Below are 57,671 nucleotides of genomic sequence, written 5' to 3' on the forward strand. Positions count from 1 at the left end.
GAGAGGCTTTTTTTATTTAAAATTTTTTAAATGACTTTGTCATAAAAAAACCAGCATTCATGCTGGTTTTTTTGTGCCACATTTTAAGACTTGTTATTTTTACGGTCTAAATTTGGATCTTTGATCTCAACATAAGCTTTGTTTCGAATTTCACGTAACCAACTATCTAGTTCAGCATCAAATTGACGTTCACCTAAAACTTGACGTGCCATGCGCTCTTGGTATTCAGTCGTCATATCTTGCTGACGTGTTTCTGTCACTTGTAGGATATGCCAACCAAACTGAGTCTGGAATGGTTTGCTAATTTGTCCAACAGGGGTATTCTTCATGGTTTCTTCAAACTGAGGCACCATGACGCCAGGGCTAACCCAACCAAGACTACCACCATCACGTGCTGAACCTGTATCGTTTGAATAGGTCGAAGCTAAAATTGCAAAATCTTCCCCCTTTTCTACACGATTATACAAGTTGTCGATCATTTGTTTTGCGTTTTCAGGGCTAACTACTTCTGATGGCTGAATAAGAATGTGACGTACTTTATATTGGGGTACAATGGCTTTTTGCTCTGCACCTTTACGTTCAACTAACTTTAAAATATGTACGCCATCACGGACTGTAATAAGGTCAGTGGTTTGTCCAACTTGGAGTGGACTCACACGTGCAGCAAGTTCACTTGGAATATCAGAAAGTGCTCTAAAGCCCATATCTGCACCTTCAACTTTGGTGTTGGCTGTGCTGAATTTTTTAGAAATTGCAGCAACATCATTGTCGCTTGCGAGAACGTTTTTGACTTGTTTCGCCACAGCGTCAGCATTGTCACCAGAAACACGCACATGTAAGACATGTACTTGATTGCCTAATGCAGCTTGACCTTGTGGGGTATTTAAGAAGTTCTTAACGTCTTGATCTGAGATTTGAATACGAGAGGTGACGATTTGTTGGCGTAAACGGCTAATCGCTAAATCTTCAGCAATACGACTACGCAAAAAAGCATAGGTTCCTGGTGCCATTTTGTCCAACTTTTGTTGAAATGCTTCTAGGCTTGTTGTTCCAGATTGTTTCGCGACATTTAAAACAGCATCATTCAAGCTTTTCTCATCAGGTTGAATGTTGTAGCGTTTAACCTGTTCAAGCTGGGTTTGACGAATAATCAGTTGTTCTAAAGCTTGCTGTGCTAAATACTGCTCAGGTGGAACTTGTTTTTTCTGACTTTCAAGTTGGTGCTTAACTTCAGCCATGCTTGCTTCTAAGTCACTTTTTAAAATAACACTGTTATCGACAACAGCAACAACTTCATCCGACGCGTGTACAAAAGTTGGAATAGCGGTTGCGAGAGCTAAAGCTAAAGCACTCGCTTTAAAAAATTGTTTGAACTGTTTTGTCTTCATTAACGGTCTGTCCAAGTCTGATTAATATTGTTAAAGCCTAGAATACGATTTTCTAGTAATGATGAAAGTTTGCTGTTTAGTCCTCCTAAGCCTTTTAGGGTGACTTCAGCCATAATTGCACGGTTTGGTTTTACACTTGAATCGCTAACGTCATCTAAGTCGTTGTAATACTCGCGCCCATACACCGAGATACCCCAGCAACATGCTTCATAATTGACGCCTAGTAAGTATTCGCGCGCGACATTATTGTCAAGGTCATACTGAGCATGGCCCATAATACGCCAGTTGTTATGTACAGGTTGTACAAAAGATGCAACCACTTGATCGTAGTGCTCTTGGCGGTTCGCGATTTCTTTGCGGTAGTAATAGCCCACATTGTATAAATTGCCTTTATCCCCTGTGTAATACAACTGTAAATCGCGTTGAGCATTGTCGCCATTTGACATCCAAGCCGAATTAGCACCAAGGGTAAAGTTTTGTGAGAGTTGGCTTGATACGCTAACAATTGGACCAGTATGTTTTTCGTTATCAAACAAATCTGTGGTTTGATCAAGAGTCACACGACGGTCTTCAAAATAATAGCTTTGACCAACACTTGCTTTTAAGCGTTCCAGACCGACAGTATCAAATAAGCTATAACTGAGCCCTAACGACAAGAAGTTATTGTCTTCTAAGCGGTCATGACCGTAGAAACGATTAGGGCTAAATAGTTGATCATAGTTAATGGATGCGGCTACAGAGTCAAAGTTTGGTGCACCATCTTGATTTTTATATGGAGCATACGCATAGAACATGCGCGGACTGAGGGTTTGTAAGAATGTGCCTTCTTTTTCAAAGGTTAAGCCAGCATCAAAGGTAATTTGTGGAACAGTATATGATTTGTCTTTTGATGAACGATTCGTGCTATCAAATTCATTTATCGTGTCTTGGTCATAGAATGTATTTACATTACGAATAGAGATCTGTGGGATCGCAAATGCCCAAGGTGTACGATAGTTGTAACGTACAGAAAAGTCATTGTAGACACGTGTACCACTTGGTTCGAAACTGTCGTTGGTATCGCCATCAATCGTACCAAAATCCTTTTTAAAGTAGGCTGTATCATTATTAAATTCGTATTCTAAGCCTAAAGCATTACCAGTTTTATAGTTGAGTAAAAACTGAGGTAAGCGGGCATAAGGACGGTCAACGTAGGGTGTTGTTTCATCCAGTGTTTGGAAGTCTTCAATTTTAAGCTGAGCTTTTAAGCCTGGGATCCCATTTTTATAGTTGAGTTCCCATGCACGACGAAGATTTAGATCTGTTTTTGTATTTGGATTATTACTTAAGTCCGTAAAATAGTCTTTATCTGATGCGTAGTTATATTCGAGGTTTGTCGAAAATTGTTCGTTAATTTGCCAGTTATGTAAAAAGTGTAAGTCTTTACGGTCTTGATCATCATACTTGCGATCAGATGAAAGGAAACCACCCCAAATTTGGCCAGAACCGAAATTTTCAGTGAGATATCTAAACTCACCTTCAATCATAGGTCCGCGGTCACTGATGTAACGAGGCGTAATGGTTGCATCGTAGTTTGGTGCTAAATTTAAATAAACAGGGACTGCAAGTTCGATGCCTCCATCATTGGTGAAGCCGAAACTTGGTGTCAAGATACCTGTAGTGCGTCGGTCATCAATAGGGAAGTTGAAATAAGGAACTGCGAGTACAGGCACATCTTTAATATAAAGTTTGGTACCACGCGTTTCACCACGGCCTGTTTCTTGATTGAGTTTTATTTCATCTGCTTGAATTTTCCAAGTCGGTGCTTTTTCTGGCGGACATGTACTATAAGTTGCATTTTTTAAGGTAGTGGTTGTTTGCGACTGACGTAAAATTTGTTCTGCACGTCCATGCGCATGTTGTTCTTCAGCAATATAAAAACTATTTTTTAAGTCACCTTGCTGGGTTTTGAGGTTGTAATTGATTTGATCACTTTGAGCCAATAATCCACTTTGCGCCATTTGCACACGACCTTCTGCATTGGCAAAAGTCTGTGTCTGATCAATGGTGATTTTATCGGCACGAATTTGACGCCCTTCTTGGTCAATAAGCACATTGCCTTCAAGAACAGAGTTGCCTTGTGGATTGTAATGACCATAATCCGCAGTGATTGTAGAGGTTGCATTGGTAGCATCAACAGCTTTGGTTTCAGGGCTTACAGGCGTCAACCATGTTCCTTGACAATAGGCTGAGCTTAAATACTTGCCTTGTCGCTGCTGGGCTTCAGGAGACGATTTATCAACATAGTATTGCTCGTAGAACTTTTGCCCTGGATAGCTTTCTTGTAAAGCTTGTTTCAGTGATTGTTGTTCGTCTGAAATAGAAGTAGACGATGTTGCAGCATAGCTTGTGATTGAGCTACCACAAAGAAGGGTAAATATCGCAGTCGCTAAAGGATTAAATTTAAACTGATGCTTCATGTGTCTCATTTACCAAGTATGCTTAATCGCAATTAATTATTGTCGCATCATAGAGAAAAAGTTGATAAGTGGCTACACTTAGCACTTTAAAAACTCAGCCTGTATTAGAATTTATCGCAAATGAATACACAACGTGAACAATTGATCCAAACTTGGATTTCATCTGTACTTGGTTCAGATCAATTTGAAATTAACTTTTTAGCAGGCGATGCAAGCTTCCGTCGTTATGCAAGAATCAAATTGAATAATAAAACATTTATGCTCATGGATGCACCACCAGAAAAAGAAGATTGTGTGCCTTTTGTGACGATTGATGAATTTTTCGATGCTAATGGTGTTCGGGTACCGCATATTGTTGCGAAAGATTTAAATCAAGGCTTCTTGTTGCTTGAAGATTTTGGAGATGTTTTGCTGTCTACACAGTTGGATGATAATACGGTCGATGCTCATTATGAGCAGAGCTTTAAGCAGTTGATTCAATTGCAATCCATTGATGGTGAAGGGCATTTTCCTGCATATTCTTATGAAAAATTAATGACGGAAATGAGCCTGCTGACGGACTGGTTACTGCCTAGTTTACAGATTAAACCCTCCGATGCTGAATCTGCGCTGATTAAACGTACCTTTGCGATTTTAGCCAATGCTGCTTTAGCACAGCCACAAGTGATTGTGCACCGTGATTTCCACAGTCGAAATTTGATGCTTTTGGCCGATGAGCAAGAGCAAGGTGTGATTGACTTTCAGGATGCGGTGATTGGTGCGGATACTTACGATCTGATTTCAATTACACGCGATGCATATGTACAGTGGAATCCTGAGCGGGTTTATCAGTGGTTTAAAGTGTTTTATGGCTTGTTGCCTGCTACAGCAAAAGAAGGGCGTGACTTTGAGCAGTTTAAGCAAGATGCTGATTTAATGGCGATTCAAAGACATATTAAAATTTTGGGCATTTTTGTACGTTTATTTGAGCGTGATGGCAAATCAGGTTATCTCAAAGATTTACCACGGGTGATGTGGTATTTACTTGAAGAAAGTAAACCTTATGCAGAACTACAACCTTTTATGCAGTTTATGTGCGATAAAGTGATGCAGAAGTTTGAAGCAAAATATGGCAAATATGAGGTTGTTGCATGAAGGCGATGATTTTGGCAGCGGGGCTAGGCAACCGTATGCGCCCCCTCACACTGTATAAACCTAAACCCTTGCTCGAGGTCGGTGGCAAGCCCTTAATTGTTTGGCATATTGAGAAGCTCAAACAAATTGGGGTCACAGAAATTGTAATCAATTCAGCTTGGCTGGCGAATATATTGATTGGTGCTTTGGGTGATGGTTCACAGTTTGGGGTCGATATTCGCTGGACTCGTGAGGAAGAAGGGTTGGAAACGGCAGGTGGCATCATTAATGCTTTGCCACTTTTGGGTACGCAACCTTTTATCTTAATCAATGGTGATGTCTGGACGACTTTTGACTTTGCATCATTACTTAATGTTGATTTGGGAGAGGATTTAGCTCATTTGGTTTTTGTTGCCAATCCAGTGCAGCATCTCAAAGGAGATTTTATTTTAAATCAAGGACGGGCTTATACCTTTGAACAAGAGCAGTCGGGTGAGGCGCTAACTTATAGTGGTGTTGCTGTGCTTCATCCACGTATGTTTGATGGACTAGACGCAGGTAAGCGACCATTGGCACCTTTGTTAAAAGAAGCGATGTCGGCTGGTAAAATTTCTGCTGAAAAAATGCAGGCAACATGGGTAGATGTTGGCACACCTGAGCGATTAAGTGATCTAGATCTACAGATTCGTCAAGGTAAGTATGTTTAAGTGCATAATCACTAAGCGTTAACTACTGTTCCACGGCTTAGAAATCGGTATACTTCAGTTTAATTTTATTGAGATGTCTTCTTTATGCATCCATTTTTTCAAGACTTAAAGCAAGGTAGTCAAAAGCTTGGCTTAGATTTGAGTGAAGAAGCATTAAATCTATTGCTGAAGTATCAAGATGCCCTTGTGCTGTGGAACAAAGCTTACAATTTAACAGCGATTCGTGATCCTAAAGAAATGCTGGTAAAGCATTTATTAGATAGTTTAAGTATTTTAAGAGATTTACCGCAGGGCCGTTTACTGGATATTGGGACAGGTGGTGGCATGCCAGGCATGATTATTGCTCTTTGCCAACCTGAGCGTCAATGTGTTCTGCTTGATTCAAATGGTAAAAAAATTCGTTTTTTAAAGCAGTTTATTGCAGACTTAAAATTGACCAATGTAATTGCGGTTCAAACGCGTGTTGAGAATGAAGAGAGCATTAACGAGCTTGGGCAGTTTGATGTTATTACCAGTCGCGCATTTGCATCTTTAACGGATTTCATCAGTGCATCTAAACCATATATGCATCAAGACAGCATTATTGCGTCGATGAAAGGTTTGATCCCACAGGATGAAGTCGAAGCATTTAAAGATGAATTTAGCTGTGAAATTATTGCGTTAAAGGTTCCACGTTTGGACGAACAACGCCACTTACTTTTATTAAAACGTATCTAAAAAATTCAAAGGATTGGGCGGGTCATGGCACAAATTATTGCGATTGCGAACCAAAAAGGTGGTGTTGGTAAAACCACAACCGCAGTAAATTTGGCTGCATCTTTAGCAGTACTGAAAAAGCGGGTGTTATTGGTTGATATGGACTCGCAAGGCAATGCGACCATGGGTTCAGGCATTCAAAAAAATGACTTACTATATTCAGTGACCGATGTGTTGCTGGGCGAAGTGCCGATTGAAACTGCAATTACCAAAGCTGAGGTTGGCTATAAAGTTTTGGGTGCAAACCGTGATTTGGCTGGCGTAGAGTTGGCGATTGCTGAGCAAGAAGGTCGCGAGTTTATCCTTCGCGAGGCATTGAAAGAGGTCGAACAAGCATTTGACTACATCATTGTAGACTGTGCACCAAGTTTAAGTCTGATTACGGTCAATGCTTTGGCCGCAGTGGATGGTGTGATGATTCCAATGCAATGTGAATACTACGCTTTAGAAGGTTTGGCTGATTTAACACAAACGATTGATCGTATTCAACAAGCATTGAACCCAGAGTTAAAAATTATTGGTGTATTACGTACTATGTATGATGCACGTAATGCTCTGACACGGGATGTATCTGAAGAATTAGAACAATACTTCGGTAAGAAACTCTATGACACGGTCATTCCGCGTAATGTGCGATTGGCTGAGGCGCCAGCACATGGTTTACCTGTGATTTATTTTGAAAAAAGCTCAAAGGGCGCAGTGGCTTATTTACATTTGGCTGCTGAAATGATTAAGAAAAGCAAAGTGAAAAAAGGAAGTAACGCATGACCGTTAAGAAACGTGGACTAGCAAAAGGTCGTGGTTTAGATGCCTTACTTGGCTCAATCCAAAAAGAGAAATTACAACTTGAAGCACAAGCGCTTGATCATGGTCAACTCAAGCAGATTGATGTTCATTTATTACAACGCGGTGCATATCAACCACGTCGTTTTATCAATGAGCAAGACTTACAAGAGCTAGCTGCATCTATTGAAAAACATGGGGTGATGCAACCGATTGTGATTCGTCCAATTGACAATGAACAACATCCTTATGAAATTATTGCGGGTGAACGTCGTTGGCGTGCGGCGCAACTTGCAGGCTTAACAGAAGTTCCTGCTATTGTGAGGGACTTGAGCGATCAAGTTGCCATTGCACTGGCTTTAATCGAAAACATTCAGCGCCAAGATTTAAACCCTGTCGATCAGGCGATGGCATTACAACGTTTTCATGATGAATTTGGCTTGAGCCATCAGGAAATCGCTGACACGGTGGGTAAGGCGCGTACCACAGTAAGTAATTTACTTCGTTTATTGAGTCTTGCTGAACCTGTGAAAGATTTTATGCAACAGGGTTTACTCGATATGGGGCATGCGCGTGCCATTTTAACATTGAAGGCAAAAGATCAGCTCAAAGTTGCAGAGTTAGTAATTGAGAAGAGTTTGTCTGTACGTCAGACTGAACAATATGTTCGTGATTTTAATGCACCTAAGCAAGAAAAAGAAAAAACGGAAATTGCGCCTGATATTCAACAGTTGACGCAACGTTTGACGGATCGTTTTAGCGCAAATGTCAAAATTGATCATAATAAACAAGGCAAAGGTAAGCTCACGATTCATTATCATTCACTCGATGAGTTGGATGGTATTTTGAATATTTGTTTGGCTGAATAATTTTATTTTCAATTTATAAATACTTGGGGAAGTGTTATGTGGGAATTGGTAAAAGCAGGGGGGTGGCTCATGCTCCCCCTTGTACTCTGTTCAATCTTTACTGTTGCGATTAGCTTGGAGCGTTTTATTCGCCTGAAAAGATCGACGATTCTACCTAAAGATTTACTTTTGACTCCATCACAAAGCATACAAAGCATTTTGCCTAAACTTAAACAGTCTGATTTACAGACGACAACATTAGGGCGAATTTTGGAAGTGGGTTACCAAAGTAAAACTCAAGGTGAACAGTTTGCACGTGCACAGATGGAAGCAACAGCGTCTCAGGAAATTGGCTATCTTGAAAAAAATATTAATTTTCTAGGTACACTCAGTGCTGTTGCTCCGTTGTTAGGCTTATTAGGAACAGTACTTGGTATTATCGAGTCGTTCTTAATGATTGATATTGGTAACAGTAGTAATCCAACTTTGATGATTCCAGGGATTTCAAAAGCTTTGATTACGACAGCGGCAGGGATGTTCATTGCGATTCCAGCACTGTTTGCTTACCGCTATTTTCAGCGTTTAGTACAAGAATATATTGCTGAACTGGAACAGCAATCGACCTTGTTTCATGCCGCTTTATTTTATAAGCAATCAGAAACGTTGCTTGAAAATCATGATGATGTTGTGGTTAAACAAGCGAGCTAAGGTGAACGATGAAATTCAAGCGCACACAAGTTGAAGATATTCATATCAACCTCACACCAATGATTGATTGCTTATTGTTTATTTTGGTGTTTTTATTGCTGACCACAACATTTAATCAATTTAGCCGTATGAATTTAACCTTGCCCGATGCGCAGGGAGTTCCGCCCAAGACATTTGATCATAAAATTGAAGTTGTTGTTGATTCCACAGGACACTATTCAATCAATGGTCAGTCGATTGCATCGAAAGATACATCAGAATTAAATACCGCAATTAAACAGATTTCTAATGACCGTCGTGATCTAATGTTTGTGATTGCTGCTGATGCTAAAGCAACTCATCAAGATGTTATTCGTGTAATGGATGTGGCTGGTCAGCTTGGATTTGTAAATGTCAATATTAGTACGAAAGTGCCTTCCCGAGGTTATTAGTGAAACACGATTTTAAAGTTTATCTACGTCTACTGAGCTATTTAAAACCGTATTGGGGCGTAGCGATTCTTGTATTTATTGGTTTTGCTATAAATGCAGCGACAGAGGTTTCTGTCGCTAAATTGCTTGAAAAAATTATTGAGGCAATTCAGCATCGTGATCAAAGTTTCACTTCGCTATTTCCATTATTGGTTGTACTGGTGATGTTTTTTCGTGGGCTAGGTTTGTTTATGGGTGGCTATTTTACAGCCGTGATCTCAAGAAACTTGGTTTTTAACATTCGCCAAGTCGTCTTTGCTAAATTATTACGCTTGCCCTCACAGTATTATCTCGATAATAACAGTGGTCATATCACTGCAAAAATCATGTTTAATGTTGAGCAGTTAACGGCTGCATCTTCAGAGTCCTTAAAAACCATTGTTCAACAAGGCCTGATTACCATTGCTTTACTTGGCTATCTCATTTATAGCAATTGGCGTTTGACTTTATGTATTTTGATTTTTGCCCCGCTGATAGGTCTGCTTATTCGTAAAGCTGCGAAGCGTATGCGTAAGTTATCTATTCAAGTACAAAATACCATGGGTGATGTGAACCATGTTGTACAAGAAACAGTCAATGGTCACTTGGTGGTCAAAGGTTTTGGTGGTCAGACTTATGAGCAACAGCGTTTTAAAGATACGTCTATGGAAAATTTGCGACGTGGCTTAAAAATGGTGGTTGTACAACAATTAAATAGTCCGATTGTACAGCTTATTATGTCCATTTCGCTAAGTGTAGTGATGTGGATTGCGTTGCGTCCAGAAATCATGCAAGACACCAGTGCGGGCCAATTTGTGGCTTACATTACAGCAGCAGGTATGTTGAGCAAACCGATTAAAGCACTGACAGATGTGAATGAGAAGATTCAACGTGGTATGGCTGCGGCGCATTCTGTTTTTGAAATTTTAGACTTACCAGAAGAGAGAAATACGGGCACTTTAACGCCTGCGCTAAGAGGTAATATTGACTTTAAAGATGTTAATCTGGTGTATACCGATGGTCATCATGCTCTACATGATTTTAACCTCAGTGTAAAAGAGGGTGAAACTGTTGCGCTGGTGGGGCGCTCAGGTGCTGGTAAAACGTCTTTGGTAAATTTGTTGGTTCGCTTCCAAGATACGACATCAGGCCAGATTCTATTTGATGGTATAGATATATACGACATTGAAATCAATAGTCTGCGTAATCAAGTTGCAATGGTTAATCAACAAGTGGTTTTATTTAATCGTACTGTGCGTGACAACATTGCCTATGGTCAGCTTGAAAATGCCTCTGATGAAGAGGTTGTTGAGGCAGCAAAAGCTGCGTATGCACATGATTTTATTATGGCATTACCGCAAGGTTATAACACTAAGTTGGGTGCACAAGGTCTTAATCTATCAGGTGGACAACGTCAACGTATTGCGATTGCTCGTGCAATTTTGAAAAACGCGCCTGTATTAATTCTAGATGAGGCAACCAGTGCACTTGATAATGAGTCTGAGTATTTTATTCAACGTGCTTTTGATGCAGCCATGCGTGACCGTACAACGATTGTGATTGCCCATCGTTTATCGACGATTGAAAATGCAGACCGTATTGTGGTGATGGATAAAGGGCGTATAGTAGAACAAGGTAGCCATGCCGAGCTTATTGCAAAACAAGGTGCCTACTATCAGCTCCATCAGCGTAATTTTGAGGAAAACTAAACCATGTCAGGTGCGCAGTTTATTCAGGATGCTTGGAACTCACAGGCAAAGTGGTTAATTGTGCTTCGACCCTTGTCTTGGTTATATCGAGGTGGTTTTCTTCTGAACCGAAAACTGTATCGGTGTAATATTAAAAAAGCCTATACCGCTCCTGTTCCTGTGATGGTGATTGGCAATATCACCGTAGGCGGGAGTGGTAAAACACCGCTGTTGATTCATCTCGTCAGTTATTTGCAAAGTAAAAATATTCGAGTCGGAGTCATTAGTCGTGGTTATGGTGCAAAAGGGCCTTTTCCAGCACTGGTAGACTTAAACTCGGTGCCCGAATATGTCGGTGATGAGCCTACTTTGATTGTGCAGTCAACAGATGTACCTATGGCTGTGGGACCAAACCGACAAGAAAGCATAGAGCTCCTGTTATCGCATTCTCCTATTGATCTAATTATTAGTGATGATGGTCTGCAACACTGGGCATTGAACCGTCAAATTGAATGGATTGTGTTGGATAATAATCGTGGTTTAGGTAATGCGAAATTATTGCCTGAAGGTTATTTGCGCGAACCAAAGTCAAGGCTCAATGAAGGAACAGTAATTGAGCATGCCGATCATCCTACATATAGGATGCATATGCATTTAGAGGTCGCAGAGCCTTATTTGTTGAACAGCACTGAAGCCAAAGTATTTAATCGGCAAGATGACTTTTATGCTGTGGTGGGGATTGGATTTCCTCAGCGCTTTTATCGCACTTTAGAAGGGATGGGCGTGCAGCAGTTCCAGTGTCATGAATTTGCTGATCATCATGAATATGAATTAGAAGATTTGGTCTTTGATGATGCCAATCCGATCATTACTACTGAAAAAGATGCTGTTAAAATTTTAGCTTTGCTGAAACAAAACCCAAGTTATTCTCGTGATATTTGGGTTGTTCCTGTCGATGCTGTTTTGTCAGCCACATGTTATGACACTTTGCATCAACAACTTGCCTCTGTTGGTATTAAAATTTCTTAAGGTTTTTTATGAAACACATTGTTATCCCTGCGCGCTTTGCGAGCACACGTTTGTCTGGTAAACCTTTGCTTAAAATTCATGGTCGTGAAATGATTTTACGAGTGGTTGATCAGGCTAAAAAGGTAGAGGGTTTTGATGATTTGTGCGTCGCAACAGATGATCAGCGAATTTATGATCTCTGTAAAGCTGAAGGGGTGGATGTGGTGTTAACTTCGACAGATCATCCATCTGGTACAGACCGCCTAAGTGAAGTGGCAAAAATTAAGGGCTGGGCCAGCGAAGATATCATTGTGAATGTTCAAGGTGATGAACCGCTATTGCCTGCAAGTTTAGTTAAGCAAGTTGCACAGCTTTTAGAGTCTCAAGTTGATTGTTCAATGTCGACTTTGTGTGAGCCCATTCAGCATCTAGATGAGTTTAAACGTGACAGTATTGTTAAGGTTGTGATGTCGAAATACAAGCAAGCACTATATTTCAGTCGTGCCACTATTCCTTATGACCGTGATGCAGCAAAACAAGCAGAACCAAGCTTACATCATCAAGCCTATCGCCATTTGGGGCTGTATGCTTATCGTGTGAAATTGCTTCAAGAGTATGTGACATGGGACATGGGGTCACTTGAAAAACTTGAAAGCTTAGAGCAACTACGTGTTTTAGAAAACGGTCATCGTATTGCGATAGATGTTGCAGAAGCGAATTTACCGCCAGGTGTCGATACTCAGGAAGATTTAGACCGACTCAATGCCATGGATGTGGCTCATTTTGCATAATTGGACTTAGGTTTTAGACATGAAACAAACCCTGCCTGAGCAGATTTATCCGTGGCATCAAAGTGTTTGGGAAACGTTGACGACACGATTTCCCAATATTGGTCATGGCTTATTGTTTTATGGCAGAAAAGGTTGTGGTAAAGAGACTTTTGCTGAGCAGTTTTTGGCTTGGGTGTTGTGTGCTAATCGACAAGCTAAGCAATTAGCCTGTGGTGAGTGTGGAAGTTGTCAGTGGTTAAAGGCGGATACACACCCTAACTATGTTCACATCACCACAGATGAAGACAATAAAAAGCAAAATGCCAAAATCAAAATTGAAAAAATCCGTGATCTTTTGCCTTTTGTACAACAAACCGTGGATGGTTGGCGTGTTGTCATGATTGAGCCGGCCGAAGCATTGAATATTGCATCAGCCAACGCGCTACTAAAAACGCTTGAAGAACCGGGTGATCGTGTTGTTATCATCTTATTGGCAGACCACTATTTAAAACTGCCTGCGACGATTCGTAGTCGTTTACAACACTTCGCTTTGGATCGGATTCAACCGCAACAAGCAGAGCAATTTTTAAATCAACATTTGCCCAATAGTGACTTAGCACAGCTACATTTGCTGATGAATTTATCTAATCACATGCCTTTGCAGGCTATTGCATTATCCGAGAGCGAATGGTTGGCTCAACGGGCTGAATTTTTAAAAGATTGGCAAAAGTTGGTAGTGGATAAAAATATGCCAATGGCAATTGCGACCAAGTGGAACAAAGTGCTCGCATTTAGTGATTTTATTCAAATGTTTGAGTACTTGTTGTCAGATTTGATTTGTGTCAAGCTAAATCAACAGTTGAAAAACACTGATTTGGATTTCAGTGTGCTAGCAGAACAGTATTCACTTGAAACGTTGTTTTCAATTTATGCTGAGCTGCAACAGTCAAAACAATATATTGAACAAAATGTACAAACTAATTTAGTGCTCGACCAATTGTGTATTCGGTTGATGGATGTTTAAAACAGGGGAATTTTATGCAACCACGTATGGGCGGAATTATTCAAGCCAATATTCCAGATAAAGCAACGTTATATGCTAGTTATATGCCTTTTGTTGTAGGTGGTGGTTTGTTTATTCCATCTAAGCAGCCTGTGAAATTGGGCGAGGAAGTCTTTGTTTTGGCAACATTGCCAGAACAGTCGCAAAAAATTCCACTGACGGGCAAAGTTATTTGGGTTTCTCAAAAACAAAATGGAATCAAACTTCAAGGATTTGGGATTCAGCTTTCTGGAGAGAAAGGGGTTTATTACAAATCTGAGGCGGAAAAATTGCTTGCAGGTCTTAAGTCTGAAGGTCGAACTAGTTACACTATGTGATTATGTAAGTGAAGTAGGAAACGCCTGTGTTTGTAGATACGCATTGCCATTTAACCATGTTGGATTTAACGCCTTATGATGGGAGTTTAGATTTAGCATTAGCGCAGGCACGTGAAGCTGGCGTTCATCGCTTTATGAGCATCTCGGTTGATATTGATGACCATATTGAATTGGCAAAAATAGCGGCTCGTCATAACGATGTAGGTTATAGCGTTGGTGTGCATCCTTGTGAAGATCCTGAAACTATGGCGCGTGCAAGTACAGATTATTTAATTGAACTTGCACAACCTGAAAAGGTATGGGCGATTGGTGAGACTGGGCTTGATTACTTTCATAGCACAGATTTTATTGCAGAACAAAAAGACTGTTTTGCACGACATATTCATGCTTCACAAGCCGTAAAAAAACCAGTTGTTGTGCACACCCGTTCGGCGAAACAAGATACTGTGGATATTATTCGTGCTGAAAAATCAACGCATGGTATTTTGCATTGTTTTACTGAAGATTGGGAAACAGCCAAGGCAGTTTTAGATTGTGGTTATTATGTGTCATTTTCAGGTATTGTCTCTTTCAAAAATGCGCAAGACCTGCGTGATGTTGCAAAACAAGTTCCTTTAGACCGCCTCTTGATTGAAACGGATAGCCCCTATTTAGCGCCTATGCCGTATAGAGGAAAGTCTAATGAACCAAAGTACGTTCCTTATGTAGCAAAAGCCTTGGCAGACGTATATGATAAGTCCTTGGAAGAGATGGCTTTCATCACAACGCAGAATTTTGAAAACCTTCTCAAGATGAAGTAAATAAAATTGAAACGATAAAAGCGTATAAGAGAGTGATAGGGTGAAGATGGATCGTCAGGCTCAGTTTCGAGCGAGAGAAGCGTTAATTTTTCAAGTGGCTGAACAGTTGCTTTTAGAAAATGGCGAAGCAGGAATGACCCTTGATGCATTGGCAGCAGAATTGGATCTGGCAAAAGGTACGCTTTATAAGCATTTTCAAAGTAAAGATGAACTGTATATGTTGCTTATTATTCGTAATGAGCGCATGTTGCTTGAAATGATTCAGGACACGGATAAGCAGTTCCCTGAACATTTAGCTTTTTTTATGCTTCATCATTTGCATCATCCTGAACGGACGGTGTTATTTCACCAAATCGAAGAGCGATTATCGACCACTGGTGTTGGGATCTATCATTTATTTACCGAGCTTTATCAGGTGCGTAAGCAACGTTTGCGTTTGATTATTCGTATGACGGAGCGGTATTTAGAGTCGATCGACAGCCAAATGACGGTACGCGATTATTTGGCTTCTATTTGGTCTTTAACGCATGGTGCGGCAGCCATTTTAAACTCTAGTTTTTATCAACGTTATTTGGGTTCGCGTGATACCTTGCGTGTTGCTTATATTGACCAAGCTTTGGCGATGCCTAAACAAATGGGTGCCGCGGGATATTTTGCTTAGCGGATTAGATCTATGAAACAGAAACCACCTTCAAGGATTCAAGGATTTACACTGGTTGAGTTGATGGTGGTGATTGTGATTATGGCCATTATGGCATCATTGGTGATGTTGAATATCAATGGGGTTGATCAACGTAAAGCGGCGCAAGCCCGTGATTTTTTCATAATGGATGTGCAGAAAATTGCACGCGAAGCCAATGATCAGGCACGTGTGTTGGCATTAGAAATTCATCCTGCAACTGATGTCGCCGATTTTTCATATAATGTGATTGAATATAAAAATCCACAACTAACAGCTTTTACACCACAACAAAATAATACGATGCAAAATCAGCAAAAGTGGCAAGCATATACAGAGTTTCCTCAGCAAGTTTTAGCCAAGAATGTTTCTTTCGCAGTGCAATCTTTAGATTATGACGCTTCGAAAGCGGGAAATAATGATTTAATCCAAGAAAATGCCCCTAAATTGATTTGGCTGGGAAATGGGGAGGCTAAGCCTGTACGCGTTCAATTTTATTATGCGAATGAACCAGTGGGGGCGGAAATTGAAATTGATCATTTAGGTAAGATTAATGCGAGCTAAAAGTTTACAACATCGCCTGCATTCTTGTGCTCGGATGAAACAGTATTTCATGACTCCTCGCCCCTCAAACATAGCTTTGGGTCTTTCTTGCGAGGCAGTACCCCTTAGATCGAATCTTGCTCGAATTAACCACTTCTCAGGATTTACATTGTTGGAGGTGATGGTTGCTCTGGCTATTTTTGCTACCGCAGCGGTCGCTTTAACCAAAGTAGGTATGCAATATACCCAGTCTACTGCACATGCAATTTTACGAACCAAAGCTCAATTTGTTGCTTTGAATGAAATTTCCATGATGGAAATCAATCGTGATTGGTTACAAGGTACAGCCTCTAAACAAATCACTCAGCAAGGAGAAACTTGGCAAATTGATAAATCGGCTCAGGCAACGATTAGTGCCAATGTCCAACGCGTCAATGTTCAAGTGAGCTTGGTGAATACTGAAACTGGAAAAGTGGATTCAGGTGTTACGAGCTTGGTCTTTTTTAACCATCGTGATGGAAGCCAGCCATGAAACAACACTCAGGCTTCACTTTGGTTGAGTTATTGGTGGCGATAGCAATTTTTGCTGTATTGTCCGCTTTGGGCTGGAAAGTGTTTGATTATCTAATCAAGATCAAAGATCGAAATACGCAACATGAGCAACGTTTAGGGCAGTTACAAGAAGCTTATCAGCAATTGCTACGTGACTCGGTACAAATTGTTCCAATTACAGCCAATGTGGCTGATCAAATTCAGCCTGCTTTGGTGCTGCAAGATGGACAGCTTAGTTTTAGTAAAACGGGTGTGACAGATCCTTTAATGCAAGGTATACCACCTGAAGAACGGGTTGAATATGTTTACAAAGCAGATGAAAAAAAACTGTATCGTTATAAATATAAAAACTTAAATCAAATAGGTCATGACCAACCTGAAACCAGTGTCTTAATGGAGTCGGTCGATCAATTTCAAGTGATGGTGCTCAATCCAAATGAATTAGCACAGTGGCCTGAAGCAGCATTAAATGATCATGATCTAGCACAGGCCAAGCTGTTGCCTCGCGGTTTAAAAATAAACCTCACAGTCAATGATGAGCGTTATGAATGGGTATTTAGTTTGTTAAATACCGACTTTTTAAAACAAAAAGATTAAGTTGTAGGACATGAAACACGCGGGCTTTATACCAAACCATTTGTTTTTAAATATATTCGTTGCGAATAGGGGCACCTTTTGATGCGGTTTCAGCGTGGTATTGCATTGATTACGATTTTGGTGATGGTGGCTTTAGCAACTATCCTCGCTGCGACTATTGCGAAACATCAGCGCAATACGGCTGAAAGTACTGCTTATCTAATGAGACAAAACCAAGCCTTGTTATATGCAAAAAGTGCTGAAGCTTTTTTTGCTGAATTGTTGGTGGATGATGCACAGAATGCTGCGGATGTTGATCATCTACAAGAAACGTGGGCAAAGCCTATGCCTGCTTTTCCAGTAGAGGACGGTTTTGTTTCAGGGCGTCTGGAAGATCAGTCGGGTAAATTTAATTTAAATGGGCTGCTTAAATCAGACGGAACAGTCAATGAAGCTGCAAAACTCTGGTTTGAAAAATTGTTAGAGCGTGTTGGATTGCCTGCACAACTTTCAGAAGCAGTCATTGACTGGCAAGATGAAAATGACGAAGTCGGTGGGTCGATGGGCGCAGAATCGACTTATTATCAAAGTTTAGCTCAAGGTTATTTACCAGCAAATCGACCTTTTTATAATATCGAGCAGTTGAAGTTGGTTCGTGGTTTTGAAGGTCGTAATTATCAACTCATCGCACCTTATGTCAGTGCATTATCGAGCAATGCCTTAAAGGTGAATATAAATACAGCACCTGCGTTGGTATTGGCAAGTATTGACCCGAAACTAGATATATCAGCTATTCAAAACATGCAAAAACAACAACAGGCCAGTCTTAAACATTTTTCTAATGTCAGTGAGCTGTGGGAAATTGATCCGTTTAATCAGATTGAAGAAGAGCAGCGGGCTGCGGTTAATGATTTTCTGGGTGTTCAATCCAATTATTTTAAAGTAAGAATAGACGTGATGCTCAATGAGCGTAAACGTCAATTTAGTAGTGATTTGGTGCGAAAAGAACAAACAGTTTATGTGGCATATCGAAGTATGGCACCGTTTTAAACGTCGTTGGGCAGATTGATATGATTTGTCAATCGACTTCAACAATAAAATAAATGAGCATCTATTAACTTTTGCTTTATAATTAAAGTTAATCCTCAGAAAGTTTGATTGCATTACGACATATGTTAATTCGTAAGTTATTTAAGTTTGAAAATGCCCATATTGTACGTAATTGTACTTCGGATCGTTGTAAGCGTTCGATTCATGGTCATAGCTACAAAGTAGAATTACTTCTCAAAGCCTCTAAATTGGATCATGGTCAAATGGTCTATGACTTTGGTTTGCTCAAAGGTGTGATTAAAGATCTTTATGATTCTTTTGATCATGCAATTTGTTTTTGGCAAAACGACGATCCTGAATATATTCAAGCCTGTAAAACATTTAGTGCGCGTTGGGTATCTTTACCAGTTTCACCATCCGCTGAGCAATTTTCGCGTATCTTCTTTTACCTTGCCCAACAAGTACTTGCTTCGACTGTAACTCAAAACGGTGAGGGTGACGTGGAAGTGTATTCTGTGATTGTGCATGAAACAGATACGGGTTATGCGCAAAGCTTTATTGAAGATATTGAAAATGAGCAGATGGGACTTTTAGCTCTTAATGAAATAGAATTTTCAGAGCAAATTCAAGCAGAATGGAATGATACTGAAATGTATAGCAAGTTAAAAGAAGGTATCAAATTTCATAATCCGAATGTAGAATTGCAAGTCAAATTGTGAAATTTGTCACAGAATATAAAGTCAAGGAATAAGGCGCAAGTATGTCTTTAACAGAACAACAGCAAACCAAGCTTGATAAAATTCAGCTGGATGCCAGTTGGAAATATGGATTAAGTGATTTTTTACTGAGTCCAAAAATGGATGCGTTAAAGCAATTTCTTGTTACAGAAATCAAGGCGAATAAAGTGATTTATCCGCCAAATGCACTGATTTTTAATGCATTTAATACAACACCATTGTCAAATGTAAAAGTAGTGATTCTGGGACAAGACCCGTATCATGGACCCAAGCAGGCGCATGGACTCAGTTTTTCCGTACAAAGAGGACTTGCTTTACCGCCATCTTTACGTAATATTTTCCATGAGTTAAATAAAGATTTAGGTATTGAAATACCTAAACATGGGGATTTAACTCGTTGGGCGCAGCAAGGTGTTTTGCTGTTGAATAGTGTATTAACCGTTGAAGCTGGTCAACCGACATCACATCAAAAACAAGGTTGGGAAGACTTTACTGATCATGTGATTGATGTGTTAAATGAACAGCGAGAGCATATTGTTTTTATTCTTTGGGGAGCATATGCGCAGCGGAAAGGACAACGGATTGATCAAGAAAAACATTTGGTGTTAAAGGCGGCACATCCGTCACCTTTGGCAGCAAACCGTGGTGGATTCTTCGGTTGTAAAGTTTTTTCAAAATCCAATAATTATCTTAAACAACATGGCATTGAGCCTATAGACTGGCAGCTGGACGCATGACATATTCTCCCGTTTCTAAAAACTACCATCCAGATTTGATTGTAGAAGAAGCAAAAAATGGTTGGCGCATTGTTCGTCTGAATCGACCAAAATCACTTCATGCTTTGGATGAAACGATCGTTTCTGCTCTATTTGAAGTATTTCAAGACTTTCATAATGATGATGCTGTTAAAGCCATTTGGTTAGATTCTACGACCCCAAAAGCATTCTGTGCGGGTGGTGATGTGCGTAAGTTGCGTCAATTGGTGATTAATGATGAAGTAGCGACAGCAAATAAATTCTTTGAACAAGAATATGCACTGGACCTACTATTGCATAATTATGCAAAACCAGTATTGGTGTGGGGCGAAGGTTATGTGATGGGTGGTGGTTTAGGTCTGTTTATGGCTGCGCCATTCCGTTTGGTCACACCGCATTCACGTTTGGCGATGCCTGAGATTAATATCGGTTTGTATCCAGATGTTGGCGCAACGCGCTTCTTGGCAGATCGTGGTGCTATTGGCTTGTTTACTGGCTTAACGGGTTCAATTATGACGGCAGCTGGCGCATATGGTATAGGCTGGGCCACCCATATTTGTGATACGCAACGTAGTACCGTGCTTGAAAAGTTGATCAATATTGATTGGAGCCATTATCCAGCAGGTGACTTTAGAGCGATTGATGATACCTTAAATAGTATGCACCGCCCGGTAGGTCCAGGCCCACTACAAAACTCGTTGGATGTGATTCATAGTGTATGTCGTGGTGTGAACTTTGAGCATGATTATGATGCTATTGTCGGTTTAAGTGATGCGCGTAGCGATTGGCTTCGTCAAGCCAGTGAGAACTTGCAAAAAGGTTCACCTACAACTGCTGCATTAACATGGTTGTTATGGCAGTGGGGTAAACAGGTTCATTCGTGGAATGAAGTTTTTGAGCTTGAGACACAAATTTCTGACTGGAAAATTCGCCATGCAGATTTCGTTGAGGGTGTACGCGCGCGCTTAGTGGATAAAGATTTGTCACCAGCATGGAAACAAGGGGTTAATAATAGCTTAAAAGGTATTTTTGCTGGAAATCCGCCAACGACAACTATCGCAAGTTGGAACGAACTTCTTAAGCATTACGACCTAATCTAATTTGACTTTATGACAGATGTTTTAAAAACGGACAGTGAATGGATGCAGCTTGCTTTAGAGCAAGCTGCAGTTGCCGCTTCAAAAGGAGAAGTTCCTGTTGGGGCGGTCATCGTGAGCCAGAATAAGGTTATTGGTTCAGGCTTTAATGCACCTATTTCATTGAATGACCCTACCGCACATGCAGAAGTTCAAGCTCTTCGAGATGCTTGTCAAAATATACAAAATTATCGTTTACCTGATGATGCGGTCATATATGTGACGCTTGAGCCATGCACCATGTGTGTGGGTGCTTTAGTGCATGCACGTGTTGCAAAAGTGGTTTTTGGAGCAACTGAACCCAAAGCAGGCTCTTTAATCAGTGCCCGTAAACTATTTGAAACAGGGTATTATAATCATCAGTTTTTGTTTGAAGCAGGTTGCTTGCATGAGCAATGCTCGTTGCAACTTAGTCAATTTTTTAAAATGCGTCGCGAGCAAAAACGACTATCTCGTTTACAAGAAAAGTGACAGAGATGTTTGTATAATGCTCATTTCATGTAAAATAAAATGACAATTAAAATTGTCAAATAATATATTGGAATCGACCATGAATTATATTCAGATTAAGAAAGAGTTTAGTGCGCCTTTAGAGCAGGTGTTTGATTTACTGTCTAAACACTCCACGTATAACGTTGCATTTGCACCAGTCCAAGTGGTTCGGGTAAAAGACTCGGCAGATCCAGAACGCCCTGATGGTCTAGGTTCTGTTCGTCGTATGGGCTTCGGTCCTATTAAGCCTTTACAAGAACAAATCACATTAATGAAAGTGAATGAGCGGATTGAATACAAAATTATTAAAAATCCACTCATCAAGCATCATCTCGGGATTATTGAGTTCGAAGCAATTGATCCAAATAAAACTTTAGTGACCTATACGATTGAATTACAGGCACGTGTACCTTTTGTCAGTAAATTAATCCTTGCACAGCTTAAATCTGCGATTAAACTAGGTTTTTCAAAACTCGCTAAATCTGTATAACAAACTTTGGGTAAGCAATGACAGTTCAAATTATTACGATTGATGGTCCAAGTGGTTCGGGCAAAGGCACGCTCGCTGCAAAAATAGCAGCGCATTATCAGTTTCATTTGCTCGATTCAGGTGCACTCTATCGTCTGTTGGGATTGTCCTTACATCAGCATGATTTGTTAGATGTTGTGGCGACAGAGTTGGCACAATGTGTGGAAATTGCTACACATTTAGACATACAATTTTTAAGCACTGCGCAAGGCACACAAGTCTTGCTTAAGGGTGAGGATGTTAGTCAAACCATTCGCACTGAGCGAGTTGGTGAGTTTGCATCAAAAGTTGCAACGATTCCTGAACTTAGAGCTGCACTGGTTGATCGCCAGCATGCTTTTGCACAGCCCCCTGGTTTGGTTGCAGACGGTCGAGACATGGCTACATCTATCTTTCCTGAAGCACAAGCGAAGATTTATTTAACTGCTTCAGCCCAATCTCGTGCTGAACGAAGAGTAAAGCAGTTGCAGGGTATGGGGCTGGATGCTAAAATAAACGATATTTTAGCTAATATTGAGGCGCGTGATAAACGTGACATGGAGCGAGAAGTTGCTCCACTCAAACCAGCGGCTGATGCTTATCTCATTGATAGTTCTGAATTGAACATTGATGAGGTGTTTCAGCTCATGACGGCTTATATAGATAAGCAATTAGCAAATTAACGAATTTTATATTCAGCAGAAGCATAGCTTGATCAGTTCAATATGGACTATGTAGACGCTTAACTAAACCGGCCTTGTCTGATCCAAGACCGCTGACTTTATCAGGTATATCATGACCGAATCTTTTGCAGCCCTCTTTGAAGAAAGCGAATTAAACCTCAACGTTGAAAAGGGTGCTGTCATCCAAGGCGTTGTAGTAAACATCGATTCTGACTGGGTAACAGTTGACACTGGCCTTAAATCAGAAGGTATTGTTGACCGCGCTGAATTCTTAAATGAACAACGCGAACTTGAAGTTCAAGTTGGCGACACTGTTGATGTTGTTGTTGAAGCTCTTGACAATGGCATGGGTCAAACAGTTTTATCACGTGAAAAAGCGAAACGTGCTGAAACTTGGACTAAACTTGAAAAAATCTTTGAAGACGGCGAAATCGTTACTGGTGTTATCTCTGGTAAAGTTAAAGGCGGTTTCACTGTTGACATCGGTCCAGTTCGTGCGTTCCTTCCAGGTTCTTTAGTTGATACTCGTCCTATTCGTGATACTACTCACTTAGAAGGTAAAGAGTTAGAATTTAAAGTAATCAAACTTGATGCTAAACGTAATAACGTTGTTGTATCTCGTCGTGCTGTTATGGAAGCTGAATCTTCAGCTGACCGTGAAGCTCTTCTTGCTCAGCTTGAAGAAGGTCAAACAGTTACTGGTACTATCAAAAATCTTACTGACTACGGCGCATTCGTTGACCTTGGCGGTATTGATGGTCTTCTTCACATCACTGACATGGCTTGGAAACGCATCAAGCATCCATCAGAAGTGGTTGAAGTTGGTCAAGAAGTTACTGTTAAAGTACTTAAATTTGACAAAGAACGTAACCGCGTATCTTTAGGTCTTAAGCAATTAGGCGAAGATCCATGGTTGGCGATCATGAGCCGTTATCCTAAAGGTTCTATCGTTAAAGCTCGCGTAACTAACTTAACTGACTACGGCTGTTTTGCAGAAATCGCTGAAGGCGTTGAAGGTTTAGTACACGTTTCTGAAATGGACCACACAAACAAAAACATCCACCCATCTAAAGTTGTTCAGATTGGTGATGAAGTTGATGTTATGGTTCTTGAAGTTGACGAAGAACGTCGTCGTATTTCTCTTGGTATCAAACAAACTCGTGCTAACCCATGGGAAGAGTTTGCTAAGAACCACGACAAAGGTGAAAAGGTTTCAGGTACTATCAAGTCAATCACTGACTTCGGTATCTTCATCGGTTTACCAGGCGGTATTGATGGTCTAGTTCACTTGTCTGATATTTCTTGGAACGAACAAGGTGAAGAAGCGATTCGTCGTTACAAGAAAGGTGATACTGTTGAAGCGGTTATCCTTTCTGTAGATGCTGAAGGCAACCGTATCAGCCTTGGTATCAAACAAATGAACAGCGATCCGTTCAACGATTTCTTAGCTGCTAACGAACGCGGTGCGCTTGTTAAAGGTACTGTAACTGCTGTTGACGCTCGTGGCGCAACTGTTAAGTTAGCTGACGAAGTTGAAGCGACTCTTAAAGCATCTGAAATCAATCGCGACCGCGTTGAAGATGCAACTAAGTTCCTTGAAGTTGGTCAAGAAGTTGAAGCTAAAATCATCAACGTAGATCGTAAATCTCGCTCTATCAACTTGTCTATCAAAGCGAAAGACGAAGCTGAAGAGAAAGAAGCAGTTGCTAACTTGAAGACAGCAGCTAACGGTCAAGACAATGGTCCTAAGACTATTGGTGATTTGATCAAAGCTCAAATGGGCAACTAAGTAGATGTTTAAATTGTATTGTTAATGTAAGTTAACTAATACTTTTTACACAAATACAATAAACGGTAGCGTAGTATTCACTTATTACGCTACCGTTTTGTATTTAAACAGGTTATTATCATTCTATCTACATGGTAGCTTGATAATTAAAGAGGTCGCAGATGACTACGGAAGCACTTAATAAGTCTGACTTAATAGAGCGTATTTCTCTAAAAAATCCACACTTAGCAGAGCCACTAGTGGAAGAAGCTGTTAAGATTATGATTGATCAAATGATTGCATCACTATCTTCTGATAGCCGTATTGAAATTCGTGGTTTTGGGAGTTTTGCACTTCACCATCGTGAGCCTCGTGTAGGTCGTAACCCTAAAACAGGTAAGTCGGTAGAGGTGGCTGCTAAAGCTGTTCCACATTTTAAACCAGGTAAAGCATTACGTGATGCAGTAAACGATTCTGCAGACTAATAAAATTTATCGGGGTGTTTATGCGTTACGTATTATTCGCATTATTAATTGTACTGTTTGGCTATTGTTTAGCTTTAGTACTGCAAAACGGAACTGAGCTGACTGTTGATCTGTTGTTTATACAGGTTCCAGCAATGCGTCTAGGTTTGTTGTTATTGTTAACAATGGCGCTAGGGATTGTTTTGGGTTTGTTGATTGGTGTTCAGGTATTTCGTGTATTCCAGAAAAGTTGGGAAATTAAGCGATTACGTAAAGATATTGATCACCTCCGTAAAGAACAAATTCATGCGGCGCAGTTGGCTGCTGCTGAAGCTGCAGCACATACAAGACATGAAAAAACGGTGTTAGATATCAATCCGAATGATCGTCCATCTACACCGCTTTGAGCCACAATATGAAGTAGGGTTTTTGTTTTACCAAATATTGAAGCTAGTTTGATTTAAACGCCTTTGGATATATGGCCAAAGGCGTTTTTTACTGTGCATTAATCTATTGATAATGATATAAAATTATATGAATAAAGAGCTTGGTTTGAATTTTGAATAGTTTTTAGAAAAAATAGTCTTGGTCGTTTTCGGCTTAATCCGTATAATGCCATAATTTTGTCAGTTTGAAGGGTCTCCTCATGAGTATTATCGTTGCCTTAGATGCAAAAAGTCATTATGACGCAATGACGATTGCTGGGCAATTAGACCCTCAATTATGCCGTGTGAAAGTTGGTAAAGAATTATTTACCCATGAAGGCTCATCTATCGTTAAAGCTTTACATCGTGAAGGCTTTGAAGTGTTCTTAGATTTAAAATTTCATGATATTCCAAATACCACTGCGCAAGCGGTGTGTGCTGCGGCAGAAATGGGCGTTTGGATGGTGAATGTCCATGCTTCAGGCGGCCGAAAAATGATGGAAACTTGTGTCGAACGTTTAAAAGCGGGAAATTATAATACCCAGCTCATTGCAGTAACGGTCCTGACCTCGATGGGTCGTGAAGATTTAGCCGATATCGGCCTCGATATTGAACCCTTTGAACAAGTTAAACGTTTGGCTAAGCTGACCAAAGACAGTGGTTTAGATGGCGTAGTGTGTTCAGCACAAGAAGCAAAAATGTTACGCGAAACGCTTGGTTCAGAGTTCGCATTGGTAACTCCAGGTATTCGCCCTGAAGGTTCGAGTGCAGATGACCAAAAACGTATTGTAACGCCAAAGCAAGCCATGCTAGATGGCGCAACTCATTTAGTCATTGGTCGTCCAATTACACAGTCTGCTAACCCATGTCAAACGCTTAAAGACATTCTAGCAACGCTCTAAATATAAAACTCTAAAAAGCCTTTCATTTGAAAGGCTTTTTTTATACATTCTTTTTTAAAAGAATCATTTGAGCTTAAGCTGACTATACCAAAGCAAAATACTGAATTACGCAGTGCGACTGTAAATGAAGCCACTGAAATGAAGCAGGATTTAAAAGAACAAGATGAAGACTCCACGAAGTCATCTGCTTGGGTATCAGCCATAGCTGTTGTTCAGCTATCAGCTAGGTGCAACAATGGTTGAGGCGGTGGGTGATCTGGTGAAAAAGATTGATATAAACTGAGTCAGTTTATTTTAAAAGATGAAAAGAGAAATGTTGAGTACAGCATCACACCTCATGTGAAGAGGCGTGATGATCGTGAGATGACTTATACTGCTGCCAAGACACTGACAACAATAGGCGCCAGCACAGACAAGATAAAACCGCTTACCATGGCATGTGGGATAAAATCATTTCCACACGCTTGTTTGACCATAGGTAGGGTAACATCCATGGCAGTAGCTCCTGCGGAGGATATGGCAGAGCGTGGATATCGCCAGCCAATAATGTACATGAACACAATTGCAAAGATTTCTCTAAACAGGTCGTTCATGAGGGCAATACTACCCAAATGTGCATTTTTTAATTCCGTGACCACAATCCCCGTCATCGAGTAGAAACCATAGCCTTGAGACAGCATAATTAGATCTTTTAATTGCAAATCAGGTACAAAATAAGCAGTCACAAATGCACCAATTAATGAACCAAGGATACAACCAAGTGGCACGAGCAGTATTTGCCAATTTAACCATGAGCGATCGAGTGGTGAATAGGCCAAATCAAGCCCAATGAGGAACATGAAAACCAAGAGTAAGTTCCATGTGCTGATATGAAGGGTATAGCCGAAACTTGATGATAGCTCTGCCAAAGCATAACCCAATCCTAATGCAATAAATGCATAACTGATATTGATTAAAGACTTAGTCACTAGACTCATGGACACTTTGCCATGACTTGGTTGATAACCTAAAAGTTTGAATAATATATAGCAACAAACAAAAGCCCCGAGGCTGGTCATAACTGCTAAAAGAGCCGCATGATTAAGTATCTGCAAAGGTTGGGCAATGCTATGTAATGTGGTTGAGAATTCAACCGCAATTGCAATTAAGAGAATATAGGTAAAATAAGGCAGGATTTGAAACGCAAGTCGTTCAAGCCATTTGGGTAAACGACGCGCCAAAACAAATCCAAGTGCCAAACAAATAAGAAGCTGGAAAATCAACCAAAAAGATTGCATGTCAAATAAAGTGTGAAAAAATACTGACTTATTATGACCGCGATCTTAATTGATTGCTTGACTATCTTGCTTGGAATTTAAAAAACGATAGTCTGCAGGATTTACTTTTCGTGTTTTCAGCCAATATTTCCAGGTATAGGTAGGCCATAAAGAGAAATTTTTCCCGTCCTCTTGTTGATACCAACTCACACAGCCAGATTGCCAAATGGTATTGGTAAATTGACTTTGTAGATGTTGATTAAACTGATCTTGAGTATCTGCTTTCACAACGATCGCTTGAGATTGCGTTTTTTGTGTCATCTCGATGAGCTGTAAAATGTAATTCACTTGTGACTCAATCATAAAAATAACCGAGTTATGACCTAAGACCGTATTGGGCCCTAAAAGCTGGAATAAGTTAGGGAAGCCTTTGGTGCTAATCCCATAGTAACTTTCGGCGCCATTTTTTTTCCATGCCTCTGTCAGCTCGACATGATTTAGTCCTGTACAGCTAAAAGATTTGAGATAAATACGAGGGTCAGTCACAAAACCTGTGCCATAGATCAGGCAGTCAATTGCACGCTTTTTCCCATCTTGGGTGATGATACTGTCCTCAGTTAACTCCAAAATATCATCGGTAACCAATTCAACATTTTTACGGTTAAAGCTTGGATAATACTTGTTAGAGACCAATATTCGTTTACAACCCATAATATAGTTAGGAACTAATTTCTCAGCAGTCGCAGGGTCTTTGACTTGATGGCGAATATAGGCTTCTGCTAGTTTTTGTGCATATTTCATGACCTGTGGTTTCATAATGGGAACTACACGAGATTCATTTGTCCAATAGAGTCGGGCACGATGAATTTTTCGAAACCAATCAAATCGATCAAACAGCCTTTTTTCAATCGGTAAATAACGACGTTCATCCCGAGGAATAACCCATGCAGCTGTCCTTTGTAGTACGTAAAGTTGTTTCACTTTTTCTGCAATTTCAGGAATATATTGAATCGCACTGCCGCCTGTGCCAATGGAAGCAACATTTTTATTGTTAAGGTCGTAATTATGATCCCACTGTGATGAGTGGAAAACTTTGCCTGTAAATTTCTCAATGCCTGCAATATACGGGATTTGTGGTACATGCAATGGACCTGAAGCAAAAATCACAAATTGAGCAGTCAGTATTTCTGTTTGATTGAGTTTCAACTCCCAAATGCATTTATTTTCTAAGTAACGGGCTGAGCTGACTTCGGTATTAAAACGGATATAAGACTACAATTGATGTTGAGTAGTCAGTGTTTGCATGTATTGATAAATTTCAGGTGCTTCAGCATAACGTTTAGACCAATCAGTCTTGGGTGAAAAAGATAGAGAATATAAGTGAGACTGCACATCGCAAGCAGCGCCTGGATATTGGTTCTCACGCCAAGTTCCGCCTATTTCACTGGCTTTTTCTAAAATGATAAAGTCTTGAATATTACTTTCTAACAGGCGAATCGCCATAGCTAAGCCACCAAAACCTGCGCCAATAATAGCGATCCGTGCATGAGGAGCGTTTAAGCTTGAATTTGCTGCCTGCATAAGAATTTCCTTTTTTGTTCTGATTGATTGTAGAGCAATGTTTAACAAGATCTATGATAGAGCTGACATTAAAATTGATAGATTCGGCAATTGTTGAGTGCTGGATGGTTGTAGTAAAACATAGCCCAATATTTTGCTTTTAATTGATTATGAAACGTTCTGTACTTGGCTTGATGTATTTGATTCAAGGAATGCGTAAAGCAGGAGTCGCAGTCGATCAAAAGTTACAAAGCATTGGTTTGCGTGTAGAGTCGCTTGATCCGAATGCGATCATCCATCCTGCTCTAGAGTGGGATATTTTGAAAATCATTGCAGAAGGTATTGAGCCTGAGCAGGGCTTGTTCATCGGTCAGCATTACGCTCTGGCAGGTTACGGTCCTTTACTCATGTTATTGATGACCAGCCCGACGACACACACAGCATTGGAACAGGGTATCCGCTATCAGAGTTTGACGCATTTAAGTGGCTTATTAGGTTTGAAAAAACAAAATGAGCAAGTGGCACTGTGTTATTTACCACGTGACTTGCAAACACCATTGGGACAGTTACGAGCACATTCTGAAATCGCGGGAACCTATAAGTTCCTACAAGATATTTATAAGATGATTGGGTTAGAGATGCCTGAGATTCGGATGACTTTACCTGTTGCACGACCTGAAGATGCGAAGAAGCTTGCGCTCTATCGGCAGGTTTATGGTCAGCAAGTGAGTTTTGGTACACAGCAAGCTGAATTTTGGTTTGATGAGCGTATGCTTAATATACCTATTCCTTCAGCAGATGCTATGACCTTCAACGTGTATGCGGGCAAATGTCAGGCAGAATTGCAACGTTTGGAAGAAACCGCTGAACAGCCAAGTTTGATTCAACGTGTACAAGATTATTTGGAGTTGCAGCGGGGGTTACTACCGACTATGGCAGAAACAGCACAAGCGCTGAACTTGCCAGAGCGAACATTGAGGCACCAGTTGCAACAGTTAAATAGCAGTTATAAACAAATTCGTGAGCAATTAATGAAAGATCGTGCACTACATTTGATGGAATATCAGGAATATTCCATTGAAATGATTGCAGAGTTATTGGGCTATTCAGAGCCAGCAGCTTTCAATCATGCGTTTAAGCGTTGGTTTGGTTATAGTCCACGACAATATGGGAAATAGCCTAAGCATAATCATGCCAAAGTGTTATAGATTAACTTTTCCACTCCGCTATAATTGATATAGCCTAAAAATAGTATTAAATGATATGTCAGATTTTAATTCACCTACCGCATTCAGCCCTTTATCTCCTGCCGAGCGTTATGCTCAAGCCTTAGCATCTGGACAGTTTATGCCCGATGACGCGCAAGCACAGGCCGTACACGAGTTGGATCGCGTTTGGCATGAATTAATTCAACGTTTTAAGGCATCAAAAAAGGCATTCCGTCGTTTCCGCCGTCAAACCTCTCCACGTGGTGTATATATGTGGGGTGGTGTAGGCCGGGGTAAAACATGGCTGATGGATCAGTTTTATGACTCAATTCCGTTTCGCCGTAAAACGCGCATGCACTTTCATCATTTTATGCAACACGTGCATCGTGAGCTCAACAAGCTTTCAGGTCAGCGTAATCCTTTAGATGCAGTTGCGGATCAAATTTATAAAGAAGCGGTGGTCATTTGTTTCGATGAGTTTTTCGTCTCGAATGTGACGGATGCCATGATTCTCAGTGATTTGTTCCAAAAGCTTTTTGCACGTGGCATTACCTTGGTGGCGACCTCAAACATTGCACCAGATGGTTTATATAAAAATGGCATTCACCGTGATCGTTTCATTCCAACCATTGAAATGGTGAAACAACAGTGTGTGATTTTAAATGTGGATGCGGGCGTGGACTACCGTTTACGTGTTTTAAAACAGGCGCAACTCTTTAAATCGCCTTTAACACATGAACACCAACGTTGGATCGCACAGCGTTTTAGCGCATTGACACAAACCCAAACCATTTCAGATGAGCCGATTATTATTAATAATCGTATTGTGGAAACGGTGGGACATACTGAAGATGTCTTATGGTGTGAGTATTCTGAGCTGTGTTTAAAACCACGGAGTCCTGCTGACTTTATTGAAATTGCAAATATTTATAATACGGTGTTGGTAAGCAATGTACCGCACTTAACAGACTATCTTTCTGAAGGGACACGTCGTTTTATTTATTTGGTCGATGAGTTTTATGACCGTGGGGTAAAACTGATTTTAACCTCAGAAGATACGATTATTGATTTGTACTCTGGTGATAAATTAGCCTTTGAAATTGAACGCACGCGTTCACGTTTATTGGAAATGCAATCAGATGATTACTTGAATGAAGCGCATCGACAAATACAAGCTGAAGCAAGTAAACAACAAGAAGAAATCTAAAAGTTAAAGCATCCGAAAGGATGCTTTTTTTATGTGCATTTTCATTGTTTATTTTATCGACTTTTTTTTATAAACATGGCTTAATCAGGGTTGAAAAACAGGGAGAATATTGGTTTTAAGTGTGAAATATAAGCAAAACTGCACTTAAGTCTAATTTCGACATTTCAAAAACTTAATAAACTATTAAAGAGCATTTTGTAAATTGATAGTGCTTGTGCTTTGAGCAGTATATTATTTGGTAGCTTTTTTACGGTATTAAATAAAAAATGATCACTATTTCGCACGGTGATATTACTATTCAGCCAAGTTTAAATCGGTATACTAGAATCTCTTGTATAAAAAGTAGCAATATCAGGAAAGACAATGACTGCACGTATTCAAAAAGGCAAGTTAGCGATTGCTAAAGAACTTTACGATTTCATCGAAAATGAAGCACTTCCAGGTTCAGGTTTGGACAGTGAAGCTTACTGGAAGAACTTTGAACAAGTCGTTGTCGATCTTAGCCCAAAGAACAAAGCACTATTGGCTAAGCGTGACGACATTCAAGCGAAGATTGATGAATGGCACCGCAACAACAAATTTGAACTTGGAGCTTACAAAGCTTTCCTTACTGAAATTGGCTACTTGGTACCAGAAGTAGAAGATTTCCAAATCAGCACAGAAAATGTAGATGAAGAAATCGCATTATTGGCTGGTGCGCAATTGGTGGTACCTGTACGTAATGCACGTTACTGCTTAAATGCTGCAAACGCGCGTTGGGGCTCTTTATACGACGCACTTTACGGCTTTGACGTGATCCCTGAAGACGGTGGCGCTGAGAAAGGTAAAGGCTATAACCCAGTACGTGGCGATAAAGTTATTGCATTTGCTAAAAACTTCTTAAATGAAACCTTCCCATTAGCAAATGGTTCACATGCTGATGCGACAAAATATGCAGTTGAAGGCAAAAAGTTAGTTGTGACCTTGAAAGATGGTTCAACAACAGGCTTAGCACACGAAGCACAATTTGTAGGTTTCAATGGCGAAGAATCTGCTCCAACAGAAATCGTACTTTTAAATAACGGCCTACACGTTATTATCGAAATTGATGCAAATAGCCCAATTGGTCAAACAGATGCGGCTGGCGTAAAAGATTTGGTTCTTGAGTCTGCATTAACCACAATTCAAGATTTAGAAGACTCGATCGCTGCTGTAGATGCAGAAGAGAAAGTTGAAGGCTACCGTAACTGGTTAGGGTTGATGAAGGGTACACTTTCAGAGTCTATCGAGAAAAATGGTAAAACCGTTACGCGTACTTTGAATAAAGACCGTACGCACAAAAACTTGATCGGCGGTGAAACGAAACTTCATGGCCGTTCATTGATGCTTCTTCGTAACGTGGGTCACCTCATGACCAACCCTGCGATCCTTGTAGATGGTGCTGAAATCTACGAAGGGATTATGGATGCATTAATCACTCCGCTATTGTCTTTTGCAGATATTAAAGGTGAAAACGAAAACAAGAACTCGCGTAAAGGTTCAATGTATATCGTAAAACCTAAAATGCATGGCCCTGAAGAAGTTGCTTTTGCGGTTGAGTTGTTTGAGCGTTCAGAACAAGCGCTTGGCTTGCCTGCAAAAACGTTAAAAATCGGTATCATGGATGAAGAGCGTCGTACTTCTGTAAACTTGAAAAACTGTATTGCTCAAGCAAAAGACCGTACTATCTTCATTAATACAGGTTTCATGGACCGTACAGGTGATGAAATTCATACTTTCATGGAAGCAGGTCCATTTGTTCGTAAGGGCGAAGTGAAAGCACAAATTTGGTTCCCAGCATATGAAAACCGCAATGTGATGATCGGTCTTCAAGCGGGCTTACGTGGTAAAGCACAAATTGGTAAAGGCATGTGGCCAAAACCAGACATGCTTCTAGACATGTACAAAACCAAGATTGAACATCCAGAAGCGGGTGCAAGCTGTGCATGGGTTCCATCTCCATCTGGTGCTGTCATTCATGCGATTCACTATCACCAATGCAACGTGTCTGAGCGTCAAAAAGAACTCTTGAATACTCAGCCTTTATCATTAGACGATTTGTTAACACCGCCTTTAGCGACAGATACTAACTGGACTGAAGAAGAGAAAACCAAAGAACTTGAAAATAACCTTCAAGGGATCTTAGGTTATGTTGTACGTTGGGTTGACTTAGGTGTAGGTTGTTCGAAAGTTCCAGACATCAACAATGTTGGTTTAATGGAAGACCGTGCAACTTTGCGTATTTCATCTCAACACGTTGCAAACTGGTTGCGTCATGGCATCGTATCTGCAGCGCAAGTTGAAGAAGTGATGCAGCGTATGGCGAAAATCGTTGATGAGCAAAACGCAAACGATCCGCTTTATACACCAATGGCACCAAGCTTCGATGGTTATGCATACAAAGCAGCTTATGACCTAGTGTTTAAAGGTGGTGAGCAACCATCAGGTTATACAGAGCCACTTCTACATGCTGCACGTTTGAAGTTAAAAGGTTATACAGGTGACTAATCTGTAAACCTAAAAAAGCCTCTTCGGAGGCTTTTTTTATCAGCAATTTTAAATAGTATAAGAACAAGGAATAACAATGTACTTCTGGAATGTTAATAAATTAGTAGAAGATTTGAAGTTAAATAAAGTCTCAGAAACAGATTTTAAAAATTATTATATCGTGAGTGCCATTATTATCTTGTTGAGTTCTTTAGCACTTACACTTGCACCCGAATCTACCGTATCCGCAGCGTGGGCATCATTTATTCTGCAAATTGGTTTGTTGATTAGCTGGATAAATGCAATCTTTAAAGTGAATGGGGGTGAAAAAGGTCGTGATTTTTTAAAGCGTATTATTGCTTTGAGTCTACCTATTACAATTCAATCACTTGTGTTGTTTTTGATAGTTGGTATTTCCTTGCAAGTCATAATTTTGGTTTTTGCTTCCAGTTTGGAAGAGGCAATGCTTAAGCAATTAAATATAGTCATGGATCTTATTTTTGAAGTTATTATCAGTACATATATTTATTGGCGAATTTATGTGGCAGTAAAACAAATTAATCAACTGAGATGAAAAAGGTTTATATTCATAGAGAACTTTTATTGAGCTTTCGACAGGATATATAGTCCACCAAGCACTTGGTTTGCTCTAAAGCCAAGAGTAAAAATAAGGTCTATGTCTACTAGATTTGTTCTAAGATAAATGGATTTCTTGCATAAGTCATTTTTTGAGCTGTATTGAAATCACAATGAAAGTTCCTTCTTCTTTTAAAAGGAGAAGGCTAGGGAGAGGATTGATAGGAAGAATCCGTCATTCTAAGGTTTTCACCAAGAGTGAAGTGACGTTCAGCACTTATTATATTACCAATGCATGATCATTTTTTGACTTTTGCAAGAGCTCTAATGCATGTATTGGCCTTACAGAGCGTATCAATCTTGATTGCTATATGGTGCGAATTTATGGATGAAGTTTCGACATCAATAAGCTGACCTCGATTTAAATATTTCACTAACTGATTGGAAAAAATATCTTATCGAGTCTTTATCCCATTTTATTTTTAGTCGCTTTGACTGGTGCAGACTCATTATTTAGGGCTGAAACTTAGATAAATAGCTAAGATTATACTTTTTCCGTACGGTAGTAGAAAAGTATGCTTTAACAAAAGCTAGGTTGTCGTTTGTTGTGCTCAATATTGGCAGATGGTATCTACAGGTCTCGCATATCTTTTCTAGCTCAAGCTAAGTGATGTATTTTGAAGGCTTTAGTTTGGGCTTTTGTTGATTATGCCTTATGGGTAAAATATCCAAGATGATATGTTACTCTATTGATTAATTTTAGAACTTCGCTTGAGACAAAAAAGCGAAAATGATTTGATGCTATGTGTGCTAATTTTAAACCTCTAACCCTTGCTCAAGTACAGCAGTTTGGTCTACCTGAAATTCCTTTTGATTATGTGGAAGAGGTGTATCCAGGTTATGAGCTGCCCTTATTGTTCAAATCAAATATAGGATTTGAATGGCGTAAGGTGCATTTTGGTTTAATACCGAAATGGGCAGAAGATAAGAGTATTGCAAGCAAAACCTATAATGCCCGAAGTGAGACACTTCTGCAAAAGGCTAGTTTTATTGAAGCGACTTCAAAATATCAGTTTGGGGTAATTCCAGTTTTTGAATTCTATGAGTCAAAATATATAGAGCAAAAACCACAGAGATGGGGTGTTAGACGACGGGATGGGAAGGTTGTTTTTGTTGCCGCTCTTTATGAAATCTGTCGCATAGCAGGCGAGGTAGTGCGGTCAGCAACCATGCTGACGATGGATGCTATAGACCACCCAATGATGCGGGAGTTCCATGAGCCGGGGGATGTGAAGCGCTCAGTGATTGTGATTCCACATGACCGTTTAGAGGAATGGCTTAGCTGGAAATCGTCAAATATTCAATCTTTTGTACAAGGCTTTCCTGTTGAAGAGTTTGAATGTTCTTATGTACCCAAAATAAAAGTCGAAAAAGAGAGTCCCCAGCTCAACTTTTTCGACTTTTAAACGGTTTAGCGCGCTAAATTTTTAAACACGTGTTTCAAGCTTTCCATCATTTTTTCAATTTGCAAAGGTGTTAAACCTTCAAATGATTGCTCAAGTACTACACTGGTTAAATCATTAATTTTACTGGTCATCTCCGTGCCTTTTTCTGTGAGGAGGACACGAGTGATACGTGCATCATCTTCACAAGAATAAGTTTCAACCAATCCTTCATCTTTCAAACGATAAACAATTTTGGTGGTTGTCGACATTTTTGAGACGACCATGTCAGATAGATCAGAAACACTGGCATGTGGTTTTGATTTGAGAGCAAGTAAAATACGACGACGAGAGTTGTCTAAACCATATTTTTTCAAAGCGTGATCGACATTGAGTACATATTGAGCATGTACTTGAGTTACCCAGTAAAATGGAAAGTTTTCCAGTGAAAAATCTTCAGAACCTGGTAGGAACTTACTATACTTTTTGGTCATGTGACGGATTCCCCGTGAATCGTATTTTTATTTTATAAATCAATTGAACACATTTTATGTGAACACTCATATACTTAGCAATATAAAATTACTGTTAAAAGAGATTTGCAGATGAAATATCTTTTAACAGTAATTTGAAGCTAAGTGTGGCTATTAAACAGATAGGGTATAACTGCTTTTATTTTGGTGAAAGCCAACAATAGTCTGCGCAAATTGTATAACTTCATCTTCTACTTCAGCATTCTGGTGAGAATCTAAAGAAAGTTTAGCCATTGGGGTACCGTCTTGTAGAACGATAGGTAGGAGCATTTCAAACTTTTGGTTATTATGCGAAACCACAATTTTAACTTGATGCTGATCAAATGATGAGTCTAAGTTGAGATATGAGCCTTCATAGCTAGTATTGCTAAGCATTTTTGACGTTTTATTAAAAGTCAAAGCCTTTTCATTGGTCATAGCAATGAATCCTATTCTGTATTACTTGATTGGATTAGAAATCCGCGCATCCTTGGTTTTAGCAATTGATTATTTTTACAACAATCTTGGCTGTGTTTCATTTTAGTGAAAAAAATGGATTTGTGAACTAGTGTTTTTAACAAAAAGTTTCAATGCGTAAGGTCATAAATATTATAAATTGATTTTTTTTAACTATTATTAAAATAAATAATGTATAAAAAACATTTATTTGATTCAAATAAATTGAGTCTGAAAATTAATTTTTTAAAAAATGACCAATGCGTCTAGAATTTTTAAACATCGAATATTGGCATTAAGTGACAATATCTAAAGTCAAGTTTGGCGCTTTAAGGGTAAATTTCACTCTATAAGTATCTAAATATTAAAATTTTGTTAAAAACCATAAAAAAAATATTACAAAGCAAACATCTCAGGCATAATTATTTCATCTTTAGTTGAACAGGTCACAAAAATGGATCCGTCGCCGTGTGGGTTTATGCTTTTAAAACAGAAACATAATTCTGGAGTAATGAAATAATGGAATTTCTATTAGATCCGGGAATATGGGTTGGTTTGCTTACTCTTATTATATTAGAAATTGTTTTAGGTATTGATAACCTAGTCTTTATTGCCATTTTGGCTGAAAAACTTCCCCCTGAACAACGTGATAAAGCGCGTGTCATAGGTTTATCCCTTGCACTTATTATGCGTTTGGGTTTGTTATTTGCAATTTCTTGGTTAGTCACATTGACTCAACCGCTTATTTCTATATTGGAATGGACATTCTCTGGACGCGACCTCATTTTACTTTTTGGTGGCTTATTCTTGGTATATAAAGCCGTTACTGAGTTGCACGAAAAAATTGAAGGTAAGCCTGAGCTTAAAGTTACAAGCAATGTTGTCTATGCAGGTTTCACCGCAGTCGTTGCACAAATTGTTATTCTAGATGCTGTTTTTTCACTGGACTCAGTAATTACCGCCATTGGTATGGTAGATAACATTTATGTCATGATGGCAGCGATGATTGTTGCGATGGCCGTGATGTTGTTGGCATCTAAGCCTTTAACTGCTTTCGTAAACCGTCATCCAACCGTGGTTATTTTGTGTCTTAGTTTCCTGTTATTGATTGGTATCAGCCTAATTGCGGAAGGTTTCGGCTTCCATATTCCTAAGGGTTATATCTATTCGGGTATTGGTGTCGCGATTGCGATCGAGGCATTTAACCAGTTTGGTGAGCGTAATGCGGCAAAACATGAAGCTAAAATTCCACTACGTCATCGTACTGCGGATTCTATTTTAAAACTCATGGGCGGAAAAATCGAAGCTGAAGACCCGGAACAGCGTCAAGCACAAGAAGCTTTTGCGGATGAAGAGCGTTATATGATCGGTGGTGTGCTGACATTGGCCGAACGCTCTGTGGCTTCAATCATGACGCCACGTAGCCAAATTTCATGGGTCAATTTAGACGATTCCCCTGAAAAAATTCGTGAGCAGGTATTGTCTGTACCACACAGCTTATTTCCAGTGTGTCGTGGTAGTCTAGACAAGGTCATAAGTATTGCACGTGCCAAAGAGCTGCTTGATGTACTCGATGATGAAGAACAGTTAAAAGATCTGATCAAGCGTCATCGCCCAATTTACATCTTCGAAAAAATGAAAGTGATTGATGCCATTAATACTTTGAGAACATCAAAAGGTTCTTTGGTCTTGGTGAGTGATGAGTTTGGTAATGTACAAGGCTTGGTGTCACCGCTTGATGTGTTTGAAGCAATTGCTGGTGAGTTTCCTGACGCTGATGAACAGCTTGATTTGATCAAAATAGATGATCAGACTTGGAAGGCGACAGGAATGCTAGACTTGTACCAACTTGAACTCGAACTTGGAATGCTGGATTTGGTCGAGGAAGATGCAGGCTATATCAGTGTAGCTGGATTAATTCTTGATAAAACCCATGGTGATGTTCAGGTTGGAACTCAGTTAGACTATCGTGGTGTTCATTTTGAAGTGCTTGAGTTAGATTCAAATCGAATTAAAACTGTCAGTATTGTTCATCGTCTAGTTTAAGATTTGCTTTAAGCTTTTGTAAAAAAATGTCAGCTTTATGTTGGCATTTTTTTTGTATATAAATTAACCATTAGATGTTTGATTAAAAAATCGCTATGCTATGCGCAAAATTTAGTGGCGATGTGCGTTTATCCTTTTTGAGCTGGTGAAGTTTAGTAAAGGTAGGTTTTTATCCCATAATTTAATATCAGATAATAAATAAAGGTAGTGTGGCTACCAAAAATAAAAATGGAAAGAGCTCATGCATCTTATGGAAAAAATGGTTGATTTCACTAAGCTTTCGACTGAGAAGCAACAGGCCTTATTTAAGAAATTGGAAAGCTTTGATCGGAAAATTTTTCCAAATGCAGTTCAAAATGAGTTATATCAACTGCTTTATAATCATGATGTCGTTGCATTACCGATTATTCGTTTTTATCATCGAGGTAAAATCGTCGGTCAAAATATTATTGCCATTTTAAAGCTTAATAGAGAGCAGCAGACCTTGTATATCGTGAATTCACGAGCAGCCTTTTTACCTGATTATAGGAATCAAAACAGAAGTTTGATGTCTGCGATACGAGTGGCTTTAGGTTATCGCCTCAAATATCCCACGCGACAGCTGTGGTTTGTTTCAAGCTTGATGCAACCGAAAGTGTATCGCTTGTTTGCTTCACGCTCTAAGCGATTTTATCCACGTGTTGGTGCTAAGATGCCTGAAGAGTATTTGCAGGTGCTTGAGCTCATGCAAAATCGTCATGAGAATGTACAGCAACGTAGTGAGGATGTATTTGTACATCCTTGTGTGCTGCCACAAACAACCCCTGAACAATTAATTCGACTACGTAATCGGGCGAGTCCACATATCAACTTTTATATGCAGCATGCACCTGACTATTTTATCGGTATGGGGTTGATCTGTATTTGTAAATTAGATCTTTTTACATTAGTAGATGCTGCACTTAACTTGCTCTTAGGGCGAGAAGTCGCCTAACAAGCGAGTCAAGAACAGCTTTATTTGCGCTTATCAAGATGTTTGAATCAGTTGTATATTTGCATATTCATAAATCATTTCAGCTTTGAGTTGGTGAATTTGATCCATAAAAGCTACGGCAAAGCTTCCAATGCTTTGACTTTGGGTATAAGCAAGTTGTCCAGCAATCGCAAAGTGAATATGCGCAGACAGTGCTGCAATAACAGGATTGGTCACCGCACTATAGGCAGCGATCAATGCGCCTAAAGCACAGCCTGTAGCGGTTACTTTCGGTTGTAAATATGAACCACCATTGACTTGAATCACAGCATTAAGTTCTTGAGACAGGATATAGTCAGATTCACCTGAGATAGCAATCACACCTGAATGTGCAAAAAGCGTTTTTGCTTGTTGGTAGACATCTGCGCTATTGGCAGTACTGTCCACACCTTTGGTTTCGATGTGGTTGCCTGCAAGTGTGCTGATCTCTGAAGCATTGCCACGGATAATCGTGGGTTTAAAGGCTAAAAGCTGATCGACCATTTCAGAGCGCCATTTTAAAAATGCACCATAACCAACAGGATCTAGAACCCATGGAATGCCTTGTTGCTGCGCAGTTTGAGCTGAGATTTGCATGGCTTGCATTTGTTCAGAGGTTGGTGTTCCTAGGTTGATACTAAGTGCTGCACTAATGCGGGTGAAACTTTCCGCTTCAAAGGGATTATCAATCATGGCAGGTGAGGCACCCGAAGCCAATAAAACGTTAGCTGCATAGTTGGCTGCAACACTGTTGGTGATACATTGCACCAAAGGTTGTTGTGTTTGCAGGGCAGTCCAAGCTTCAGCAACATATTCCACCAAGACATCGGTTTGGTCTTGAATTGATTGTTTTGAGTTAAGCAAGGAAAGGTCTAAAAGCTCGGTCATAGTGGGTGCCCTTATTTGGTGAAATAGTGGTCTTGGTGCTTACATTTACGACAAAATAATGTCACATATTGGTCAGCATCGTAGTCTACAGTGAGTTCATTTGAACCACAGTACATACAGCGCTTTTGCGAATAGAAACTTAAACGCGGTTCAATTTTTTGCCATGAACGTGAAACAGGTTGGAAGAAAATAGTTTCGTCATAACCCAAGAAGCGGAAAAACAAAATTTCGCTCATTTTACTGAATGCTAAGTTATGAGGACGAGGCAGAGTTGAGGTTTCCCATTTTTCAGCCACACTACGTTCACGGTATTGTTGCAAGGTTTTTTTCAACAAGTTGGTATTGATAAAGTTTTCATTGCGTATTTGTAAGGCTTTACGTTCGTACAAATACTCCAATGCAGTTTGGATTAAATAATAAATTTGTCCGACTGCGAGTACATCGAGTAAACGATAACAAAACACTTGGAAACTGTTATTTCCCGCAATTTGAATGCCCCAAGTACGGCAGTAAAACTGCATAAACTGGATAATTTCCTGATAAAGCAATTGGTACAAGGCATTTTTGACTTCATCTGAGGTTTTAAATGGAACACCGAGGCTCAGGTTCTCGTAAAACCAATAACGAAGCTGTTGGGTAATGCTAAATAAGCTGGGTTCCGAATAACCATCTAAACGGACATTGATATAGTACTGATGTGCTTCACTGGCAAAATCTTTGGCAACGAGGATTTGTTCTTTTACCAGTTGTTTAACAAGGCTATTTTGAAACAGGTAATTGGGGCTGATGCTAAAATATTTGATCTGTTCCCAATCAATAAACTCTTGGTGTTGAGTATGTTCTTGTACGTAGTCATCAAGCAGGGCCAATAAAAATAATTTATGCATAAAACTGAGCTGGCCCAGTTCAAACTCATAAATGTCCTTAGTTTTGGTTTTCCGTTGTTCTTGCTGGCGAGTTTCTTTTAATATTTTTTTGCGCTGCGCTAAACAGCTGTCACAGTGACAATTTAGATTTGAATTACTAAAAACACGATGTTGGCAGTGGCTACATTCATGAAAGTTAATTTCTTTATCGTATTGTTCAGCATCCACCCAAAACATAGCCGCCTGACACAGTGGACATGGCGTGCTTTCATCAAGTTGTTTGTGCAAAATTTGAAGCGACATAGGATGAATCTGAAACTCAGGATTTTCTCAAATTATACACGCTAAAATTTCAGAAAGGCGTTGTAAATTGCAGTGTAATTGAACAAGCAGAGGCGCTTTGTGACGACGAGTTAGAAGAAGGGATACAGAGGCGAATATCGGGCAAAAAAATACGGCATGCGCCGTATTTTTTGTAGAAGTCGAATTTAAACGGGGCAAGGCAAAGAGTCGTCTTCTCTACCTAATTTTTTGGCTTCAATCATAGCTTGAACCTTCCTGTTGGGGAGCTTTTTGCGACTAAGGTTGTCATAGTGGTTTAAGATACTGGTGACGTCATGTGCTTGTAATGGCATTCCTTCACAGCTCATAAACATAGCAATCACTTTATGATCAATTTTTGCAGCATCCAGTGCTTGCAGCATTTTTATATTTTCGACGCGGACGATATGGTCTTTTAAATACATCTCACACCTCTTTTATTTTCTCTAAGTTTTATCATGCGCTATGCATAATGAGATACAAGCAAGAACTGTGCACAAAATGTAGACGATTTGAAAATTAAGTTATAAATTCGAAAACGTCTTTCTTATAGTGCTATAGGGTTTTGAGAAAGCCTGATTTTATTGAATTTGTACCATTTGTATGAAATTGGTTTTGAGTGCTGGTGTAAATATTGCAGAACAACACCAGCACAATGAACGGAATTGCCTATTTCTTATTCAATTGATAAAGATAGTGGATAGCGACAAGGGAAATACAATTGAAAAGCCAATTCAATGTGCCCATATAAATATCATTCAACGAACACAGACAGCATGACAAACTTGTCGTATGATCAAAACATACACAATATAAAGCTGTAGACCAATAGCATTAGGACATGACATGAATATTGCGGCAAATCCAATTATTGAGGCAGATCAAACTGTTTATTTAAAAGACTACCAAAAGCCATCTTTTTTAGTAGACAGCATTCACCTCGATATTCAAGTCTATGATGAGCATAGCAAAGTTGATGCTGTACTGGAGTTAACGCGCCAAGTTGAAGGTGATTTGGTTCTACTCGGGCGTGATTTAGAGCTGAAGCGTTTAGTGCTGAATGGTCAGCAACTCAGCCAAGAGCAATATGTACTTGATGCTGAGCAGTTGGTGATTCGCAATGCACCAAATCAGATCAAGCTTGAGACATCAGTGATCATTCATCCTGAGTCAAATACACAACTTGAAGGTTTATACCAAGCCGCATCAGATTTGTTCGTAACCCAAAATGAGCCTGAAGGTTTCCGTAAAATTACCTTTTACCCAGACCGTCCTGATGTTCTTTCAGTGTTTACCACACGTGTAGAAGCTGACAAAAAATATCCTGTGCTGCTTGCCAATGGTAACTTGATTGAAGCGGGCGAGGCAGGCGAAGGTCGTCACTATACCGTTTGGCAAGACCCAACCAAAAAACCAGCGTATTTATTTGCTTGTGTGATTGGTGATTTGGCTGTTTTAAAAGACCGTTATGTGACTTCCGAAGGTCGTGATGTGGCTTTGGAAATTTATGCCGAAGAAAAAGATATTCCGAAATGTCATATTGCGATGGAAGCTTTAAAGCATTCAATGCGTTGGGATGAAGAACACTATGGTCGTCCCTATGATTTAGATAATTATATGATTGTGGCGACCAGTGCTTTCAACATGGGGGCGATGGAAAACAAAGGTCTCAATATTTTTAATACCTCATGTGTTTTGGCGGATGAAGAATACACGACAGATGCCGCGATCATGCGTGTACAGTCGGTGATTGCCCATGAATACTTCCATAACTGGACAGGAAACCGAATTACTTGTCGTGATTGGTTCCAATTGTGTTTAAAAGAAGGCTTAACGGTTTTCCGTGATCAATCTTTCTCAGAAGATTTACAGTCTGCTGCGGTTCAACGTATTGACGACGTTGCGGTACTCAAAGCGCATCAGTTCCCAGAAGATTCAGGCCCATTGTCTCATCCACCGCGTCCAGACCATTTTGTGGAAATCAATAACTTCTATACGGCAACAGTCTATGAAAAAGGTGCGGAAATTAACCGCATGATGGCAACCTTATTAGGCAAAGAAAAATTCCGTAAAGGAAGCGATGAATACTTTGAACGCCATGATGGTCAAGCTGTGACAGTTGAAGATTGGGTCGCTGCTTTGACCGCGGGTTCAGGTGTAGATTTATCCAACTTCTTAACGTGGTATAACCAACCAGGTACACCAAAGTTAGAAGCTGAAGGTCACTATGATGCTGCTGCACAAACTTATAGCTTAAACTTTAAGCAAAGTTTAAAAGCACATCCTAAGTATCCGAACCTAAAAGCTGTTCCAATTCCTGTTGCTTTAGCACTGTTCGATGCTGCAACAGGTGAGCAATTGCTTTTAAACTCAGACAGTTTATTTGAAAATGCAGTCAAAGACGGTGTGTATCTTTTTGATCAAGACCAAGCCAGCATTGTATTTAGCGGTTTAAGCACGAAGCCGGTCGTGTCATTACTGCGTAATTTTTCTGCGCCCGTCAACTTAGAGTTCAACTATACCGATGAAGAGTTGGCATTCTTAATTCAATACGAAACCAATGGATTTAACCAATGGCAAGCAACACAAACACTGCTTGAGCGTATTTTGCTCAATGGTCATGATGCGCATATTTATATTCAAGCCATTAAAAACACGTTGCCTGCGCTTGTTGAGCAAGATCCACTCTTGGCATCGCGTTTATTTGATGTGCCAAGTGAAGGATATTTAGGTAGCCGTATCGACACCGATTATGAACCTGAGAAAGTTCAAGAACAGCGTAATGCTCTGATTGACAAACTTGCACGTGAGTTAGGGGCGTTCTGTAAAGACACGTATTTGGCTTTAGACCCAGATTTGCAAAAAGAGTTCTCACAAGCCATGGGTGTCCGTGCACTGAAAAATATAATGCTCAGTATGATGGCTCGCCAAGGTGATGAAACTGCTTTTGAGCTTGCGTACCAGCAATACGAAGCTACGGGCAATATGTCTGAACGTTTAGGCGCATTACGTGTCTTGGTGTGGAACGATGCTCCGCAAGCAGAAGCTGCTTTACGTGATTTTTATCTACGTTTTAAAGATGAGGCTTTGTCATTAGATCAGTGGTTTATGCTACAAGCGGCACATCCTTGTGCGACAGAAGAGACGATTAATTACCTTACTTCGCATGCAGACTATGATTTGGGTGTACCAAACCGCATCCGTTCAGTGAGTGGTGGCTTAAATGCAAACCCAGTGAACACATGGAGTTTTGGTGTGGATCATTTCATTGGACTGGCAAAGTATTTGGATGAGAAAAACCCAATTGTCGGCTCTCGTTTATTGCAAGTTTTGTCACGTTGGTACACATTGGCAGAACCACAGCGTAGTGAAGTGAAAGCAAAGCTTGAGGGCTTAAAACCACAAGTGAAATCTAAAAATGTCAGTGAGACTTTAAGTAGTATGCTAAGCATTTAACAGATTTCTTTTAATAAAAAAACCAGTCATATGACTGGTTTTTTTATTAAAACTGAAGAATGACTGCATGATGTAAATCTATATCAGTATTTATTTTAATAATGACTTTTCATGTGAATAGTGTGAAATGAATCGCATTTTATGAGCTATAATAATCTGCAATAATCATTGATTAGCTCATATTCTGCATTTTTTTCGGCCTATGTATGCAGGATGTTGAGTGAATAGAACATGTAGAGTGTAAACAGATATGTTAGTTAAGATTGAAGATGGGTTTTATTTAAATACTGTTCATATTATTGCGATTCGTATTGTAAAAAGTGTTGAACTGGGAACATTTCAAGTCAATATTGAATATAGTCCACATAACCATCATGCCTCGGGTTTATTTCAAAAAACCTTTATTCAACAGTCAGTAGCAGAGCAATATTTACAAAATTTGCATCAGCAAATTTCCAAAAGCTAGTGCAATATTAATATTTTGCTAAATAAAAAAGACTGCCTAGGCAGTCTTTTTTATTTAGCACTATGTATTAAACTTTCACAATTAAGACAGGAATAGGAGACTGAGTCAGGACATTTTGTGCCACACTACCTAGCATCATTTTTTTAAAACCTGTGCGTCCATGTGAACCCATCAAAATCAAATCTGCACTGACTTCATCGGCGACATGAATAATACCTTCAGAGGGAGATATACCGCGGATGACTTTAGTATCTGCTTCAATTTCATCACGGTCAAAAGAGAGTTTGACTTCAGCTAAACGTGCCTGAGCAGCTTGTTCTGCATGTAGGAAATAGTCTGTGATTGCAGGTGCAACTTTATAAAAATCGACTCCGACAAATGGATCAACGGCAATGACACTCATCAACGTTACACGACTATTGAGGTCTTTAGCCAAAGCAAGTGCCTGCTCAACGGCAGCATAAGACATAGGTGACTCATCAACTGCCACCAAAATGTGTTTATAGCTCATTGGTATTCTCCTTGTTTTTCTTCGCGATGGCTATTTTATGCAGAGAGAATCGTAGTGCATCGCAAAGAAAGTTTATTTTGGGTTAGGCTTTAACAATGAGAACAGGAAGCTCGGTAGACTTCAGCACATCTTGAGCGAAGCTACCTAAAAGAAACTTTTGGAAGCCTTTACGGCCATGTGAACCCATGACAATTAAGTCTGTTTTCAGCGAAGTTGCTGCTTCAACCACAGCATCTTCCGAAACTTGACCTTTGATGATTTTTGACTGAGCTGCTACACCATTTTCTTGTGCAATTTTAACGGCATCTTGCAGGGCTTTTTCAGCATTGTTATATGCTTCAATGAAATATTCTTTCATGATTGGAGCTGTGTAGTAAAAGTCAGCATCTTTCAAGGGATCCTCAGCGACTAAGCTGATGAGAGTTAATTGACTGCCGAAAACTTTGGCAATTTCACTTGCTTGTTTTACAGCAGAAAAAGAAATCTGTGAACCGTCAACAGGGACTAAAATATGTTGGTAAGCCATCAGTGGAACTCCTGATTGTATAAGATTTAGTTCTTGTTTTATTGATAACATACTGTACTTAAATGTTCAATTTTGATTGCGCTAAAAAATTGAAAATTCATGAAATTTTCAGAAAATAATGTCATTAAATGTGGATTTAGCCAGAATAAATCTTGAGCAAAAAACTCAAGTTTCAAGTTTGAAGAATTTTTTTCAGTGCTTAACTCGAGAGCTATAAAAGGGGCGAATTGGTCTGTTTTAAATATATCTTGCGCAAGATATTGTATTAGAATCACTTAAAAAATTGAGCAAACAATATGGGTTTTCAGTCTCTGATTAAAACAATCAGTATCATTTTTATGATGGTCGTGTTAAGTGCATGTCAAAGTGTCGAAAAAAATACCAAACTGATTGCGGGTACATTTAATACAGCAACCCATATTCAAATGAAAATGCTGGATCGTTTTGCTCCCCCTGATGTCATTGTACATCACAATATTCCATATCAAGCTAGTCCTGCGCTGAATCTTGATATTTATCAACCACAAAATATTGAACAATTAGATACAGTGCCTACAGTAGTTTGGGTTCATGGTGGTGGCTGGGTTTCTGGTTCTAAAGAACATGCACGTGGGTATTTCAAGCTTTTAGCCAACCAAGGTTTCAATGTTATTTCAGTTGAGTATCAGTTTGCCCCCGAGGCGATTTATCCAACGCAACTACATCAGCTCAATCAAGCACTTAGTTTTTTACAAAAACATGCTACTCAGTACCACATTAACGCGAACCAATTGTATCTTGCTGGAGATTCTGCTGGAGCCAATATTGCCAGCCATTATGCTGCACTTTTGACTAATTCTAGCTTTGCTGAAGCATCCGGCTTTCAACCTTCGATTCAAGCTAAACAACTAAAAGGATTGATTCTGCATTGCGGGATTTACGATTTATACAGTTTTGTGAATACGGCTCCTGAAGAGTTAAAGTTGATTGAATGGGGTGTATATAATTTGGTACAGGCTTATACAGGCGAGCGTAAGGACGATGCTGCATTTTTAAAGTCGATTTCAACCAGTGAACATATTACATCACAGTATCCTGCTGTATTTATTAGTGGGGGAAATAAAGACTTTTTAACCAAAACTCAGTCTTTACCTTTTGTTGAAGTACTGAAGCAGCATCAGGTGGCAGTTACAGAAGCTTTTTACCCAGACTCTAAAGAGTATTTGGTGCATGAATATCAGTTCATGATGAGTAAAGAGGCGAGTCAGATCACCTTTGATCGAACCATTGATTTTATAAAAAGAACTTCAGATTTAGTGATAAATTCATCCAAATAATCATGTTTAAAAGACTTGCTTAACTTTTGGGGTTTTATTAACATACCGACCGATCGGTATGTTAATAATTGAGTTTAGTATGAATCCTGTATTAATGGCTTATGCTTTGCTAGCGATGGCAATTATTTCTGAAGTCATTGGTTCGACCTTTTTAGTTAAGTCGGAAGGTTTTACCAAACTATTGCCTTCGCTGGCGGTGGTGGTTTTATTTTCGCTGGCATTTTATTTATTGTCACAAGTGATTAAAGTGATTCCTTTAGGTATCGCTTATGCAATTTGGGCGGGTGTGGGGATTGTTTTAACTGCATTGATTGGCTACTTTATTTTCAAACAAAGTTTAGATCTCGCCGCAATGATTGGTATTGCGTTGATTGTTTCTGGTGTAATCGTAATTAATTTATTTTCAAATTCGACAGGGCATTAACTTCGATGCAACAAACAACTCCACGTAAAAAAGCACCTGAACAGGTTCGCCACAGTATTTTGCAACATGCCATCCGTTTGGCAGCTGAAAAGGGTGTGACTGGGGTTTCTATACAGGCCGTAGCTGATTTGGTTGGCGTGAGTAAAGGAGGGGTTTTTCATCATTTTCCAAACAAGCAAAAGCTACTTGAGGCAATGATTGTAGAACAGCTTGAACAATTAGATCGAGTGGTGGATCAGTTGATAGCCAAAGATCAAGAGTATTACGGATGCTTCACGAGAGCCTATATCGAAATTACATTAGAAAAGCAGGTGCTGGGTTTAGAACACTCTTGGTCAGCTATTTCGATGATCATGCTGACGGATCGCACCTTTAATGAGTATTGGATTGAGTGGCTAGAGAAACGTTTGGCTCGACATCAGGATACAGACAATGATTTGGAGCTTAAAATTTTGCGTTATGCTGCGGATGGTATTTGGCTCACAGCATTTACTGAGGTGGAAAATCTGTCTGAGACGATGCAACTCAAGCAAGAATTGATTCAACGAAGTTATCAGCATTAACTTTTTAAGTTAGCAGTATTTGAAAATAAAAAAGCACCCATCGAGGGTGCTTTTTTATATGAGGGCTTAAACTTTTTTGGTTTTAAACTTAAATATAAGCATAACTGCAAAACCAAAGAGTAGTCCCCAAAAGGCAGAACCAATGCCAAAAAACTGAACGCCTGATGCACTAAATAAGAAAGTCATGAGGGCTGCTTCACGGTCTGAGACTGCTTCAAATGCAATTGCAATGTTATGACTAATCGTGCCAAATAAAGCAATGCCTGCTAAGGCTGTAATAAAGATTGCAGGGAAAGACAACAAAAGACTGGTGAGGGTTGCTGCAAATAGTCCCATTAAGATGTAAAAGAAGCCGCAGCTCATGCCCGCAATATAGCGTTTTGATGGGTCAGGGTGAACTTGTTCATCTAAACTGACAGCGGCACTGATGGCTGCAGTATTCACACTATAGCAACCAAATGGTGCGAGTAAGGCTTGAGCGGTACCCGTCCAACCAATCAGTTGATTGACATGTGGGTTATAGCCATAGCTTTTAATCATGGCAATACCTGGTAAATATTGGGATGCCATATTGATCACAAACAAAGGCAGCGCTAAACCTAAAATAGCAGACATACTGAATTCAGGCGTCATCCAAACAGGTTGCGCTAGGCTCCATGTGATTTGAGGTGTATGGAAGTCTAAGAACAATGGGCAGAGTAACAAGCCTGCAATCACGGTAATGACGATACAATAACGTGGGGTAAGTCGCTTAGAAACAATATAAGCCGCCAGCATGGATAAAATAAACCCCCAATGGTCTTGCATACTGGCGAACAATGAAATACCAAACTTCAGTAGCACACCTGCCAGCATGGCACTGGTTAGGCTTTGCGGGATATAAGTCAGAACTCTCTCAAAGATCCCGAAAAAGCCCAAAATAGCGGTAACTAAACCACAGACCAAAAATGCGCCAATTGCTTCATGTAAACTATAGCCACTGCCCGTAGCAATAATTAAAGCCAGTGCCGCAGTAGACCATGAGGTCGATACAGGATATTTAAGTTTCCAAGATAAAAGCAATCCACTCAAACCAATACCCAGACCTAAAGCCCAGAACCATGAGTTGATTTGTGCGGTATTTGCACCTAAGACTTGGGCGGACTGAATGACCAAGACTGAAGACACACTAATGCCAATGAGGAAGGTAATAAAACCTGCGAATACTGCTGGAACTGAGAAATCTTGAAATAATTTTTGCATGAAGATCAAAACATAATTTGAATGAGTGAAAATAGCGATTGTTCAAGGATCATACGCTGGTTCTTGAAAAAGAAAACAGCATACAATGGTTTTTTTATCGAAAATAACGAGATTATTCACGAGAATTACAGGGTGGAAAGTGCGAGCTTTAAACCAAAACCACAAAACAGTAAACCAACAGTTGCCACTGCGACAGCGGCAACTTTAAACTGACGGTTAAAGTAACTGGCCAATTTAATCCCTGAGAAAATCAAAATGCTAAGATAAGCCATGCTGATGATCTGCAAGATGACTGAAAGTAAAGTAAAGCTGAGTGCAGGATAAGCGTATTTAGGGTTAACAAACTGCACAAAGAAAGACAAATAGAACAAAATAGCTTTAGGGTTTAAAAGACTAATGGTCAGAGCTGATCTAAACGGGTGTAGCGTTTGCAAAGTATTCTGGTTTGCACTTGCTTCAAGATGTTGTGGGGATGAATGCCACGTTTTGACGCCAGCAAATAAGAGTTTTCCACCTAGGTAGGATAGGTACAAAGCCCCTACAATTTTTAATAAAATGAACAGCCAAGGAAAAGCATGTAAAAGAGATGCTGCGCCTAGTACTGTGCATAGAATGAGGATCAGGTCACCCGTGAAAACGCCTAATGCTCCCCAATAGCCGATCTTCGGACCAAAACGCGAGGCAATGGACATCACATAAAGAGAATTTGGGCCTGGTAAAATCACAATTAAAATTGTACCGATGATATAGGTACCGATGTCGATAATCCCAAACACAACATATTCTCAATAAAAAAGCCGATATTGCATGATAGCAAAATCGGCTTTTAAAAGAAGAAAAATCAAGTTAAGCTGAAATTTCTTCATCTAGACCAAAAGACTGACGCAATAGTGTGTTCAGCTGTTGACGGGCTTTAATAAATCCATCAATACCGCCTTGTAACAACTGCGTTGCCATCAAGTCATGTTCAATTTGATTCCTAAACTCAGTTTCACTGAGTGTGTTAAGTGCAGTTGTCGCTGGCGCAATATCACTTGCTGACAGTTGGGCTTTAACTTCACGTGTGTCTTGTTCAAGAGCTGCCAATAAGTTAGGCGCAACAGTAAGAAGGTCACAACCTGCAAGTCCTAAGACTTGGTCAACACTGCGGAAGCTTGCGCCCATAATTTCTGTTTTGATCCCATGTGCTTTATAGAACTGGTAAATTTGCTTCACAGAAAGTACGCCAGGGTCTTTCTCAACTGGATAGCTGTCCACGCCTTCGGCTTTTTTGTACCAATCTAAAATACGTCCAACAAAAGGTGAAATTAAAGTGACATTTGCCTCCGCACAAGCATGGGCCTGATGCACACCAAACAAAAGCGTTAAGTTGGTATGGATACCTTCAGCTTCTAACACTTTCGCTGCTTGAATACCCGCCCATGTTGAAGCGATTTTAATTAATATACGATTTTGATCTACGCCGTAGTTTTTATATAGCGCCAACAGCTCTTTGGCTTTTTCAATGGTGGCATCGGTATCGTATGACAGTGCAGCATCCACTTCTGTAGATACACGACCCTCAATCAATTTGAGAATTTCCACCCCAAACTTGACGGTAAGAATGTCGATTGTGCGTTCAATGAGTAAGTCTTCTTTATAGCCCTCAGTTTTGGCTTGAGCAAAAGCATCCTCAATCAACTCTTTATTTTCAGGTTGAATAGCAGCCGCTGTAATCAGCGACGGATTAGTCGTTGCGTCAAGCGGGCGAAATTGGTTAATCGCCGCTAAATCGCTACTGTCAGCAACAATGGTGGTTAAGCTTTTTAATTGGTTTAATGCAGTTTGTGTCATTGATCGTTAGTTCTTAAAGTTATTACCCATAAAATATTTATAACACAAACTGCTTCTAACCCAAGTGGATTCGGATGTTTTAACAGCAGTTATCACGATTTTTTACGTTGATTTCGGATGTGTTGGATTAAAAAACGTGCAGCTGCACCCAATTCACTTTCACGACTCCAGACCAAATCGACAAAATATTCAAACTTTGGGGTGAAATCCAGCAGATCTAATATTTTCAACTGGGTTTTGAGCTGAGGGTTTTCATTCAGCATTTCCAAGGGTAAAACACCCCAACCGAAATTTTGCATAATGAGTGCGCAGGCAGAGTGATGATTGTCAGTCCGCCAATATTCTTTAGAAAAAAGTAGTTCAGGCTTAATGCTTTTATCTCGGCTGGCAACCACGATCTGGCGACTGTGTTGAATTTGTTCAAAGCTGACTTGTGAAAATTGCGCCAGCTCAAAGTCTTTGTTTGCGACAGGGACTAAAGTTTCCATTTTTAATTCAACAAACTGTTCGCTGCATTCCAGCTGTTCACGTTCGAACATCAGTGCAAGTTGCGCTGTACCGTTGAGTAACATTCTTTGCGCATCTTCCTGAGGTGCAGAAAAAATGTTGATCTGTAGACTGGGAAATTCAGCTTCTAATATTGCGATGTAGTCGATCCATTGCATATGGAGCAGTTCGGATACAACGACGATATTGAGCGAGGACTCCAAACCGTGGCTTAGGGCATGAGCATGCTGTTTCCATTGATTCATTTCGGTCAGTAGTTGCTCGGTCTTTTCATACAAGGTTAGGGCTTGCGCTGTTGCTGTAGGCTCACGTCCTTCGCGTAAGAAAAGTTGTAGGTTTAAGTCTATTTCCAAGTTGGCAATTGACATACTCACGGCCGATGGCACTTTGCCCAATTTTCGTGCGGCAGCTGAAAATGAGCCTGACTCAATCACGGTTTTAAAAATGATCAGTTGCTCTTGATTGATATTCATAATTTTCTATCTTTCAGTTTTACTGAAAGAACCTGACTCGATTAATCAATATTATAAAAATAAAATAGCCAACATCCAATCATAAAAGAGTAATTAAAAATGTTGATTTCCAAAAGAAGGATTATTCATGCGCTCAGCTATGAAATCATCCTATTGGTGATCATTGCTGTAGCTTTAAGTTTCATATTCCATATGCCTTTAGAGGTCACAGGCGTACTCGGTATTGCCATGGCAGTCACTTCGGTCATATGGAATATGGTGTTTAACCATTTTTTTGAAAAGTTTGAAGCAAAAAGAAAACTCAAAAGAACCATCGGCGTACGTGTTCTTCACGCGATTGGTTTTGAAGGTGGTTTGATGCTTGCAACCATTCCAATGGTCGCATATGCAATGCAAATGAGTATTTGGCAAGCCATCGTACTCGACTTCAGTTTAACCATGTGTATTTTGGTTTATACCTTTATTTTCCAATGGTGTTATGACATGGTGGAGGCCAAATTGGGTATTCAATCTGAAGCGCAATATTCAAATTAAAAATTAAGCCACGCAATGTCGTGGCTTTTTTAATGTGATGCGATTCTTATTTGAATTTTCTGACATTTAAAATATAAGGGATCATTAAGGCAAAAAAGACGGTGATGGCAGCATGAAAACTATTTGCTATAGCGCTTATATATGGATGCGCAAAGCCTTTGAGATAGATCATGGTTGTGCCTTTCTTTGTACCGGAATTTGTGTATGGGATTTCATCACTGATCAAAAACCAACTTAAGCAGAAAAAGAGCAACATAAAAATAAAAAACACTAAGCCTAGTGGATTAAACATTGAGCGTTGTTGTGTATTCAGTTTTGCGTAGTGTTGCCTGATGTGCTGAACTTGTGGTCGGTTGAGTTGTACACGAAAATAATTGATCAAAATAAGGGCAAGACAGATGAAAGTACAAATAGCAAAAAAGTCATTGAGAAATTTATGCGGGCTGGACAAGTTGGATGCAATGCTGGTTGGAAACACGCCTTGAAAGTGGAAGTCGAAGCTGACAATCAAAAGCGCTATGACTAAGGGAGTGAGGTAAAAATAATAATAGCGAATCGGGGTATTGAGATAAACAGTAAAGGGCGGTGAATTTTGCATAGTTTGTATTTGGTTATTTTATGTTTTTATCTATAGAGTAAATTGATGGTTTTGACCTGTAAAAAAGCACCTCAAAAGAGATGCTTTTTTACAGTGAGGGCGAGATTATTTTTCAATAATTGCTGTCACACCTTGACCACCTGCAGCACAGATTGAAACCAGTACGCGACCTGCACCTTTTTGGTTAATCAACTTCGCAGCAGTGGCAATGATACGACCACCGGTTGCAGCAAATGGGTGACCTGCTGCAAGTGAAGAACCTTTGACGTTGAGTTTAGTGCGGTCAATTGAACCGAGTGGAGCATCTAAACCTAAACGGTCTTTACAGAATTTTGGATCTTCCCAAGCTTTCAACGTAGAAAGTACTTGCGACGCAAATGCTTCATGAATTTCGTAGTAGTCGAAGTCTTGAAGTTTAAGGCCAGCACGCTCAAGCATACGTGGAACTGCATAAGCAGGCGCCATCAATAAGCCTTCTTTTTTCTCAACGAAATCAACAGCAGCCGTTTCTTGGAAGGTTAAGTAAGCAAGGACTTCGTGACCGTTTGCTTTCGCCCATTCTTCAGATGCTAAAAGCACACAAGATGCACCATCCGTAAGTGGTGTTGAGTTACCCGCAGTCATGGTACGTGCATCGCCTTTACCAAAAGCTGGTTTGAGCTTAGCAAGTTTTTCAACCGTAGAGTCAGCACGTAAGTTGTTGTCACGCTCTAAACCTAAGAATGGTGTGATCAGGTCATCGAAGAAGCCTTCTTCGTAAGCCGCAGCCATTTTTTGGTGTGAAGATGCAGCAAGTTCGTCTTGCGCTTCACGTGCAATACCCCATTCAAGCGCAGTAATGGCTTGGTGATCACCCATAGACAAACCTGTACGTGGCTCACCATTTTTCGGCGCATCCATCAAGTCTTTTAGGTTGATTTTGGTTAAAGCTTTTAAACGGTCTTTACCCGTTTTTGCAATGTTGAGTTCAAGTAATGCTTTACGTAAACCATCACCAAACGCAATTGGTGCATCAGAAGTGGTATCTACACCACCAGCAACACCCACTTCAATTTGACCCAGTGCGATTTTATTCGCAACTAAGAACGCTGCTTGTAAGCCAGTACCACATGCTTGCTGAATATCGTAAGCAGGTGTTTCTGGCGCAAGTGCAGTGTTTAGTACACATTCACGGGTCATGTTAAAGTCACGGCTGTGCTTAAGAACAGCACCAGCAACCACTTCACCAAGGCGTTGGCCTTGAAGATTAAAACGTTCAACAAGACCGTTTAGCGCTGCTGTGAACATATCTGTATTCGAAGCGGTGAAATATGCGCCATTTGAGCGAGCGAAAGGAATACGGTTACCACCGATAATAGCCACGCGGCGAACAGTGTTTTGACTCATGGTTTGATCCTGTTGAACAGCAGTTTGAGTTTTTGGTTTTGAAGCATTTGTAGAAGAAGCAGGGCTTTTACTACGAGTTGACGCAGCACGAGTGCGAGTCGGCTTAGTCGTGTTATTTACTGATTGGGTTGTCGTGCCAGTACTTTTAGTTCTACGCGGTGTACTTTTTGATGTATTTGACACGGTTTCCGTAGCAGAATTTTCCACTGCTGGATTTTCTTGAGTTGTTTTGCTCATAAGGCTTTTCCAAGCATGTTAATCTATTCTTAGGGTGTACATTAGCATATTATAAAAAGGGCTGAATTGACTAGAATGACATTGCAACAGGCTTTCAGGTCAAGACATATCCTCTATAACTCAAGTATGATTCTACTGAAACCGATGGAACTATTGAAATATAAGACTCTAGACATCACTTTGAAGTTAAAAGGATATCTTTGAATCCATCAACAATTCATTTGTATGAGAGATAAAAACATGACTGATCAATACCAAACATTTGCAAAATCTCCTATTGGTAAATTTGTCATTAAAAATTTGGGTTTACCTGCACCAACTTTTTTAGACCGTTTTGAGTCAGCAACGCCTGTGATTAAAGGTGCTGTATTACTGGGTGCAGCAGCAAACAGTTCACTATCTGGTGCAATTGCGCAAGTGTTGGCAAATGTCCACGCCAATAGCTATGCGGGTAACAATGCGCAACTACAACAAGCTGCGGCTCAAGTGGGCTTAAACTTAAGTGCATTTAATGCAGGCGACAAAGAGTCTAAATTCAAAGTTGTTATTTTTGATGCATCTGGCATTGAGTCATCAGAGCAACTTAATGAGTTATATAACTTCTTTAACCCGATTGCACGTCAAGTGGCTGCTTCTGGTCGTGTGATTGTGGTAGGCACGACCCCTGAAACTGCGGGTAGCGTTAAAAAAGCGATTGCACAACGCGCGCTTGAAGGCTTCGTGAAGTCAGTCGGTAAAGAATTTAAAAAGGGGATTGCAGCACATTTGATTTATGTGGATGCAGATGCGGAAGCAAATCTTGAGTCAACTTTACGTTTTGCAGCATCTCCACGTTCTGCTTATGTCTCTGGTCAAGTGATCCGCGTATCTAAAGCTGATGTTGTAGATGTGGACTGGGCTAAACCATTGGCTGGTAAAACTGCTGTAGTGACAGGTGCGAGCCGTGGTATTGGTGAAGCGATTGCACATGTCTTGGCACGCGATGGCGCGCATGTGATTTGTTTAGACGTACCACAGCAGCAAGCAGATCTTGACCGTGTTGCAGGTGAGATTGGTGGTTCAACACTGGCAATTGATATCACAGCAAACGATGCTGGTGAGAAAATCAAAGCTGCGGCAGCTGCTCAAGGTGGTTTAGACATTATTGTGCATAACGCAGGTATTACCCGTGACAAAACTTTGGCAAATATGAAGCCTGAGCTTTGGGACTTGGTCATTAACATTAACCTGTCAGCGATTGAGCGTGTAAATGATTATTTACTTGCGAACGACGGTTTAAATGCCAATGGTCGTATTGTTTGTGTATCATCAATTTCAGGTATTGCAGGTAACCTCGGTCAAACCAACTATGCGGTATCAAAAGCGGGTGTCATTGGTGTGGTTAAATTTACTGCTCCAACGTTGACGAATGGCATTACCATCAATGCGGTTGCACCAGGTTTCATTGAAACGCAAATGACCGCTGCGATTCCATTTGCAATCCGCGAAGCGGGTCGTCGTATGAACTCGATGAGCCAAGGTGGTTTACCGGTAGATGTTGCTGAAACGATTGCTTTATTTGCAGCGACAGCATCGACTGGTTTAAACGGCAACGTGGTACGCGTTTGTGGTCAAAGCTTGTTGGGTGCTTAATTTAAA

57 protein-coding genes and 1 pseudogene are annotated in these 57,671 nt (G+C 40.0%); 42 read left to right on the top strand and 16 right to left on the bottom strand.

The genetic code is table 11. The annotated features are described in order from the left end of the window. Positions 1 to 83: 83 nt before the first annotated feature. Both GBI16_RS01495 and GBI16_RS01500 read right to left on the bottom strand, forming a co-directional pair. Positions 84 to 1,388: a peptidylprolyl isomerase gene (locus tag GBI16_RS01495; protein ID WP_151706388.1), complete on the bottom strand. Its 1,305-nt coding sequence runs from the start codon at positions 1,386 to 1,388 to the stop codon at positions 84 to 86. Further along, positions 1,388 to 3,847: an LPS-assembly protein LptD gene (locus GBI16_RS01500; RefSeq protein WP_086210153.1), complete on the bottom strand. Its 2,460-nt coding sequence runs from the start codon at positions 3,845 to 3,847 to the stop codon at positions 1,388 to 1,390. Before GBI16_RS01500 ends, GBI16_RS01495 begins: the two co-directional genes overlap by 1 nt. A 120-nt stretch (positions 3,848 to 3,967) precedes the next feature. On the opposite strand from GBI16_RS01500, the gene GBI16_RS01505 reads away from it, so the two are divergent. The 28 genes from GBI16_RS01505 (at position 3,968) to pyrF (ending at position 26,127) form a co-directional block, all read left to right on the top strand. After that, positions 3,968 to 4,981, top strand: a complete 1,014-nt coding sequence (locus GBI16_RS01505) for an aminoglycoside phosphotransferase family protein (RefSeq protein ID WP_086210152.1) — start codon at positions 3,968 to 3,970, stop codon at positions 4,979 to 4,981. Further along, the gene (gene murU / locus GBI16_RS01510) at positions 4,978 to 5,667 is read left to right on the top strand and encodes an N-acetylmuramate alpha-1-phosphate uridylyltransferase MurU (RefSeq protein ID WP_086210151.1); all 690 of its coding nucleotides are present in this window, start codon (positions 4,978 to 4,980) and stop codon (positions 5,665 to 5,667) included. The genes GBI16_RS01505 and murU overlap by 4 nt, the downstream gene beginning before the upstream one ends. An 84-nt stretch (positions 5,668 to 5,751) precedes the next feature. Next, entirely contained in the window at positions 5,752 to 6,384 is a 633-nt protein-coding gene (gene rsmG / locus GBI16_RS01515) for a 16S rRNA (guanine(527)-N(7))-methyltransferase RsmG (RefSeq protein ID WP_086210150.1), read from the top strand. 24 nt (positions 6,385 to 6,408) lie between these two features. Further along, positions 6,409 to 7,191, top strand: coding sequence for a ParA family protein (locus tag GBI16_RS01520; RefSeq protein ID WP_086210149.1), 783 nt, complete (start codon positions 6,409 to 6,411; stop codon positions 7,189 to 7,191). Beyond that, positions 7,188 to 8,075, top strand: coding sequence for a ParB/RepB/Spo0J family partition protein (locus GBI16_RS01525; protein WP_086210148.1), 888 nt, complete (start codon positions 7,188 to 7,190; stop codon positions 8,073 to 8,075). Before GBI16_RS01520 ends, GBI16_RS01525 begins: the two co-directional genes overlap by 4 nt. Positions 8,076 to 8,111: 36 nt before the next feature. Continuing rightward, entirely contained in the window at positions 8,112 to 8,762 is a 651-nt protein-coding gene (locus GBI16_RS01530; protein ID WP_086210147.1) for a MotA/TolQ/ExbB proton channel family protein, read from the top strand. Positions 8,763 to 8,770: 8 nt separating this feature from the next. Beyond that, the gene (locus GBI16_RS01535) at positions 8,771 to 9,193 is read left to right on the top strand and encodes a biopolymer transporter ExbD (RefSeq protein WP_086210146.1); all 423 of its coding nucleotides are present in this window, start codon (positions 8,771 to 8,773) and stop codon (positions 9,191 to 9,193) included. Further along, on the top strand, positions 9,193 to 10,920 hold the full coding sequence (gene msbA, locus GBI16_RS01540; RefSeq protein WP_086210145.1) for a lipid A export permease/ATP-binding protein MsbA: 1,728 nt from the start codon (positions 9,193 to 9,195) through the stop codon (positions 10,918 to 10,920). Before GBI16_RS01535 ends, msbA begins: the two co-directional genes overlap by 1 nt. 3 nt (positions 10,921 to 10,923) lie before the next feature. Beyond that, positions 10,924 to 11,928 (top strand): tetraacyldisaccharide 4'-kinase, encoded by a 1,005-nt coding sequence (gene lpxK / locus GBI16_RS01545; protein ID WP_086210144.1) that lies wholly within the window; start codon positions 10,924 to 10,926, stop codon positions 11,926 to 11,928. Positions 11,929 to 11,936: 8 nt separating this feature from the next. After that, positions 11,937 to 12,698, top strand: a complete 762-nt coding sequence (kdsB, locus tag GBI16_RS01550; protein ID WP_086210143.1) for a 3-deoxy-manno-octulosonate cytidylyltransferase — start codon at positions 11,937 to 11,939, stop codon at positions 12,696 to 12,698. A gap of 19 nt (positions 12,699 to 12,717) precedes the next feature. Further along, positions 12,718 to 13,701 (top strand): DNA polymerase III subunit delta' C-terminal domain-containing protein, encoded by a 984-nt coding sequence (locus GBI16_RS01555; RefSeq protein ID WP_151706389.1) that lies wholly within the window; start codon positions 12,718 to 12,720, stop codon positions 13,699 to 13,701. A 14-nt stretch (positions 13,702 to 13,715) separates the two neighbouring features. Continuing rightward, a complete protein-coding gene (locus GBI16_RS01560; protein WP_086210141.1) occupies positions 13,716 to 14,057 on the top strand; it encodes a PilZ domain-containing protein in 342 nt (113 codons plus the stop codon). Between the two features lie 26 nt (positions 14,058 to 14,083). Further along, entirely contained in the window at positions 14,084 to 14,857 is a 774-nt protein-coding gene (locus GBI16_RS01565) for a TatD family hydrolase (protein WP_110973935.1), read from the top strand. Positions 14,858 to 14,903: 46 nt separating this feature from the next. Next, on the top strand, positions 14,904 to 15,518 hold the full coding sequence (locus tag GBI16_RS01570) for a TetR/AcrR family transcriptional regulator (protein ID WP_110973936.1): 615 nt from the start codon (positions 14,904 to 14,906) through the stop codon (positions 15,516 to 15,518). A gap of 12 nt (positions 15,519 to 15,530) precedes the next feature. After that, positions 15,531 to 16,100, top strand: a complete 570-nt coding sequence (locus tag GBI16_RS01575) for a type II secretion system protein (protein ID WP_086210138.1) — start codon at positions 15,531 to 15,533, stop codon at positions 16,098 to 16,100. Between the two features lie 49 nt (positions 16,101 to 16,149). After that, entirely contained in the window at positions 16,150 to 16,611 is a 462-nt protein-coding gene (locus GBI16_RS01580; protein WP_404814565.1) for a type II secretion system protein, read from the top strand. Continuing rightward, entirely contained in the window at positions 16,608 to 17,228 is a 621-nt protein-coding gene (gene gspJ / locus GBI16_RS01585; RefSeq protein ID WP_151706390.1) for a type II secretion system minor pseudopilin GspJ, read from the top strand. Before GBI16_RS01580 ends, gspJ begins: the two co-directional genes overlap by 4 nt. An 81-nt stretch (positions 17,229 to 17,309) precedes the next feature. Continuing rightward, positions 17,310 to 18,257 carry a type II secretion system minor pseudopilin GspK gene (gene gspK / locus GBI16_RS01590; RefSeq protein WP_171494519.1) on the top strand — a complete coding sequence of 316 codons (948 nt, stop codon included), beginning with the start codon at positions 17,310 to 17,312 and terminating at the stop codon, positions 18,255 to 18,257. 122 nt (positions 18,258 to 18,379) lie between these two features. Next, positions 18,380 to 18,976 (top strand): 6-carboxytetrahydropterin synthase, encoded by a 597-nt coding sequence (locus GBI16_RS01595; protein ID WP_119063422.1) that lies wholly within the window; start codon positions 18,380 to 18,382, stop codon positions 18,974 to 18,976. Positions 18,977 to 19,017: 41 nt separating this feature from the next. Further along, the gene (ung, locus tag GBI16_RS01600; protein WP_151706392.1) at positions 19,018 to 19,731 is read left to right on the top strand and encodes a uracil-DNA glycosylase; all 714 of its coding nucleotides are present in this window, start codon (positions 19,018 to 19,020) and stop codon (positions 19,729 to 19,731) included. Further along, entirely contained in the window at positions 19,728 to 20,849 is a 1,122-nt protein-coding gene (locus GBI16_RS01605; RefSeq protein WP_086210133.1) for an enoyl-CoA hydratase/isomerase family protein, read from the top strand. The genes ung and GBI16_RS01605 overlap by 4 nt, the downstream gene beginning before the upstream one ends. A gap of 9 nt (positions 20,850 to 20,858) precedes the next feature. Beyond that, on the top strand, positions 20,859 to 21,356 hold the full coding sequence (gene tadA, locus GBI16_RS01610; RefSeq protein ID WP_086210132.1) for a tRNA adenosine(34) deaminase TadA: 498 nt from the start codon (positions 20,859 to 20,861) through the stop codon (positions 21,354 to 21,356). A 79-nt stretch (positions 21,357 to 21,435) separates the two neighbouring features. Beyond that, positions 21,436 to 21,867, top strand: coding sequence for an SRPBCC family protein (locus GBI16_RS01615; protein WP_086210131.1), 432 nt, complete (start codon positions 21,436 to 21,438; stop codon positions 21,865 to 21,867). A gap of 17 nt (positions 21,868 to 21,884) precedes the next feature. After that, positions 21,885 to 22,568, top strand: coding sequence for a (d)CMP kinase (gene cmk, locus GBI16_RS01620; RefSeq protein ID WP_086210130.1), 684 nt, complete (start codon positions 21,885 to 21,887; stop codon positions 22,566 to 22,568). 112 nt (positions 22,569 to 22,680) lie between these two features. Continuing rightward, complete coding sequence (gene rpsA, locus GBI16_RS01625) at positions 22,681 to 24,357, top strand: 30S ribosomal protein S1 (protein ID WP_086210129.1); 1,677 nt, start codon at positions 22,681 to 22,683, stop codon at positions 24,355 to 24,357. Positions 24,358 to 24,518: 161 nt separating this feature from the next. Beyond that, positions 24,519 to 24,821: an integration host factor subunit beta gene (locus GBI16_RS01630; RefSeq protein ID WP_086210128.1), complete on the top strand. Its 303-nt coding sequence runs from the start codon at positions 24,519 to 24,521 to the stop codon at positions 24,819 to 24,821. Positions 24,822 to 24,841: 20 nt separating this feature from the next. Continuing rightward, complete coding sequence (locus GBI16_RS01635; protein ID WP_086210127.1) at positions 24,842 to 25,207, top strand: lipopolysaccharide assembly protein LapA domain-containing protein; 366 nt, start codon at positions 24,842 to 24,844, stop codon at positions 25,205 to 25,207. A gap of 239 nt (positions 25,208 to 25,446) precedes the next feature. Then, the gene (gene pyrF, locus GBI16_RS01640; RefSeq protein ID WP_086210126.1) at positions 25,447 to 26,127 is read left to right on the top strand and encodes an orotidine-5'-phosphate decarboxylase; all 681 of its coding nucleotides are present in this window, start codon (positions 25,447 to 25,449) and stop codon (positions 26,125 to 26,127) included. A gap of 368 nt (positions 26,128 to 26,495) precedes the next feature. Here pyrF and GBI16_RS01645 read toward each other — a convergent pair whose 3' ends face one another. Together GBI16_RS01645 and GBI16_RS01650 are read right to left on the bottom strand one after the other, a co-directional pair. After that, entirely contained in the window at positions 26,496 to 27,404 is a 909-nt protein-coding gene (locus GBI16_RS01645) for a lysine exporter LysO family protein (RefSeq protein WP_086210124.1), read from the bottom strand. A 45-nt stretch (positions 27,405 to 27,449) separates the two neighbouring features. Next, positions 27,450 to 28,964: pseudogene (locus GBI16_RS01650) on the bottom strand (flavin-containing monooxygenase). Positions 28,965 to 29,113: 149 nt separating this feature from the next. Between GBI16_RS01650 and GBI16_RS01655 the strand changes: the two are divergent. From GBI16_RS01655 to GBI16_RS01675, 5 genes are all read left to right on the top strand, one after another. Then, positions 29,114 to 30,121 (top strand): AraC family transcriptional regulator, encoded by a 1,008-nt coding sequence (locus GBI16_RS01655; protein WP_086210122.1) that lies wholly within the window; start codon positions 29,114 to 29,116, stop codon positions 30,119 to 30,121. A gap of 85 nt (positions 30,122 to 30,206) precedes the next feature. After that, a complete protein-coding gene (gene zapE, locus GBI16_RS01660) occupies positions 30,207 to 31,358 on the top strand; it encodes a cell division protein ZapE (RefSeq protein ID WP_086210121.1) in 1,152 nt (383 codons plus the stop codon). A gap of 363 nt (positions 31,359 to 31,721) precedes the next feature. Next, entirely contained in the window at positions 31,722 to 33,884 is a 2,163-nt protein-coding gene (locus GBI16_RS01665) for a malate synthase G (protein WP_086210120.1), read from the top strand. Positions 33,885 to 33,960: 76 nt separating this feature from the next. Further along, entirely contained in the window at positions 33,961 to 34,437 is a 477-nt protein-coding gene (locus tag GBI16_RS01670) for a hypothetical protein (RefSeq protein ID WP_086210119.1), read from the top strand. Between the two features lie 805 nt (positions 34,438 to 35,242). Next, positions 35,243 to 35,905, top strand: a complete 663-nt coding sequence (locus tag GBI16_RS01675) for an SOS response-associated peptidase family protein (protein ID WP_086210118.1) — start codon at positions 35,243 to 35,245, stop codon at positions 35,903 to 35,905. 5 nt (positions 35,906 to 35,910) lie between these two features. Here the strand turns inward: GBI16_RS01675 and GBI16_RS01680 are convergent, their stop codons facing one another. Both GBI16_RS01680 and GBI16_RS01685 read right to left on the bottom strand, forming a co-directional pair. Next, positions 35,911 to 36,375, bottom strand: a complete 465-nt coding sequence (locus GBI16_RS01680) for a MarR family winged helix-turn-helix transcriptional regulator (protein WP_086210117.1) — start codon at positions 36,373 to 36,375, stop codon at positions 35,911 to 35,913. 153 nt (positions 36,376 to 36,528) lie between these two features. After that, positions 36,529 to 36,831, bottom strand: a complete 303-nt coding sequence (locus GBI16_RS01685) for a hypothetical protein (protein WP_086210116.1) — start codon at positions 36,829 to 36,831, stop codon at positions 36,529 to 36,531. A 537-nt stretch (positions 36,832 to 37,368) separates the two neighbouring features. On the opposite strand from GBI16_RS01685, the gene GBI16_RS01690 reads away from it, so the two are divergent. Continuing rightward, entirely contained in the window at positions 37,369 to 38,895 is a 1,527-nt protein-coding gene (locus tag GBI16_RS01690) for a TerC family protein (protein ID WP_086210115.1), read from the top strand. Positions 38,896 to 39,136: 241 nt separating this feature from the next. After that, positions 39,137 to 39,868 carry a hypothetical protein gene (locus tag GBI16_RS01695; protein WP_086210114.1) on the top strand — a complete coding sequence of 244 codons (732 nt, stop codon included), beginning with the start codon at positions 39,137 to 39,139 and terminating at the stop codon, positions 39,866 to 39,868. 33 nt (positions 39,869 to 39,901) lie between these two features. On the opposite strand, the gene thiM is transcribed toward GBI16_RS01695, so the two are convergent. The 3 genes from thiM to GBI16_RS01710 form a co-directional block, all read right to left on the bottom strand. Next, a complete protein-coding gene (thiM, locus tag GBI16_RS01700) occupies positions 39,902 to 40,774 on the bottom strand; it encodes a hydroxyethylthiazole kinase (protein WP_086210113.1) in 873 nt (290 codons plus the stop codon). 11 nt (positions 40,775 to 40,785) lie between these two features. After that, positions 40,786 to 41,943, bottom strand: coding sequence for a hypothetical protein (locus GBI16_RS01705; protein ID WP_086210112.1), 1,158 nt, complete (start codon positions 41,941 to 41,943; stop codon positions 40,786 to 40,788). Positions 41,944 to 42,128: 185 nt separating this feature from the next. After that, a complete protein-coding gene (locus GBI16_RS01710; RefSeq protein ID WP_086210111.1) occupies positions 42,129 to 42,386 on the bottom strand; it encodes a hypothetical protein in 258 nt (85 codons plus the stop codon). A gap of 421 nt (positions 42,387 to 42,807) precedes the next feature. Here GBI16_RS01710 and pepN point away from each other — a divergent pair, with 421 nt between their 5' ends. Both pepN and GBI16_RS01720 read left to right on the top strand, forming a co-directional pair. Continuing rightward, positions 42,808 to 45,417, top strand: coding sequence for an aminopeptidase N (gene pepN / locus GBI16_RS01715; RefSeq protein ID WP_151706393.1), 2,610 nt, complete (start codon positions 42,808 to 42,810; stop codon positions 45,415 to 45,417). Positions 45,418 to 45,667: 250 nt separating this feature from the next. Next, the gene (locus tag GBI16_RS01720) at positions 45,668 to 45,883 is read left to right on the top strand and encodes a hypothetical protein (RefSeq protein ID WP_086210109.1); all 216 of its coding nucleotides are present in this window, start codon (positions 45,668 to 45,670) and stop codon (positions 45,881 to 45,883) included. Between the two features lie 67 nt (positions 45,884 to 45,950). Here the strand turns inward: GBI16_RS01720 and GBI16_RS01725 are convergent, their stop codons facing one another. Beyond that, positions 45,951 to 46,394 carry a universal stress protein gene (locus GBI16_RS01725; protein WP_086210108.1) on the bottom strand — a complete coding sequence of 148 codons (444 nt, stop codon included), beginning with the start codon at positions 46,392 to 46,394 and terminating at the stop codon, positions 45,951 to 45,953. Between the two features lie 82 nt (positions 46,395 to 46,476). Further along, positions 46,477 to 46,920, bottom strand: a complete 444-nt coding sequence (locus tag GBI16_RS01730) for a universal stress protein (RefSeq protein ID WP_086210107.1) — start codon at positions 46,918 to 46,920, stop codon at positions 46,477 to 46,479. A gap of 296 nt (positions 46,921 to 47,216) precedes the next feature. Here GBI16_RS01730 and GBI16_RS01735 point away from each other — a divergent pair, with 296 nt between their 5' ends. The 3 genes from GBI16_RS01735 (at position 47,217) to GBI16_RS01745 (ending at position 49,223) form a co-directional block, all read left to right on the top strand. Then, a complete protein-coding gene (locus GBI16_RS01735; protein WP_151706394.1) occupies positions 47,217 to 48,236 on the top strand; it encodes an alpha/beta hydrolase in 1,020 nt (339 codons plus the stop codon). Positions 48,237 to 48,315: 79 nt separating this feature from the next. Then, positions 48,316 to 48,660, top strand: a complete 345-nt coding sequence (locus tag GBI16_RS01740) for a multidrug efflux SMR transporter (protein ID WP_086210104.1) — start codon at positions 48,316 to 48,318, stop codon at positions 48,658 to 48,660. Between the two features lie 5 nt (positions 48,661 to 48,665). Continuing rightward, the gene (locus tag GBI16_RS01745) at positions 48,666 to 49,223 is read left to right on the top strand and encodes a TetR/AcrR family transcriptional regulator (RefSeq protein WP_086210103.1); all 558 of its coding nucleotides are present in this window, start codon (positions 48,666 to 48,668) and stop codon (positions 49,221 to 49,223) included. A gap of 66 nt (positions 49,224 to 49,289) precedes the next feature. Here the strand turns inward: GBI16_RS01745 and GBI16_RS01750 are convergent, their stop codons facing one another. The 4 genes from GBI16_RS01750 to GBI16_RS01765 all read right to left on the bottom strand — a co-directional run bounded on the left by GBI16_RS01750 (position 49,290) and on the right by GBI16_RS01765 (position 53,278). After that, the gene (locus GBI16_RS01750; RefSeq protein WP_086210102.1) at positions 49,290 to 50,465 is read right to left on the bottom strand and encodes a benzoate/H(+) symporter BenE family transporter; all 1,176 of its coding nucleotides are present in this window, start codon (positions 50,463 to 50,465) and stop codon (positions 49,290 to 49,292) included. Between the two features lie 125 nt (positions 50,466 to 50,590). Then, positions 50,591 to 51,241 carry a leucine efflux protein LeuE gene (gene leuE / locus GBI16_RS01755; protein ID WP_086210101.1) on the bottom strand — a complete coding sequence of 217 codons (651 nt, stop codon included), beginning with the start codon at positions 51,239 to 51,241 and terminating at the stop codon, positions 50,591 to 50,593. Between the two features lie 70 nt (positions 51,242 to 51,311). Next, the gene (tal, locus tag GBI16_RS01760) at positions 51,312 to 52,298 is read right to left on the bottom strand and encodes a transaldolase (protein ID WP_010326829.1); all 987 of its coding nucleotides are present in this window, start codon (positions 52,296 to 52,298) and stop codon (positions 51,312 to 51,314) included. Positions 52,299 to 52,390: 92 nt separating this feature from the next. Next, positions 52,391 to 53,278, bottom strand: a complete 888-nt coding sequence (locus tag GBI16_RS01765; protein ID WP_151706395.1) for a LysR family transcriptional regulator — start codon at positions 53,276 to 53,278, stop codon at positions 52,391 to 52,393. 99 nt (positions 53,279 to 53,377) lie between these two features. On the opposite strand from GBI16_RS01765, the gene aceI reads away from it, so the two are divergent. After that, on the top strand, positions 53,378 to 53,812 hold the full coding sequence (gene aceI, locus GBI16_RS01770; protein WP_086210100.1) for a chlorhexidine efflux PACE transporter AceI: 435 nt from the start codon (positions 53,378 to 53,380) through the stop codon (positions 53,810 to 53,812). Positions 53,813 to 54,515: 703 nt separating this feature from the next. Here the strand turns inward: aceI and GBI16_RS01780 are convergent. Further along, entirely contained in the window at positions 54,516 to 56,033 is a 1,518-nt protein-coding gene (locus GBI16_RS01780) for an acetyl-CoA C-acetyltransferase (protein ID WP_151706397.1), read from the bottom strand. Between the two features lie 240 nt (positions 56,034 to 56,273). Here GBI16_RS01780 and GBI16_RS01785 point away from each other — a divergent pair, with 240 nt between their 5' ends. Continuing rightward, a complete protein-coding gene (locus GBI16_RS01785) occupies positions 56,274 to 57,665 on the top strand; it encodes a 3-oxoacyl-ACP reductase (protein ID WP_151706398.1) in 1,392 nt (463 codons plus the stop codon). Positions 57,666 to 57,671: the final 6 nt, after the last annotated feature.

Origin of the sequence: Acinetobacter sp. TUM15064, from assembly GCF_008980265.1 — a bacterium.
GTDB lineage: Bacteria > Pseudomonadota > Gammaproteobacteria > Pseudomonadales > Moraxellaceae > Acinetobacter.

Coding starts and splice junctions, on each gene's coding strand:
- thiM (WP_086210113.1), bottom strand. CDS start 40,774: ATGACCGAGCTTTTAGACCTTTCCTTGCTTAACTCAAAACAATCAATT.
- zapE (WP_086210121.1), top strand. CDS start 30,207: ATGTCAGATTTTAATTCACCTACCGCATTCAGCCCTTTATCTCCTGCC.
- GBI16_RS01605 (WP_086210133.1), top strand. CDS start 19,728: ATGACATATTCTCCCGTTTCTAAAAACTACCATCCAGATTTGATTGTA.
- aceI (WP_086210100.1), top strand. CDS start 53,378: ATGTTGATTTCCAAAAGAAGGATTATTCATGCGCTCAGCTATGAAATC.
- GBI16_RS01720 (WP_086210109.1), top strand. CDS start 45,668: ATGTTAGTTAAGATTGAAGATGGGTTTTATTTAAATACTGTTCATATT.
- GBI16_RS01520 (WP_086210149.1), top strand. CDS start 6,409: ATGGCACAAATTATTGCGATTGCGAACCAAAAAGGTGGTGTTGGTAAA.
- tadA (WP_086210132.1), top strand. CDS start 20,859: ATGACAGATGTTTTAAAAACGGACAGTGAATGGATGCAGCTTGCTTTA.
- GBI16_RS01745 (WP_086210103.1), top strand. CDS start 48,666: ATGCAACAAACAACTCCACGTAAAAAAGCACCTGAACAGGTTCGCCAC.
- rpsA (WP_086210129.1), top strand. CDS start 22,681: ATGACCGAATCTTTTGCAGCCCTCTTTGAAGAAAGCGAATTAAACCTC.
- GBI16_RS01580 (WP_404814565.1), top strand. CDS start 16,150: ATGACTCCTCGCCCCTCAAACATAGCTTTGGGTCTTTCTTGCGAGGCA.
- GBI16_RS01730 (WP_086210107.1), bottom strand. CDS start 46,920: ATGGCTTACCAACATATTTTAGTCCCTGTTGACGGTTCACAGATTTCT.
- rsmG (WP_086210150.1), top strand. CDS start 5,752: ATGCATCCATTTTTTCAAGACTTAAAGCAAGGTAGTCAAAAGCTTGGC.
- GBI16_RS01575 (WP_086210138.1), top strand. CDS start 15,531: ATGAAACAGAAACCACCTTCAAGGATTCAAGGATTTACACTGGTTGAG.
- murU (WP_086210151.1), top strand. CDS start 4,978: ATGAAGGCGATGATTTTGGCAGCGGGGCTAGGCAACCGTATGCGCCCC.
- GBI16_RS01505 (WP_086210152.1), top strand. CDS start 3,968: ATGAATACACAACGTGAACAATTGATCCAAACTTGGATTTCATCTGTA.
- GBI16_RS01670 (WP_086210119.1), top strand. CDS start 33,961: ATGTACTTCTGGAATGTTAATAAATTAGTAGAAGATTTGAAGTTAAAT.
- cmk (WP_086210130.1), top strand. CDS start 21,885: ATGACAGTTCAAATTATTACGATTGATGGTCCAAGTGGTTCGGGCAAA.
- tal (WP_010326829.1), bottom strand. CDS start 52,298: ATGACACAAACTGCATTAAACCAATTAAAAAGCTTAACCACCATTGTT.
- GBI16_RS01695 (WP_086210114.1), top strand. CDS start 39,137: ATGCATCTTATGGAAAAAATGGTTGATTTCACTAAGCTTTCGACTGAG.
- GBI16_RS01495 (WP_151706388.1), bottom strand. CDS start 1,388: ATGAAGACAAAACAGTTCAAACAATTTTTTAAAGCGAGTGCTTTAGCT.
- ung (WP_151706392.1), top strand. CDS start 19,018: ATGTCTTTAACAGAACAACAGCAAACCAAGCTTGATAAAATTCAGCTG.
- GBI16_RS01535 (WP_086210146.1), top strand. CDS start 8,771: ATGAAATTCAAGCGCACACAAGTTGAAGATATTCATATCAACCTCACA.
- GBI16_RS01555 (WP_151706389.1), top strand. CDS start 12,718: ATGAAACAAACCCTGCCTGAGCAGATTTATCCGTGGCATCAAAGTGTT.
- GBI16_RS01655 (WP_086210122.1), top strand. CDS start 29,114: ATGAAACGTTCTGTACTTGGCTTGATGTATTTGATTCAAGGAATGCGT.
- gspJ (WP_151706390.1), top strand. CDS start 16,608: ATGAAACAACACTCAGGCTTCACTTTGGTTGAGTTATTGGTGGCGATA.
- GBI16_RS01750 (WP_086210102.1), bottom strand. CDS start 50,465: ATGCAAAAATTATTTCAAGATTTCTCAGTTCCAGCAGTATTCGCAGGT.
- GBI16_RS01530 (WP_086210147.1), top strand. CDS start 8,112: ATGTGGGAATTGGTAAAAGCAGGGGGGTGGCTCATGCTCCCCCTTGTA.
- GBI16_RS01735 (WP_151706394.1), top strand. CDS start 47,217: ATGGGTTTTCAGTCTCTGATTAAAACAATCAGTATCATTTTTATGATG.
- GBI16_RS01560 (WP_086210141.1), top strand. CDS start 13,716: ATGCAACCACGTATGGGCGGAATTATTCAAGCCAATATTCCAGATAAA.
- GBI16_RS01500 (WP_086210153.1), bottom strand. CDS start 3,847: ATGAAGCATCAGTTTAAATTTAATCCTTTAGCGACTGCGATATTTACC.
- GBI16_RS01645 (WP_086210124.1), bottom strand. CDS start 27,404: ATGCAATCTTTTTGGTTGATTTTCCAGCTTCTTATTTGTTTGGCACTT.
- GBI16_RS01680 (WP_086210117.1), bottom strand. CDS start 36,375: ATGACCAAAAAGTATAGTAAGTTCCTACCAGGTTCTGAAGATTTTTCA.
- kdsB (WP_086210143.1), top strand. CDS start 11,937: ATGAAACACATTGTTATCCCTGCGCGCTTTGCGAGCACACGTTTGTCT.
- lpxK (WP_086210144.1), top strand. CDS start 10,924: ATGTCAGGTGCGCAGTTTATTCAGGATGCTTGGAACTCACAGGCAAAG.
- GBI16_RS01785 (WP_151706398.1), top strand. CDS start 56,274: ATGACTGATCAATACCAAACATTTGCAAAATCTCCTATTGGTAAATTT.
- GBI16_RS01765 (WP_151706395.1), bottom strand. CDS start 53,278: ATGAATATCAATCAAGAGCAACTGATCATTTTTAAAACCGTGATTGAG.
- gspK (WP_171494519.1), top strand. CDS start 17,310: ATGCGGTTTCAGCGTGGTATTGCATTGATTACGATTTTGGTGATGGTG.
- GBI16_RS01595 (WP_119063422.1), top strand. CDS start 18,380: ATGTTAATTCGTAAGTTATTTAAGTTTGAAAATGCCCATATTGTACGT.
- pyrF (WP_086210126.1), top strand. CDS start 25,447: ATGAGTATTATCGTTGCCTTAGATGCAAAAAGTCATTATGACGCAATG.
- GBI16_RS01740 (WP_086210104.1), top strand. CDS start 48,316: ATGAATCCTGTATTAATGGCTTATGCTTTGCTAGCGATGGCAATTATT.
- GBI16_RS01690 (WP_086210115.1), top strand. CDS start 37,369: ATGGAATTTCTATTAGATCCGGGAATATGGGTTGGTTTGCTTACTCTT.
- GBI16_RS01635 (WP_086210127.1), top strand. CDS start 24,842: ATGCGTTACGTATTATTCGCATTATTAATTGTACTGTTTGGCTATTGT.
- GBI16_RS01665 (WP_086210120.1), top strand. CDS start 31,722: ATGACTGCACGTATTCAAAAAGGCAAGTTAGCGATTGCTAAAGAACTT.
- GBI16_RS01705 (WP_086210112.1), bottom strand. CDS start 41,943: ATGTCGCTTCAAATTTTGCACAAACAACTTGATGAAAGCACGCCATGT.
- GBI16_RS01615 (WP_086210131.1), top strand. CDS start 21,436: ATGAATTATATTCAGATTAAGAAAGAGTTTAGTGCGCCTTTAGAGCAG.
- pepN (WP_151706393.1), top strand. CDS start 42,808: ATGAATATTGCGGCAAATCCAATTATTGAGGCAGATCAAACTGTTTAT.
- GBI16_RS01570 (WP_110973936.1), top strand. CDS start 14,904: ATGGATCGTCAGGCTCAGTTTCGAGCGAGAGAAGCGTTAATTTTTCAA.
- GBI16_RS01525 (WP_086210148.1), top strand. CDS start 7,188: ATGACCGTTAAGAAACGTGGACTAGCAAAAGGTCGTGGTTTAGATGCC.
- GBI16_RS01675 (WP_086210118.1), top strand. CDS start 35,243: ATGTGTGCTAATTTTAAACCTCTAACCCTTGCTCAAGTACAGCAGTTT.
- GBI16_RS01710 (WP_086210111.1), bottom strand. CDS start 42,386: ATGTATTTAAAAGACCATATCGTCCGCGTCGAAAATATAAAAATGCTG.
- GBI16_RS01630 (WP_086210128.1), top strand. CDS start 24,519: ATGACTACGGAAGCACTTAATAAGTCTGACTTAATAGAGCGTATTTCT.
- GBI16_RS01685 (WP_086210116.1), bottom strand. CDS start 36,831: ATGACCAATGAAAAGGCTTTGACTTTTAATAAAACGTCAAAAATGCTT.
- GBI16_RS01725 (WP_086210108.1), bottom strand. CDS start 46,394: ATGAGCTATAAACACATTTTGGTGGCAGTTGATGAGTCACCTATGTCT.
- GBI16_RS01780 (WP_151706397.1), bottom strand. CDS start 56,033: ATGAGCAAAACAACTCAAGAAAATCCAGCAGTGGAAAATTCTGCTACG.